Here is a 57,671-nt window from a genome sequence, read left to right as displayed (position 1 = left end):
ATAAAGCCGTTGAGCGTACGCCAATCAGCGGTGACTATCGCGGGTATCAGGTCTTCTCCATGCCGCCGCCATCCTCGGGCGGTATTCACATCGTACAGATCCTTAATATTCTTGAAAATTTCGACATGAAGAAGTACGGCTTTGGCAGCGCCGATGCCATGCAAATCATGGCGGAAGCGGAAAAATACGCCTACGCTGACCGCTCAGAGTATCTGGGCGATCCGGACTTTGTGAAAGTGCCGTGGCAGGCGCTGACCCACAAAGCCTATGCGAAAACGCTGGCCGATCAAATTGATATCAACAAGGCCAAACCTTCCAGCCAGATAAAACCGGGCAAGCTCGCCCCGTATGAAAGCAACCAGACCACCCACTTCTCGGTGGTGGATAAAGACGGCAATGCTGTGGCGGTGACCTATACCCTGAACACCACCTTCGGCACAGGAATTGTGGCGGGAAATACCGGTATTCTGCTGAATAATCAAATGGATGATTTTTCTGCTAAACCCGGTGTACCTAATGTTTATGGCCTGGTGGGCGGCGATGCTAACGCGGTCGGTCCGAAGAAGCGTCCGCTGTCGTCGATGTCGCCCACTATCGTCGTTAAAGAGGGCAAAACCTGGCTGGTGACCGGCAGCCCTGGCGGGAGTCGAATCATCACTACTGTGCTGCAAATGGTAGTGAATAGCATTGATTTTGGCATGAACGTCGCCGAAGCGACCAACGCGCCGCGTTTCCATCATCAATGGTTGCCGGACGAACTGCGGGTAGAAAAGGGCTTCAGCCCCGATACGCTAAAGTTGCTGGAACAGAAAGGGCAGAAAGTGGCGCTGAAAGAAGCGATGGGCAGCACCCAAAGTATTATGGTTGGACCGGATGGCGAACTGTATGGCGCGTCTGACCCGCGTTCCGTGGATGATTTAACGGCGGGATACTGATTTTTAATTCCAGGCCCGGTGTCAGACACCGGGCTATTTGCAGATTATGCCGTGAGTAATCGGGCTGGATTATCAATACAAAGCTTGCGCAGAGTATCGTTGTCTACTCCGCGAGCAGCCAGATAGGCGAGGAAGACATTCGGGACAAACCCCCAGCCATTTCCGCCATTTTTCGCCCACATCTGTTTGAGAAAAACATCATGGCTTAAAACGATTTGGTCGGCGTAACCCAGTGCAATCAGATTCGCTACTGCATCTGCGGTCTCCTGAACGCCCGGCGCGACACCTTCTTTTGGAAAGGTGATGTCCAGACCAATCATGTCAAATTCAAGCCATACGCCGCGGTCGAGCATTTTACGTTGATAGACGACATCTTTTCCTGAAGGGTCCGAATGCGCCAGCGAGACTTTTGCCGGAGAGACGTTCATTTCTTCCAGCACGATATCCAGCACCTCATCCCCCAGCCGCAGCCACCCTGGCATATGGATATTCATCGCCGTGTGGGGGTTGTTACATTGTGCCAGAGACGCTGCCCGCAGGCTGTTACGCTCCGCTTGGGTAAACGCGGGGGATACGCCGATTTCACCGATCATGCCAGCGCGAATATCCGTCTCGCCAATACCCTGATTCAGTTCTTTATCAATGAGTGAGGCTAACAGCTCAACAGGTTTATGGATCCGGGTGCTTTCAAATTTCTCCAGATAAGGTCCGGATGACGCAACGATATTCAAACCCGTTTTTAAGGCAACTTCTCGTAGCGCTGAGGCGTCCCGTCCAATGGATTCTGATCCGGTGGCGTCGACAATCGTCCTGCCGCCTAAAGACATAAAGTTATTGATTTCGAAGATAACATCATCAATCTCTTTGCGGTCCATGTTATCGGCGCAGCAGTATGGGTCGTGTTTCAGCCCCCACTGCAGGTCAGCACTGACTTTCTTTCCCACCAGTTGCTGTGAAAAAGCATAATGTGGCTCGTCTACGACCGAAGACAGATCGTTAAACAGATGTTCATGCGGTAGCGTCAGCCCCATATCCGTATGCGCCACCGGGCCTGTTACGGTTTGCAGGAAACCTTTCATTCTGACACCTCCATTCTTTGCGCCATTTTGGATGCTCTGTATTCAGGGATGGTGGTCACAATCGCACCGACTAACGCGAACAGCGTACCGATGATGGTGACCAGGTAGACCGTATTGCCTAATGAAGGGATCAATTCATCAATTAGCACTGAGCCAAGCAGTTGGCCTGCTGTTGACGCTACGCCCAGCATCAATAGCCCTAAGCCTCTCACCAGAATCGCCATTAGCCCGATGGACAGCAGACCCAGCGGACCACCGAGATACATCCACCATGTATCGGGTAACTGGATGGTGACATGGCCTAATGCGATACGTATCGCCAGCGCTGCGCCCAGGACACAAAAGCCGACGATGAAGTTCCATGTAATGGACACCAGCATGGAGCCCGTTGCCTCGGCGACTTTCGCATTCCCCGCAGGCTGCCAGCCAGCGAGTAACCCTGCCAAAAAGGGGAGGATAGCGAGCAGGATAAACGAGGTTGAGTGCCACTGTGGCGACACGACAAAAATGGTGGCGATAACAGCGAACAATGCGCCAGTAATGCGCCATGGCGTAAAATATTTTTTCTCCTCCACACCGACGCCAAAACGGTCGCACAGCAGGCCGGAAAGAAGCAGAGCGGAAATTAATGCCGTTTGAAAGGTGGCAACGCCCAGCGCGCTGGCGGATGCGCCTTCAGAAAATACGACCATCGCCCCGCATAATCCTGCAAACCAATTCCATAGCGGGATTTTTCTCTTTTTAATCAGAGTAGGGATTGAGGCGAATTGCTGGCGTGTTTCTTTGCGCGCAATAATAATAAAAAACATGACGACCAGACCGCTGGCAAACGAGATTACTGCGCAAGCATTACCGTCTTGTAACCAATGTCCTAACTGCCCATTAACGGCAGACTGCATCGGGGAAAGCATACCGGCTAAGATGGTGGCAAGCATCAGTAAGGGGGTTGAGTACTTATTCTTGTTCATACATCAATCCTTATATTTTATAAAAGGAGTAACTTTCGTTACTCCATTGTTTTTTATTTTCTGGCGATGAATTGAAGCGTGTTGACCCACAGGTCGGTATAAAACGGCCATGACATAAACTGCTGGGTTCCCCAGTGTGGGGAGCAGTCACTCATAAAGCAGGCGGTTTTACCCTGTTGGTATTCACCGAACACTAACAATGGGTCATTATTTATTGTTAATACGACATCGGCATCGTCTCTGGCGACGGCCTGGTTATATCCAAGAAATACCGGATAATCTGAGAACCCGTTAACAACAGGATGTTCAGGTGAGACAGCCTCAGCACAGATACCCTCGGGCTTTTCTACCCGGTCATCGCCATCAAGCATAATAACTGGCAGAACCTCAGCAAGAACGGTGTTCTTATAATTGGCTTTTGCCTCAATACCCATGAACGACAGATAGCCGCCAATCATGAGTAGTCCACCGCCATTTTTGACGTACTCTTTAATGGACTCCAGAGCGTTTGGTTTTATTTTTAGCTGATAAAATGTCTCGTTTTGCAACAGGAAGGTATTACTACCAATGTCGCTAATAACAATAACATCGTAACGGTTTAATTCGTCAATACTCTCTGGAAAGGCAATTTGTACCGTGTGGGCAGGCATGTAATCAATATCAACGCCGCCTTTCCTCAGACATTCCAGTAACCATGTAGCGCCTTCTTCATATTTACTGGAGGTGAAACTGTCATAACCTTTTGAATGAATCATATGAATATGCCAGGATTCTCCAATAAAGAGCACCTTTAGTTTTTTCTGCGTATTGTTCATAGTCTGCTCCTTGATTTAGTGAGTAGAAATAGTTTGTTTGTAATGTGAACCCTGAATACGATGAAGAACGGAGTCGTTTTCCGGCATATCAGAGGCATTAGGCGTTTCAACCGCAAGTGAGGCAAATGCGCTGGCGTAGCACAATGCGGATGCCAGTGACTTTCCTTTTGCAAGGCCAGATGCGAGGGCGCCATTGAAAGCGTCACCCGCTCCCGCAGTATTTTTTACAACTGCCGGAAATGCCGGAGAATAGATGAATTGTGTGCCATCATAAGCAAGCGAACCTTTGCTACCTAATGTAATAATGGTATTTTTGACGCCTTTCTGGTGAATAATTTTGGCCGCGCATTTGGCTGATTCGATATCATTAACCGCCATATTGGCCAGCAGGCCTGCTTCCGTTTCATTTGGCGTAATATAGTCAATGTTATCAATGATGGTGTTAACCATGTCATTGTATGGCGCTGGATTGATAATGACCGGTATGTCATTTTTTTGTGCGAGACGAATTGTTTGCTGCAGCGCTTCGTAATTCGTCTCCAGTTGGACAAGAACAATATCTGAATGAACAATGGCTTCTTTCTGAATGGTGATTTCATCAGGGGAAATTGTCATGTTGGCGCCAGGGTAGATAGCGATGACGTTATCTCCGGTATCTCCATTCACCATGATGGTTGCTGTACCTGTTTGTGTTTCTTTGGTCTGGTAGATAACACTTTTATGGATTTTTGATGAGTTTATAAAATTAATGGCGTAATCACTAAAATGATCTGAGCCGACTTTAGTAATAAAATGCACATCAGAGTCGGCATAGCTTGCTGCTAATGCCTGATTACATCCCTTACCGCCGGGTGAAAAAATAAATTTATCGGCCAGCAATGATTCTCCCGTTGAGGGTAATCTCGGTAGATAACTGATGATATCAACATTGAACGAGCCAATAACACATACATTATTTTTCATGGCAGAGAGACCTTTTTTTATTTTCTGCGCTGATTCATATTTTTCCAGCACATAAGCAATTTCATTTTTTGCGACGTTATCAAGAGAATCAAGGGTAATAAATGCACCACCATGACAGCGAGTAAGATATCCCTGTCCGGCAAGTTCATTGAGATCTGAACGAATAGTTTCCTTTGTTACCTTGAGACTTTTCGCCAGATTTGAAACTTTTACAACTCCCGAAATACTGAGTTCCTTCAATATTCTATGATGGCGTTCAAATTTCATTTTTTACCTCACCGTGGTTAAATTAGTCCCGGGAGGAGTATATTGTTGTGATTGTCACCATAAAGTGATGGCAGAAACCAAAAAAAAACAAAAATGTAATATTAATATTGCTAAAATTACGAAAAAAACGGTGATAAAGCTTAAAGCGGCAATAACCATGAAATTCAGATGGTTATTGTTTTGATATAGGGGAAGTAGGTTGCAATAACTGGAATGTTGTGAAGGTTTGTGACGTTTCGCCCCACAGGGTGGGGCGGGGAAGCGCTATTTCACGCGCGCCATAAAGTACGCATCAACGTACTCACCGTTGCGCAGGCCGTATTTCTTACCGGTGCCTTCGATTTCAAAGCCGTACTTCTTATACACCGCCACGGCGGGCTCGTTATCAACAAACACCGTTAACTCAATACGGTCAACGCGCAGCCAGTTATCGCACATGTCGATCATGGTGCGGATCAGCGCGCTGGCAATGCCACGATTGTGCCACCGGGCATCCACGCAGATACCAAAATCGGCCACGTGGCTGCGGCGAGGGCGTTGGGTGACCTGAATAGAAAGATGGCCAACGACAATATCGTCAATGCAGGCAACCAGTTGTTTAACCCCGGCTTGCTCGGTTAGCCGCGCCTGCCACATTTCGAGGGAAGGATGAGGAACCTGTAGCGTGTTGTGGTACACCTCCGGCTGGGCGTGGATCTGACGAATGGCGTCGTAATCTTTCGGTTCAGCGTGGCGTATCACTATTTCACTCATTCCTTATCTCCTGCAGGGTTAATTGTGTATTTACACTCGCTGAGAAAGAAAATTCCGTCAACCGCATTTTTTTGCAAAAAGAAGTAGACAAGTGCTAATGAGAATGATTATTATTGCCTTGCGTTCAGGGGAACCCCTACGGAGAACCTGAAAGCACGACATTGCTCACATTGCTTCCAGTATTATTTTGGCCAGCTTTTGCTGGCTTTTTTTTTGGGTTTTGTTTCAGCCTGGCTTACTTGTCATTTTGTCCCCGGGAAGTGCTCGTGCTCCTCACGTACATTTAGTACGCTCCGGGCCCTGCGCGCTTGCCGTGAATAATCTGCCTGCGCCACTTACGCCCGATCTTGAGGCATCTGCTTTTGTAGGCCCAAAAAGGCAACGCCGCATCCGGCAAAGAATCCAACATTCAGTCTCCTCACGCTTTGCGCTATGGTGTAAACAATCATCTTCAAAAGGATCGTCTCATGACCTTACACTGCGCATTTATTGGATTCGGCAAAAGCACCACCCGTTACCATCTCCCCTACGTTCTGAATCGGAAAGATACCTGGCATGTCGCGCATATTTTCCGTCGTCACGCTAAACCGGAAGAGCAGGCGCCGCACTATTCACATATTCACTTCACCAGCGATCTGGATGAGGTGTTGGGCGATCCGCAGGTAAAACTGGTGATCGTCTGTACCCATGCTGACAGCCATTTCGAATACGCTAAACGCGCGCTGGAAGCGGGTAAAAATGTGCTGGTTGAGAAACCTTTCACGCCGACGCTGGCGGAGGCAAAAGTGTTGTTCGACCTGGCGCGAAGCAAAGGACTGACCGTCACGCCGTATCAGAATCGGCGTTTTGATTCCTGTTTTCTTACTGCTAAAAAAGCGATTGAGAGCGGGAAACTGGGCAAGATTGTCGAAATTGAAAGCCATTTCGATTATTACCGCCCGGTAGCAGAAACCAAACCGGGCCTGCCGCAGGACGGCGCTTTCTACGGACTTGGCGTCCACACCATGGATCAAATTATTTCGCTATTTGGCCGCCCGGATCATGTCGCGTATGACATTCGTAGCCTGCGCAATAAAGCGAATCCGGATGACACCTTTGAAGCGCAACTGTTTTATGGCGATTTGAAGGCTATCGTTAAAACCAGCCATCTGGTGAAAATCGACTATCCGAAGTTTATTGTTCATGGCACCAAAGGTTCGTTTGTGAAATACGGTATCGATCAACAAGAAACCAGCCTGAAAGCGAACATTATGCCTGGCGAGCCGGGTTTTGCCGCTGACGAATCCGTCGGTGTGCTGGAATATGTTAACGATGACGGCGTTACGGTGAAAGAAGAGGTGAAACCGGAAACGGGTGACTATGGTCGCGTTTATGATGCGCTGTACCAGACGTTGACCGTCGGTACGCCTAATTACGTCAAGGAATCTGAAGTTCTTACCAATCTGGAAATCCTCGAACGTGCTTTCGAACAGGCAACGCCTGCGACGATAACCCTCGCTAAATAGCCCTTACAGACTCCTCTGCGCTTATTCATATTTTTTGAACAGAGGAGTCAATTTTCACCCTCTATGATCCCGGACGGAATGAGTCCACACTTATTCCATCGAAAACATCTGGGGGTGAACACAATGATCTACTTACGCAAAGCAAACGACCGCGGTCATGCGAATCATGGCTGGCTTGACTCCTGGCATACCTTTTCTTTTGCCGATTATTACGATCCGAACTTTATGGGGTTCTCGGCGCTGCGTGTGATTAACGATGACGTGATCGACGCAGGCCAGGGGTTCGGTACGCATCCGCATAAAGACATGGAAATTTTGACCTATGTACTGGAAGGCGCTGTAGAACACCAGGACAGTATGGGCAATAAAGAACAGGTTCCGGCCGGTGAATTCCAGATTATGAGCGCCGGGACCGGCGTTCGCCACTCCGAGTACAACCCGAGCAAAACGGATCGTCTGCGGCTGTACCAGATCTGGATCATTCCGCAAGAAACCGGCATCACGCCGCGCTACGAACAGCGTCGCTTCGACGCCGCGCAGGGCAAGCAACTGGTGCTTTCGCCAGATGCTCGCGATGGTTCGCTGAAGGTCCACCAGGATATGGAGCTGTACCGCTGGGCGCTGCTCAAAGATGAGCAGTCGGTGCATCAGATTGCCGCTGAGCGCCGCGTCTGGATCCAGGTGGTAAAAGGTAACGTGACCATTAACGGTACCAAAGCGACGACCAGCGACGGCCTGGCGATTTGGGATGAGCAGGCAATCTCGATTCATGCCGACAGCGACAGTGAAGTGTTGTTGTTTGACTTGCCGCCAGTCTAACGTGCTGTAACCTTTTGTAGGCCGGATAAGACGCGAAAGCGTTGCCATCCGGCTTTTCATCGTTTGTCATTAATTCCGCACGTCCGTGGTAAACTGGGCAAATCTATCCCTTTTATACCTTTCAGGACGATGAAAAAGAAAAGACCCGTACTTCAGGATGTGGCCGACCGTGTGGGCGTGACCAAAATGACGGTCAGCCGTTTTTTGCGTAATCCGGAGCAGGTCTCCGTCGCGCTGCGGGGTAAAATTGCGGCTGCGCTTGATGAGCTCGGGTACATTCCTAATCGCGCGCCTGACATTCTTTCCAACGCCACCAGTCGCGCCATTGGCGTTCTGCTGCCGTCTTTAACCAACCAGGTCTTTGCGGAAGTGTTACGCGGCATTGAGGCCGTCACCGATGCCCACGGGTATCAGACCATGCTGGCGCACTACGGCTATAAACCGGAGATGGAGCAGGAGCGCCTGGAGTCGATGCTCTCCTGGAATATCGACGGCCTGATCCTTACTGAGCGTACCCATACGCCGCGCACCTTAAAAATGATCGAAGTCGCCGGGATTCCGGTGGTGGAACTGATGGATAGCCAGTCGCCGTGTCTCGATATTGCCGTCGGTTTTGACAACTTCGAGGCCGCCCGTCAGATGACCGCCGCGATTATCGCGCGTGGTCATCGTCATATCGCCTATCTGGGGGCGCGCCTCGACGAACGTACTATCATCAAGCAGAAGGGTTATGAACAGGCGATGCGGGACGCAGGCCTGGTTCCTTACAGTGTGATGATGGAGCAATCTTCATCTTACTCTTCCGGTATCGAACTCATGCGCCAGGCGCGACGCGAATACCCACAGCTTGACGGTATTTTTTGCACCAACGATGACCTGGCGGTGGGGGCGGCCTTCGAATGCCAGCGCCTGGGGCTAAAAATCCCGGGCGACATGGCGATCGCCGGGTTCCACGGTCATGATATCGGCCAGGTGATGGAACCGCGTCTGGCAAGCGTCCTGACGCCGCGCGAGCGAATGGGCAGCATTGGCGCGGAACGTCTGTTGGCCCGCATTCGCGGCGAAACGGTCACGCCAAAAATGTTAGATTTAGGTTTCACCTTGTCACCGGGCGGATCTATTTAGTCTGACAACTTTGAAGTAGCTCACACTTATTCACTTTTGGCACGAATGGTCATTGCGTCGTGAATGGTGCGGTTGGACAATGTTACCGATAACAGTTACCCGTAACAAATTTTGCAACTTGTAGAGTGGGGGCCCGCTTTGAGCACGACTAATCATGATCACCACGTTTACGTTCTGATGGGCGTATCAGGCAGCGGTAAATCCGCTGTCGCAAGCGCCGTGGCGCATCAGCTTCATGCCGCGTTTCTGGACGGCGATTTTCTGCATCCGCGCTGCAATATTGAAAAAATGGCTTCCGGCGAGCCGTTGAATGATGATGACCGCAAACCGTGGTTACAGGCGCTGAACGACGCCGCTTTCGCGATGCAGCGTACCAATAAAATCTCGCTGATCGTCTGTTCCGCACTGAAAAAACATTATCGCGACCTGCTGCGCGAGGGAAACCCGAACCTCTCCTTTATCTATCTGAAAGGTGATTTCGACGTCATTGAAAGCCGTCTGAAAGCGCGCAAAGGTCATTTCTTCAAAACCCAGATGCTGGTGACGCAGTTTGAAACGCTGCAAGAGCCGGGTGCCGACGAACGCGATGTTCTGGTGGTGGATATCGACCAGCCGCTGGAAGGCGTCGTGGCGAGCACCATTGAGGTCATCAATAAAGGCAGTACGCTGTGAGTACATTAACACTGGTTTTAACCGCCGTCGGTTCCGTCTTACTGCTGCTGTTTCTCGTGATGAAGGCGCGTATGCACGCCTTCGTCGCGTTAATGGTCGTCTCAATGGGCGCGGGGCTTTTTTCAGGGATGCCGCTTGATAAAATCGCCGCGACCATGGAAAAAGGGATGGGCGGCACGCTGGGCTTCCTGGCGATTGTGGTCGCGCTGGGGGCGATGTTCGGCAAGATTCTGCATGAAACCGGCGCGGTCGATCAGATAGCCGTCAAGATGCTTAAATCCTTTGGTCATAACCGCGCGCACTATGCGATTGGCCTGGCCGGGCTGATTTGCGCGCTTCCGCTGTTCTTTGAAGTGGCGATTGTGCTGCTGATAAGCGTGGCGTTCTCTATGGCGCGTCATACCGGCACAAACCTGGTGAAGCTGGTCATTCCGCTGTTTGCGGGCGTGGCGGCAGCCGCGGCGTTTTTGTTGCCTGGGCCTGCGCCGATGCTGCTGGCTTCCCAGATGCATGCTGATTTCGGCTGGATGATCCTGATTGGGCTGTGCGCCGCCATTCCTGGCATGATTATCGCCGGGCCGCTGTGGGGGAATTTTATCAGCCGTTACGTTGAGCTGCGTATTCCTGACGACATTACCGAGCCGCATCTGGGTGAAGGTAAAATGCCTTCTTTCGGCTTCAGCCTGGCGCTGATCCTGCTGCCGTTGGTGCTGGTAGGACTGAAAACGATCGCCGCGCGTTTTGTGCCGGAAGGTTCCACCGCTTACGAATGGTTTGAGTTTATCGGTCACCCCTTCACTGCGATTCTGGTCGCTTGTCTGGTAGCGATTTACGGCCTGGCGATGCGCCAGGGGATGCCGAAAGACAAAGTGATGGAAATCTGCGGCCACGCGCTACAACCGGCGGGCATTATTCTGCTGGTGATTGGCGCAGGCGGGGTGTTCAAACAGGTACTGGTTGACTCCGGCGTCGGCCCGGCGCTGGGCGAAGCGTTAACCGGTATGGGACTGCCGATTGCCATTACCTGCTTTGTGCTGGCGGCGGCGGTGCGCATCATTCAGGGTTCCGCGACCGTGGCGTGTTTAACCGCGGTCGGTCTGGTGATGCCGGTCATTGAGCAACTGAATTTCTCCGGCGCGCAGATGGCGGCGCTCTCTATCTGTATCGCCGGCGGTTCAATTGTGGTTTCTCATGTTAACGACGCCGGTTTCTGGCTGTTCGGTAAATTTACCGGCGCGACCGAAGCACAGACGCTGAAGACCTGGACGATGATGGAAACTATCCTCGGCACGGTCGGCGCGATTGTCGGGATGATTGCTTTCCAACTGCTGAGCTGAGTCTTGTTGCCCGGTGGCGCTGTGCTTACCGGGCCTGGAAACGGGCACATATCGACACCGTAAGCCGGGTAAGGCGTAATCGCTACCCGGTTTTTTATTGAGGTGTGCATGGCAATCGCCCAACGACGTTTTGCCTCGCCATGTTTCAGTATGCGCATAAAAACAGGCAAATTTCTACGCTGATCCATAATTAGGATCAATAAAACAGCGACGGAAATGATTCCCTTCCTAACGCAAATTCCCTGATAATCGCCACTGGACTTTCTGCTTGCGCGGTAAGGCAGGATAAGTCGCATTACTGATGGCTTCGCTATCATTGATTAATTTCACTTGCGACTTTGGCTGCTTTTTGTATGGTGAAGGATGCGCCACAGGATACTGGCGCGCATACACAGCACATCTCTTTGCAGGAAAAAAACGCTATGAAAAATGTTGGTTTTATCGGCTGGCGCGGAATGGTCGGCTCTGTTCTCATGCAACGCATGGTAGAGGAGCGCGATTTCGACGCTATTCGCCCTGTTTTCTTTTCTACCTCCCAGTTTGGACAGGCGGCGCCCACCTTCGGCGACACCTCCACCGGTACGCTACAGGACGCTTTTGATCTGGATGCGCTAAAAGCGCTCGATATCATCGTGACCTGCCAGGGCGGCGATTATACCAACGAAATTTATCCAAAGCTGCGCGAAAGCGGATGGCAGGGGTACTGGATTGACGCGGCTTCTACGCTGCGCATGAAAGATGATGCCATTATTATTCTCGACCCGGTCAACCAGGACGTGATTACCGACGGCCTGAACAATGGCGTGAAGACCTTTGTGGGCGGTAACTGTACCGTTAGCCTGATGTTGATGTCGCTGGGCGGTCTCTTTGCCCATAATCTCGTTGACTGGGTATCCGTCGCGACCTATCAGGCCGCCTCCGGCGGCGGCGCGCGCCATATGCGCGAGCTGTTAACCCAGATGGGTCAGTTGTATGGCCATGTCGCCGATGAACTGGCGACGCCGTCTTCCGCAATTCTTGATATTGAACGCAAAGTTACGGCATTGACCCGCAGCGGCGAGCTGCCGGTTGATAACTTTGGCGTACCGCTGGCGGGAAGCCTGATCCCCTGGATCGACAAACAGCTCGATAACGGCCAGAGCCGCGAAGAGTGGAAAGGCCAGGCGGAAACCAACAAGATTCTCAATACTGCCTCTGTGATTCCGGTTGATGGTTTGTGTGTGCGCGTCGGCGCGCTGCGCTGTCACAGCCAGGCGTTCACCATCAAGCTGAAAAAAGAGGTATCCATTCCGACGGTGGAAGAACTGCTGGCGGCACATAATCCGTGGGCGAAAGTGGTGCCGAACGATCGTGATATCACTATGCGCGAATTAACCCCGGCGGCGGTGACCGGCACGTTGACTACGCCGGTTGGTCGTCTGCGTAAGCTGAACATGGGGCCAGAGTTCTTGTCGGCGTTTACCGTAGGCGACCAGTTGTTATGGGGCGCCGCCGAGCCGCTGCGTCGAATGCTGCGCCAGTTGGCGTAGTGGCTATTGCAGCGCTTATCGGGCCTGCGTGTGGTTCTGTAGGCCGGATAAGGCGCGTCAGCGCCGCCATCCGGCGGGGAAATTTGTGTTAAACCAGGGGTGCATCGTCACCCTTTTTTTTGCGTAATACAGGAGTAAACGCAGATGTTTCATTTTTATCAGGAGTTAAGCAGAGCATTGGCTATTCTTTAAGGGTAGCTTAATCCCACGGGTATTAAGCCTAACCTGAAGGTAGGACGACGCAGATAGGATGCACAGTGTGCTGCGCCGTTCAGGTCAAAGAAGTGTCACTACCTGATGTTGAATTCAGTGAGATGGAGTGACGCCACAAAACAGGATGACAAACCATGTCCAGTCGTATCGATAGAGACGTGATTAATGCGCTAATTGCAGGACATTTTGCGGACCCTTTTTCCGTACTCGGAATGCACCAGACCCAAGCCGGACTAGAAGTCCGCGCCCTATTACCTGACGCCACCGACGTATGGGTGATTGAACCCAAAACCGGACGTAAAGTCGGCAAACTGGAATGTCTCGACGCTCGCGGTTTTTTCTGCGGCGTTTTACCCCGACGTAAAAATTTCTTTCGCTATCAGCTCGCCGTGACCTGGCACGGACAGCAGAACCTCATCGACGATCCTTACCGTTTTGGTCCATTAATACAGGAAATGGATGCCTGGCTATTGTCGGAAGGCACCCACCTGCGTCCTTATGAAACGCTGGGCGCGCACGCCGATACGATGGATGGCGTCACCGGCACCCGTTTCTCCGTCTGGGCGCCTAATGCTCGTCGCGTTTCGGTTGTCGGGCAATTCAACTATTGGGATGGGCGTCGCCACCCGATGCGTCTGCGCAAAGAGAGCGGTATTTGGGAGCTGTTTATCCCCGGCGCGCATAATGGACAACTGTATAAATTCGAGCTGCTTGATGCGAACGGTAATCTGCGCATTAAAGCCGATCCCTATGCTTTTGAGGCACAGATGCGTCCGGAAACGGCGTCGATGATTTGCGGACTGCCGGAGAAAGTGACGCCAAGCGAAGAACGACAAAAAGCCAATCAGTTTGATGCGCCGATCTCGATTTATGAGGTGCATTTAGGTTCATGGCGCCGCCATACGGATAACAATTTCTGGCTGAGCTATCGTGAGCTGGCGGATCAGCTTGTGCCTTACGCCAAATGGATGGGCTTTACGCACCTTGAACTCTTGCCGGTTAACGAACATCCGTTTGACGGCAGTTGGGGCTACCAGCCGACCGGCCTCTACGCGCCGACCCGCCGCTTTGGTACGCGGGACGACTTCCGCTATTTCATCAATGCGGCCCATGCGGCGGGCCTTAACGTCATTCTCGACTGGGTGCCGGGCCATTTCCCGTCCGATGAATTTAGCCTCGCGGAGTTTGACGGCACCCACCTCTATGAGCACAGCGACCCGCGCGAGGGCTATCACCAGGACTGGAATACGCTGATCTACAACTATGGTCGTCGTGAAGTCAGTAATTATCTGGTGGGCAACGCCCTGTACTGGATGGAGCGTTTTGGGATTGATGCGCTGCGTGTCGATGCGGTGGCCTCTATGATCTACCGCGACTACAGCCGCAAAGAGGGCGAGTGGATACCGAACGAGTTCGGCGGTCGTGAAAACCTGGAAGCCATTGAGTTTCTGCGCAATACCAACCGCATTATTGGCGAGCAGGTGCCCGGCGCGGTCAGCATGGCGGAAGAGTCGACAGACTTCTCTGGCGTGACGCGTCCACCGGAAACGGGCGGCCTGGGGTTCTGGTACAAGTGGAACCTGGGCTGGATGCACGACACGCTGGACTACATGAAGCTGGACCCGGTGTACCGCCAGTATCATCACGACAAGCTGACCTTTGGTATGTTGTATAACCATACCGAAAACTTTGTTCTGCCGCTGTCGCACGATGAGGTGGTTCACGGCAAAAAATCCATTCTCGATCGTATGCCGGGCGATGCGTGGCAAAAATTTGCTAACCTGCGCGCCTATTATGGCTGGATGTGGGCCTTCCCCGGCAAGAAACTGCTGTTTATGGGGAATGAGTTTGCCCAGGGACGCGAGTGGAACCATGACGCCAGCCTCGACTGGCACCTGCTGGAGGGGGGCGATAACTGGCACCACGGGGTTCAGCGTCTGGTACGCGATCTCAACCACACCTATCGCCACCATAAAGCGTTGCATGAGCTGGATTTTGATGCTTACGGCTTTGAGTGGCTGGTGGTCGATGACAATGAACGCTCGGTACTGATTTTTGTACGCCGTGATAAAGCCGGTAACGAGATCATCGTCGCCAGCAACTTTACGCCCGTGCCTCGCCACGACTACCGCTTTGGCATCAATCAGCCGGGACGCTGGCGTGAAATTCTCAATACTGATTCGATGCATTATCACGGTAGCAACACCGGCAATGGCGGCGTGGTGCACAGCGATGAGATCGAAAGCCATGGCCGTCAGCACTCTCTTAACCTGACGTTACCGCCGTTGGCGACGATCTGGCTGATGCGGGAGGGGGAATGACGCAGCTTGCGATCGGCGAAGCAACGCCGCATGGCGCAACGTATGACGGTCATGGCGTGAATTTCACGCTCTTTTCCGCCCATGCGGAGCGCGTAGAGCTGTGCGTTTTTGATTCCCGAGGGAATGAGCGTCGCTATGACCTGCCAGGACGTCGCGGCGATGTCTGGCATGGTTATCTGGCAGGCGCCAGGCCAGGTTTGCGCTATGGCTATCGCGTACATGGCCCGTGGCAGCCAGCGCAGGGGCATCGGTTTAATCCGGCGAAGTTACTGCTTGATCCTTATGCGCGCCGGGTCGAGGGCGAACTAAAAGATCATCCGCTGTTGCACGGCGGACACGATGAACCGGACTACCGCGATAACGCGGCGGTGGCGCCGAAAAGCGTGGTAATCAGCGACCATTATGACTGGGAAGATGACGCCGCGCCGCGCACGCCGTGGGGAAAAACGGTCATCTATGAAGCGCATGTCAAAGGGCTTACCTACCTGCATCCGGAACTCCCCCAGGAGATACGCGGCACCTATAAAGCGCTCGGTCATCCGGTCATGGTGGCGTACTTCAAACAGCTTGGCATTACGGCGCTGGAACTGTTGCCGGTGGCGCAGTTTGCCAGCGAGCCGCGCCTGCAACGTATGGGACTGACCAATTATTGGGGTTACAACCCGATGGCGATGTTCGCGCTGCATCCCGCCTGGGCCAGTTCGCCCGAGACGGCGCTGGACGAGTTTCGCGATGCGGTGAAAGCGCTGCATCGCGCGGGGATTGAGGTCATTCTGGACATCGTATTAAACCATAGCGCCGAGCTGGATCTGGACGGTCCAACCTTCTCCCTGCGCGGAATTGATAACCGTAGCTATTATTGGATAAGGGACGATGGCGATTATCACAACTGGACGGGGTGCGGCAACACGATCAATTTAAGCCATCCCGGCGTGGTGGAATACGCGTGCGAGTGTTTGCGCTATTGGGTGGAAACCTGTCATGTCGATGGTTTTCGTTTTGATTTGGCGTCCGTCATGGGGCGCACGCCGACGTTTCGCCAGGATGCGCCGCTGTTCGCCGCGATTAAAGCGTGCCCTGTGTTATCAACGGTCAAGCTGATTGCTGAACCGTGGGATATTGGCGAGGGCGGCTATCAGGTCGGGAATTTTCCGCCACCGTTTGCCGAGTGGAACGATCATTTTCGCGATGCGGCCCGCCGATTCTGGTTGCCGCGTAACCTGACGACCGGGGAGTTTGCCTGTCGTTTCGCCGCTTCCAGCGATGTGTTTAAACGCAATGGCCGCGCGCCCGGCGCCTCTGTCAATCTGCTCACGGCGCATGACGGTTTTACGCTCCGGGACTGCGTCTGTTTCAATCAGAAACACAATGAGGCGAACGGTGAGGAAAATCGCGACGGCACCAACAGCAATTACAGCGACAATCATGGTAAAGAAGGATTAGGCGGTCCGCTTGATTTAATGGAGCGGCGGCGCGACAGCATTCATGCCCTGCTGGCGACGCTACTGCTCTCTCAGGGAACGCCGATGCTGCTGGCAGGCGATGAACATGGCCATAGCCAGCACGGCAACAATAACGCCTACTGTCAGGATAATGCCTTAACCTGGCTGGACTGGCAGCAGGCAAACCGTGGGTTAACCACGTTTACCGCCGCGCTGATTCGTTTGCGTCAGCAGATACCGGCTTTAACCGGCAATAGCTGGTGGGAAGAAGGCGATGGCAACGTGCGTTGGCTGAATAAAAACGCGCAACCCTTGAGTGCGGATGAGTGGCAAAACGGGCCTAAGCTGATGCAAATTCTGTTGTCGGACCGTTTTCTGATTGCGATAAATGCCACGCTTGAGGTGACAGATATAGTTTTACCCGAAGGGGAATGGCGCGCCGTTCCCCCATTCGCTGGAGAGGATAATCCGGTGATAACGGCGGTCTGGCAGGGACCTGCGCATGGACTGTGTGTGTTCCAGAGAGGATAAAAAAGGAGTTAATCATGGTGAGTTTAGAGAAGAACGATCGTGTAATGTTGGCGCGCCAGCTGCCATTGAAATCTGTTGCCCTAATCCTGGCCGGCGGCCGCGGCACGCGTCTAAAAGATTTAACGAACAAACGCGCCAAACCAGCCGTCCACTTTGGTGGGAAGTTCCGCATCATCGATTTCGCCTTATCTAATTGTCTGAACTCCGGGATTCGCCGTATCGGCGTGATCACTCAGTATCAGTCCCACACGCTGGTGCAGCACATTCAGCGCGGCTGGTCACTGTTTAGCGAAGAGATGAACGAATTTGTCGATCTGCTGCCAGCTCAACAGCGTATGAAGGGCGAAAACTGGTATCGCGGCACGGCAGACGCGGTGACCCAGAACCTGGATATTATTCGTCGCTATAAAGCGGAATATGTCGTCATCCTGGCAGGCGATCATATCTATAAGCAGGACTACTCGCGTATGTTGATCGATCACGTTGAAAAGGGCGCGCGTTGCACGGTGGCCTGTATGCCGGTGCCGATCAAAGAAGCGACGGCATTCGGCGTGATGGCGGTCGATGAAAGCGACAAGATTATTGATTTTGTCGAAAAACCGGCGAATCCCCCCGCAATGCCTGGTGACGCCAGCAAATCGCTGGCCAGTATGGGCATTTACGTTTTTGACGCCGATTACCTGTATGAATTGCTGGCGGCAGACGATAAAGATGACGCGTCCAGCCACGATTTCGGTAAAGACATTATCCCCAAAATCACCCGCGAAGGTATGGCTTACGCGCATCCTTTCCCGCTCTCCTGCGTGCAGTCCGATCCGCAAGCCGAACCGTACTGGCGCGATGTAGGTACGCTGGAAGCTTACTGGAAGGCGAACCTGGATTTAGCCTCGGTGACGCCGGAGCTGGATATGTATGACCAGAACTGGCCTATTCGTACGCATATGGAATCGCTACCGCCTGCGAAATTCGTGCAGGACCGCTCCGGTAGCCACGGTATGACGCTGAACTCGCTGGTCTCCGGCGGCTGCATTATCTCCGGTTCGGTGGTGGTGCAATCTGTGCTCTTCCCACGGGTGAGAATAAATTCTTTTTGTAATATTGATTCGGCAGTGTTGTTACCTGAGGTTTGGGTAGGACGCTCCTGCCGTTTACGTCGCTGTGTTATTGACCGTGCCTGTATTATCCCGGAAGGCATGGTGATTGGTGAAAATGCGGAAGAGGACGCTCGTCGTTTCTACCGTTCAGAAGAAGGTATTGTACTGGTCACGCGTGAAATGCTGCGCAAACTGCAGGTCAAACAGGAGCGATAATGCAGGTTTTACATGTATGTTCAGAGATGTTCCCCCTGCTGAAGACTGGGGGTCTGGCGGATGTGATAGGCGCGTTGCCTGCGGCACAAATTGCGGATGGTGTTGATGTTCGCGTTCTGCTTCCAGGGTTTCCCGATATCCGTCGGGGGATACCCGACGCGCATGTGGTGAGCCGCCGCGATACTTTCGCAGGTAAGATATCGCTGCTGTTCGGGCATTATAACGGCGTGGGCATTTATCTGATCGACGCGCCGCATCTGTACGAGCGTCCAGGCAGTCCCTATCACGATACGAATTTATATGCCTATACCGATAACGTGCTGCGCTTTGCCCTGTTAGGGTGGGTCGGCTGTGAAATGGCCTGCGGACTTGATCCATTCTGGCGCCCCGACGTGGTGCACGCCCATGACTGGCACGCCGGGCTGGCGCCCGCCTATCTGGCAGCGCGCGGGCGGCCGGCGAAATCGGTCTTTACCGTACACAACCTGGCCTATCAAGGCATGTTTTATGCAAAGCATATGGATGACATCGAACTGCCGTGGTCATTCTTTAATATGCATGGGCTGGAGTTCAACGGACAACTCTCCTTTTTGAAGGCCGGTTTGTACTATGCCGACCATATTACGGCGGTGAGCCCGACCTATGCGCGTGAAATTACCGAACCGCAGTTTGCTTATGGTATGGAAGGCCTGCTGCGTCAGCGTCATCTGGAAGGGCGCTTGTCCGGCATACTGAACGGCGTGGATGAGAAGATCTGGAACCCGGAATCCGATCTGCTGCTGGCGTCGCGCTACACGCGCGATACCCTGGAAGAGAAGGCGGAAAACAAACGTCAGCTACAAATTGCGATGGGGTTGAAGGTTAACGACAAAGTGCCGCTGTTTGCCGTGGTAAGCCGTCTGACCAACCAGAAAGGTCTGGATCTGGTGCTGGAGGCGTTACCGGGGCTGCTGGAGCAGGGCGGGCAGTTGGCGCTACTCGGCGCGGGCGATCCGGTGCTTCAGGAGGGGTTCCTCGCGGCGGCGGCGGAACACCCAGGGCAGGTTGGCGTACAGATCGGCTATCACGAAGCTTTCTCGCATCGCATTATGGGCGGCGCGGACGTTATTCTGGTGCCCAGTCGTTTCGAACCGTGCGGCTTAACGCAGTTATATGGCTTAAAGTATGGCACGCTGCCTCTGGTGCGGCGTACCGGGGGGTTGGCCGATACGGTCTCCGACAGTTCGCTGGAAAATCTGGCGGACGGTATCGCCAGCGGTTTTGTCTTCGAAGACAGTAACGCCTGGTCGTTGCTACGCGCGATTCGGCGTGCTTTTGTGTTGTGGTCACGGCCTTCGCTTTGGCGGTTTGTACAACGGCAGGCGATGGCGATGGATTTTAGCTGGCAAGTTGCCGCGAAATCATACCGCGAGCTGTACTATCGCTTGAAATAGTCATCCAGGAATCATTTATATGAATGCTCCGTTTACTTATGCATCGCCCACACTCAGCGTTGAGGCGCTTAAGCATTCTATTGCCTATAAGCTGATGTTTACGATTGGTAAAGACCCGGTCATTGCCAATAAACATGAATGGCTGAACGCCACGTTGTTCGCGGTGCGCGATCGTCTGGTGGAGCGCTGGCTGCGTTCTAATCGAGCCCAATTATCGCAGGAAACCCGGCAGGTTTATTACCTGTCGATGGAGTTTTTGATTGGTCGTACTCTCTCTAACGCGCTGCTCTCGCTGGGCATTTATGACGACGTTAAAGGCGCGCTGGAGGCCATGGGCTTAGATCTCGAAGAGCTGATCGATGAAGAGAATGACCCAGGGCTTGGCAACGGTGGCTTAGGACGGCTGGCGGCTTGCTTCCTGGACTCGCTGGCGACGCTAGGATTACCGGGTCGCGGGTATGGCATTCGCTACGATTACGGCATGTTTAAGCAGAATATTGTCGACGGGCGGCAAAAAGAATCTCCGGATTACTGGCTGGAATATGGCAACCCGTGGGAGTTCAAGCGCCACAATACGCGCTATAAGGTGCTTTTTGGCGGTCGCATTCAGCAGGAAGGTAAAAAAGCGCGCTGGATTGAGACGGAAGAGATTCTGGCCGTCGCGTATGATCAGATCATCCCCGGTTACGACACCGACGCCACTAACACACTGCGGCTGTGGAATGCGCAGGCCAGTAGTGAAATCAACCTCGGTAAATTCAACCAGGGCGACTACTTTGCGGCGGTGGAAGATAAAAACCACTCTGAGAACGTTTCACGGGTGCTCTACCCGGACGATTCCACCTATTCCGGACGCGAGCTGCGCCTGCGCCAGGAGTATTTTCTGGTCTCGGCGACGGTACAGGATATCCTGCACCGTCATTATCAACTGCATAAAACCTATGAGAATCTGGCGGATAAAATCGCCATTCACCTCAATGATACGCATCCGGTGCTGTCAATTCCGGAGCTGATGCGCCTGCTGATTGATGAACATAAATTTAGCTGGGACGACGCGTTTGAGGTGTGCTGTCAGGTCTTCTCTTATACCAACCATACGCTGATGAGCGAGGCGCTGGAGACCTGGCCTGTCGATATGCTGGGGAAAATTCTGCCCCGTCACCTGCAGATTATCTTCGAGATTAACGACTATTTCCTGAAAACGTTGCAGGAGCAATATCCCAACGATACCAGCCTGCTTGGACGCGCGTCGATTATTGATGAGTCGAACGGCCGCCGGGTACGGATGGCCTGGCTGGCGGTGGTGGTCAGCCATAAAGTCAACGGCGTTTCTGAACTCCATTCCAACCTGATGGTGCAGTCGCTGTTCGCGGATTTTGCGAAGATTTTTCCGACCCGTTTTTGTAACGTCACTAACGGCGTTACGCCGCGCCGCTGGCTGGCGCTGGCAAACCCGCCGCTTTCTGACGTGCTGGATGAGAATATTGGTCGTACCTGGCGTACCGATCTTAGTCAGCTCAGCGAGCTGAAGCAGCATTGTGATTATCCGCTGGTCAATCATGCGGTGCGTCAGGCGAAGCTGGAAAATAAAAAACGGCTGGCGGTAGTGATAGCGCAACAACTGAATGTGGTGGTGAACCCTAAAGCGTTATTTGACGTGCAGATTAAGCGTATTCACGAATACAAGCGGCAGTTGATGAACGTACTGCATGTCATTACCCGCTATAACCGCATTAAAGAAAATCCGGAGGCCGACTGGGTGCCGCGGGTGAATATTTTTGCCGGTAAGGCGGCTTCCGCCTATTACATGGCAAAACACATTATTCATCTGATCAACGACGTGGCGAAAGTGATTAACAACGATCCGCAGATTGGCGACAAGCTGAAAGTGGTGTTTATCCCGAACTACAGCGTCAGCCTGGCGCAGGTGATCATTCCCGCTGCTGACCTGTCTGAGCAGATTTCGCTGGCAGGGACAGAAGCTTCCGGCACCAGTAATATGAAATTTGCCCTGAACGGCGCGCTCACCATTGGTACGCTGGATGGCGCGAACGTAGAGATGCAGGAGCATGTCGGCGAGGAGAATATCTTTATCTTCGGTAATACTGCAGAAGAGGTGGAAGCGTTGCGCAGGCAGGGTTATAAGCCTCGCGACTATTATGAAAAAGATGAAGAGCTACATCAGGTACTGACGCAGATTGGTAGCGGCGTCTTTAATCCGGAAGAGCCAGGCCGTTACCGCGATCTGGTAGATTCGCTGATTAACTTTGGCGATCACTATCAGGTGCTGGCGGACTACCGCAGCTACGTGGACTGCCAGGATAAGGTGGATGAGTTGTATCGTCGCCCGGAAGAGTGGACGACGAAAGCGATGCTCAACATTGCCAATATGGGCTACTTCTCATCGGACAGAACCATCAAAGAGTATGCCGAAAATATCTGGCATATTGATCCGGTGCGGTTGTAGCGGTTTAACGCTTGAGAACGGGGCCAAACGGCCCCGTTTTTTATCGTGGTATATTCGGGGGGTATGCCGATATTCGTCTGCTGAATCTGTTAGCGGCACTTGGTCTCTGTCATGGAAAAAGGGTTGAGTACTGGTGTATAGTATTAGCAGAAAAATCCATAATTAATTGATAATAATATGAAAAAGATTACGACATCTATTCCGGCTCTCGATAAAATTATGCGCGTATTTGCTTACCTTCTGGAGTGCGATGGCGCAACGTTTACCCAGATCCATCAAAATTCAGGGATTGCGAAAAGCAGTACCTCATCTTTGCTCAACGGCATGGTGGAGCATGGGTTATTACGCCAGGAAAAAGACAAGTATTATCTGGGGCTACGCCTGTATGAATTAGGTAATAAAGCGGCGGAACAGTACGATATTAAAAAAATCGCGTTACCGATTCTTGAAGAGATTCGCGATAACACCGGCCTGACCTGCCATCTTGGCGTTCTGGAGGGCGATGCCCCTATTTACCTTCTGAAAGTCGAAAGCCCACAGGCTATTGTGATTCGAAGCTGGGAGGGCAAGCGCCTCTCATTACATAGCTCAGGGCTGGGAAAGGTGCTGATTGCATGGCTTAGCGGGGAAGAGCTGGAGGAGTTGCTGCCTCCAGATCAGATATTAACGCGTTTTACGGATACGACGATCACGGATGTGAATATCCTTAAGCAGGAGTTAGCAGGAATTCGCCGTCGCGGCTGGGGTTATGATAACGAAGAAGACTCCCTTGGCGTGCGCTGCATTGCGGTGCCGGTATTCAATACGCAGGGGAAAGTGATCGCCGCCCTGAGCGTGTCCGGCGTTACGTTCCAGATCCCCGATGATAAACGCGAGTCGCTTGCTACGCTGATGATGGATGCCAGCCGTAGCCTGACGCGTCTGATGTGCTGAAATAAAAAGACATAGCGGGCAAGAAGCCCGCTTTCGTCATCGCTTAAAGTCCCGCACGCTGTAAGATCTGCTTCAAATTCGAAATATGTTCTTCATTTGCCGGCAAAACGGGGGGCATTACATGAGTTGAAATATCGACTCCGCTAAGCTGAATTGCCTTTTTGATTATCCCGAAGAAAGGTGAATCCAGGCTGTAAATAGTGGAAAGCGCGGACAGCCTGCGCTGTAATCCGAACATTGTCTCATACTCTTTTTCACACCACGCGCGGTAGATCCCGCAGGTTAGCTGCGGCGCAAAGTTCGCTGTCGCTGGGATCCCGCCGTTGCCGCCTAAGATAAGCGTATCCATCATATATTCATCATAGCCGGAGAAAATAACGAAGTCCGGACGCACTGGCCTGACATTATTGATGATTTCACGAATATGGCTGATATTATCAACGGTATCCTTAATGCCGATAATATTGGGGTGATCCTGCGCCAGCCGGGTCATTAAATCAACGCTAAGGTCCTGTCCCGTCAATGCTGGAAAGTTGTAGAGAATGACCGGGCTTTTTATGTTATTAGCCACGGTTTTGAAATGATGATAAATATACTCATCGGTCAATCTGGCATAGTAGGGATTGAGTACCAGCACGGCATCGACTTCGAGTCGGTCGGCATGCTGACCATACTCAATCACTTCCTGCGTGCTGGTGCTGCTAATACCTAATAGTACTGGAATACGGCGGTTAATATGACGGACGCAAAACTCTGCGGTTTCCAGACGCAGCGCATTGGTCATATGGCAAAATTCCCCCCCGCTGCCCAGCAGTAATACGCCATTGACCTTGCTTGCAATAAGATGATCCAGCAAGGTTGCCATGCCGACTTTATCTAACTCTCCCTGCGCATTAACAATGGTCGGAACTGGCGGAAATACGCCGTGAAATTTCGTAATCTGAGTCATGTATTGATCCTTAAAACAGGCGAGCCGTAGCCCGCCAGGGATATTATTTAAGCCAGGCTCCGGCCATTAATGATGTTGCATTAGCGGTGAACTGTTTAAAGACGCCGCGACGGTTTGAATAATCAGGTTTCTTCCAGCTTGCTCGACGCTCTTCAAGACAGCGGCGTATTTCCTCTTCTGTTTTAGGCATCCCGTCGATCCCTACAATATTGAGCTTGCGGCCTTTCACATCCATTTCGATTAAATCACCATCTTCCACCAGGGCAATCGGCCCGCCATCAGCGGCTTCTGGCGAGACGTGTCCGACACATGGCCCGCTGGTCGCTCCAGAGAAACGACCGTCGGTAATCAATGCGACTTTTCCGTCGAGGCGTTTGTCATACACGATGGCATCGGTTGTCATCAGCATTTCCGGTGCGCCAGAGCCTTTTGCGCCTTCGTAGCGAATGAAAATGACGTCGCCGGGTTCGATATGGTTATGGATGATGGCCTGCTGAGCGTCTTCTTCGGAGTTAAAGACCCGAGCCGGACCGGTATGGTGGTGCATATCCGGCGCACAGGCCGCGTATTTAATGACCGCTCCTTCAGGCGCGATGTTGCCTTTCAGTACCGCAATCGACCCTTTTTTGGTGGCATTTTCTGGTTTACGGATCACCTCCTCCGGACTGACTTTGTAATTGTTGAGGTAACCGTGGTTGCGGGTAAAGAAGCCGGATTGATGGAGCATTTCCAGGTTGTCGCCGAGCGTACGGCCAGTCACGGTAAGAACATCAAGATCCAGATAATCGCGCAGATACCATTGCACCATTGGCACGCCGCCAGCGAACCACATCATTTCGGTAACGTATTCACCGCTGGGCTGAATATTGGTCAGATAAGGGATTTCGTTATTGATCCGATCAAACAGTTCGGGCTTCAGCTCCCATCCAAGTTCATGAGCGATGGCCGGAAGGTGGATCATCGCATTGGTGCTGCCACCAATAGCAGCATGGACTTTGATAGCATTTTCAAACGCCGCAGGAGTCAGGATCTTATGGGTGGTGATATTTTTCTCCGCCAGATACAGCGCCTGGTGGCCTGCAGTTCTGGCAACGCGGCGAATTTCCGCCAGGGTCGATGGCAGCAAAGCGCTGCCTGGCAGGGCCAGCCCCAAGGCCTCCGACATGCACTGCATGGTACTGGCCGTTCCCATAAACTGGCAGGCTCCGGCGGTGGGGCAACCGCATTGCTGCATGGCTTCTACTTGCTGAATGCCGATTTCGCCTTTCTTCAACTTAGCAGTGATCCCGCCGAGGTCAGAAGTACTCATATTCGGTGCCGGACGCATAGAACCGCCGGGAATATGCAGCAGCGGCAGGTTCAGGCGTGCGGCGGCAATCAGATGCGCCGGGATAGATTTATCGCAGCTTGAGATCAGAATACCGGCATCATAAGGCACCACTGAGGCATGAATTTCGACCATGTTGGCAATAGCTTCTCGAGATGCCAGGATGTAATTCATCCCATCGTGGCCCTGACCCCAGCCGTCGCAGATATCCGTTACATGGTGACGGACCGCGCGACCGCCGCTTTCATGAACACCCAGCACGGCTTCATCGCCCAGTTGGTTAAGATGGAAACTGCCCGGATGACTTTCACCATAGCAATCATCCACCAGGACCTGCAGTTTATTGACATCTTCTTTGCTGTAATTCATTCCAAGACGCAGGGCGTCGAGCTGCGACCACAGGTCGCGAGCATGTTGACATTTTTGGCTCATTTGGCGATTCCTTCCTGTTTAAGTGACGCACCCGGCGTCGAGGTGTTAGGTGTGTTGCTGCTACCTGCAGGACGAGCGGTAACAGAAGGTAAGCTGAAAAGCAGTCCAACGGCGATAAGCAGGGCAGCAACCAGTACGGTCATTCCTGCTGTTTGCGAGAACGTCACCGTTAACAGCCCGACGAGGTACGGACCGATAAAGCCGCCGATGTTGCCCAGGGCGTTGATCGTGCCGCGCACGCCGCCCAGAACGTTGGGGGCGAAGAGTAATGGCGGCAGCGTCCAGAATGGACCGGCATAGGCTTGCAGGAAGAACCCGCAAATAACCATCATGCCGTAGGCGAGCCAGACGTTATCTTTCAGTAATAAGGAGAGGGCGAGACAGGCCGCGAAACCCAGCAGAGGAATAGCCGTGTAAAGGCGGCGATTCATCGTTTTATCACACCATTTGGCGATGTAATACTGACCGATAATGCACAGAACGTAAGGTGCCGCGGTGAGTACCCCAACGATGGTCATGCCGCTGCCGGTCAGGTGTTTAATCAGATTTGGCATCCATAGCGCGAAGCCATAGAAGCCGACCTGTACGAAGAAATAGATACCGACAAGCTTCCACAGGTTGATGCTTTTTAATACGCCGCGAATGCTGCTTTGCTCTCCGCCAATACTCAACGCGCGATCGGCCAGCAATTTTTGTTCGATCCAGGCGCGCTCTTTCGGATCCAGCCACTTTGCCTGATGCGGGTGATCGGAAACCAAAGGTAGCCAGACAAAGAGCAGACCCAGAGAGAGCAAGCCTTCGATGATAAACATCTCCCGCCAGCCGTAGGTTTCAATAAGCCAGCCGGAAAGCGGCCCGGTAATAATAGAAGCGACGGCCAGGTTCATCTGGAAATAGGCGATAGCCCTGGCGCGCTCCTCATTTGGGAACCAGTGGCCAATCAGCGCCAGAATGGCGGGATACACAGCACCTTCCGCCACGCCGAGCACAAAGCGGATAATCAACAACTGCGTCGGTGTCTGAACAAAACCGGTCAGCAGGGCAAAGCCACCCCAGGCGACGATTGTCCAGGCAATTAACTTCTTGGCGCTTAGCCGCTCGGCTATCTGACCGCCGGGAATTTGCAGGAAGATATAACCAATAAAGAAGATCCCGGCGACCAGACCGGCAAAAGAAGCCGTCATGCCTAAATCTTCATCCATGCCGCCTGCGATCCCAATGGCGATATTGGTCCTGTCCATATAGGCCACGATATAAACGAGGATCGTGGCTGGAATAATATGCAGCCAGCGCCCTCGTGTGGTCGGTTTCTCTATTTCAATGCTCATCATTGCATCCCTTTAGTATCAAAAATGTGTTCTGTATATGGAACTACTGTTCTGTATATTGACACTATGCCGACGTATTCATACAGCGTCAATTCCATACTCTAAGGAAGGTTATATTTTGTGATTTGCTTCAAAAATGAACGGAGATAAGGTGAGAAAGAGCGGATAACCCACTGGAAACTGCTCATCGGTCTAATACATCGCCAAAATTGTGCGCTGCCTCACAGGATAAGATTATGCTCTCACCTGGTCATTGTGCGTTCAGAGTAAACAGCATTAAATTCTTTATGTGGAATTTGTGTTCTGTATATTGAACTTTAATACTTTTTAAGGAGAAACAATGGTTACTACCGCGATCTTTCCGTCACGATATGTTCAGGGTAAAGGAGCGTTGACAACGCATCTCCCGCAGGAATTGGCCGCACTCGGTCATAAGGCGCTGATTTTGCAGGATCCTGTTGTTCACAACACCTACCGGGATACAGTTGCAACAGCACTGCACGGGGTGATTGAATTTGATATCGAAGTGTTCAGTAGCGAGTGCAGTGATGAGGAAATTGCTCGCATCTCCGCACGCGCGCAGGAAATTGGCGCCGATGTGATTGTTGGTATGGGGGGCGGGAAAACCCTGGATACGGCAAAAGCAACCGGCGCCAGCCTGCGGCTGCCTATTGCCGTGGTTCCTACTCTGGCCTCAACGGATGCGCCGTGCAGTTCACTGGTTGTTATCTATACGCCAGAAGGGAAATTCAAACGCTACCTGATGATTCCACGTAACCCGACGCTTGTGCTGGTGGACAGCAGTATTATTGCTGCCGCGCCGGTACGCTTTTTGGTTTCCGGGATAGGCGATGCGCTGGCAACCTGGTTTGAAGCGGAAGATTGCCGCATCAAAGGGGCAGGCAATATGACCACCAGGCCAGGACCGATGACCGCATTTGAGCTGGCGCGCTTTTGCTACACTACCTTAATGCGCTATGGGCGCCTGGCGAAGCTTGCCTGTGAACAACATCAGGTTACTCCGGCGCTCGAACATGTTATCGAAGCGAATACGCTATTATCCGGGCTCGGTTTTGAAAGCGGTGGGCTGGCGGCGGCGCACGCCATTCATAACGGTCTGACGGTACTGCCCGCCACGCACAAATACTGGCATGGGGAAAAGGTTGCGTTTGGCACGCTGGCAATGCTTATGCTCACCGATAGAGCGCCTGAGCTTATCGAGGAGGTTTATCAATTTTGTGAAGATATAGGCTTGCCCACCACGCTGGCGGATATTGGTCTGGCTGGCGTTAGCGATGATGAACTGCTGGTCGTTGCCAGGGCGTCTTGTCAAACTGGGGAAACGATACACAACGAGCCGTTTACCATTACGCCGGAGGCTGTGCAGGCGGCATTGCGGGCCGCCGATGCTGTTGGGCAGGCGCGGAAAAAGATCGATCTTGCAGGTTAATGTGAGCCTGTAAATAAAAAACGGCAGCCGGAACTTTCAACTTCTGTCTGCCGCTATCGTGAATGTTTTAACGTCGCGATTTCAGAAAAATGCATGGGGGGTGCTCAGGACTACCGGGTTTATACTTCCGTTATCGCAGGGATTAGCGGATAGAAAAATGAAAAATGCTAATTGGCTTTTTTTGTCAATCATAATGGCGTTTATCGGCGTGCCGCTGCTGGTGAACATTATTACGATTATCGTGGGGGGAATGTGGGCGTACATTAGCGTTCTTGAAAATAGTATCCCCGTCGCGCGATCTATTGAGAAGGCGACCATTATCCCGGTAGCGCTTCTGGGCGCGGGGTTAATTTTTCTCTGTGGCCGAATATGGGGAAAGGGAAATGCATCAGAGGTAAATCCAGAATGGCGTGATTGCTGCCTGCTTATGCCCGCTCTGGTGGTGCTGATGGGGTGGGTCATCCTGATGTTTCTCACCGATCTTAATATTCGCGCGATAGGGCGTAAACCCATCGCCCAGGTGGTGCAAACGCTTTGGTTAGTACCCAGCGTAATATCCTTTTTCAACGGCTGGGTATGGGCAGTGTTGCTCATCCCGGTTGGCTCGCAGCTCTGTTTTGCATTAGGGTATGGCGGTGCGCGTTGGGGAGTGCTACGCGGCGGTGCGGGCTACTCTTGTCGTAATCTGCTGGTGATTTGCCTGCTGTTTTTCGGGAGCTGTGCCGTATACCAGTCACATCTTTATGCCGTGAAGTATCCCGCTCCCGAGAGCAGTGAATATCTTTATTTCCGCGATTATCAGGCGCACACATGGGGCAACAAGCTAACCGGGCTGCGCGATGAACCGACACTTCTGCTCACCCAAAATTGGCCGCGGCTCGATGGCGCAACGGCTGGCTTGCCGTTATACGCCTCGGCTTTTTATGCGCTTACGCGCTTTCCGGATGATATCTGCCCTGAAGACTACCTTGAAAACCAGGGAACCATTGAAGCCTATCAAAATATCCTTAACGGTAATGCCGATCTTATTTTTGTCGCCCAGCCTTCCACTGCTCAAAAGCAATTGGCCGAGGCCAGTGGCGTAAAACTGGTTTACACCCCCTTTGCACGTGAAGCGTTTGTGTTTATCGTCAACCAAAACAATCCCGTGTCATCGTTGAGTGATGTACAAATTCGCGGCATTTTTAGCGGAAGAATCACCCACTGGAATGAGGTGGGCGGAGAGGCAATCGACATTAAGCCCTGGCAGCGACCAGAAAACTCTGGCAGCCAAACGGCGATGCTGGCGAAGGTAATGAAAGAAACAAAGCTGATGCCAGCGCAAACAACATCAGTGGCAACCGCGATGGGGGAAATGGTGGATATCGTGGCTGAGTATCGCAATACGCACAACGCCATTGGCTATACCTTTCGTTATTACGCTACGCAGATGCACAGCAATAAAGAGATTAAATTACTGGCGATAAACGATGTTGCGCCGACGGTTGAAAATATTCGTAACGGCAGTTACCCGTACACGGTTGATGTTTATATGGTTACCCGTGAACACCCCACAGCGGAAACACAAAAGCTGGTGGACTGGTTTCTAAGCCCGCAGGGACAACAGTTGGTGCAGGATGTGGGATATGTGCCGCTGTATCCGGCCGCGAAATAAAGGGACTAAATGGAAGATGTTAAATTATATGTGGAACGGGTAGGCGTAGACCCGGCCAGCGGCGCGGATATTCGTATTGCACGGCGTGAATCCACTTCGTGGCATAAAGATATTGTTGCTGAGCTGATTAATCAGGTCCTCCGGTGTGGTGCAACATTAATCATCATCGCTGTGCTGACCGCCTGCGATGATCGCCAGGTAAGCTACTTTCCTGATTATGCCGCCATACCCGAGCAGTCCGGTATCTGGACCTGGCTGCCTGTGTTCTTTCCATCGTCCGCCAGTGAAATAGAAATGACGTTTAACCTGGACAGCAATCTTTTTTATGCTGAATTTAGCGTGGCCGACGGTGATAAACGTGCGCATTTTGAAAGCGTGCTGGGGGAGGAGAGCGTGGTTCATTATGCCAACTTTCCTCATAAAAGCTGGTGTAAAACGGGGAAAACTCTCTGGAATAGCGAAGCGCGGGCAAAACCCTTCTTTATTACCAAAATAAGTGTCGATCGCTACCGTATCACTAATCATATGCCCGGCTGTACAAAACCCGGCGAGTGAATGCGGTATGTGGCGAAAAAGGGCGGTATAAACCGCCCCGGATTTTATTACGACGCCAGTGAAAGTTGGTGTTTCTCAACATACGCCGCCAGCCACTGGGTGATGCGGGACTGCTGCTCGGCGGTCAGCCACATGCCTTCTTTGGTGCGACGCCAGATAGCGTCTTCAGTACGGCGCACCCATTCGTGATCCACCAGGTACTTGAGTTCCGCTTCGTAAAACTCATGACCGAAATCTTCGCCTAAATCAAGCAGTGACGTGGCTTCGCCGAGAATCCACTCCGTGTTGCTGCCGTAAGTGCGCGAATAGTGGCGCGCCAGCGATTCCGTCAGGAACGGATAACGACGACGCAGCTTCGCCGCGTAATCTTCGCGGCTGCCGTCGATGTCGCCGCCGGGCAGTACGCACGTTTTGGTCCATGCCGGCCCGATGCCTGGATAATAAGACGCCAGTTTTTCCATCGCATGTTCGGCCAGCTTACGGTAGGTCGTGAGCTTACCGCCAAACACGGAAAGCAGCGGCGCTTTGCCGTTTTCATCATGGATATCCAGGGTGTAATCGCGAGTGATCGCCTGCGGTGAGTCGGACTCATCATCGCACAGCGGACGGACGCCGGAGTACGTCCAGACGATGTCATCGCGCCCCAGTTGTTTCTGGAAGTGCGCGTTATAGACCTTCAACAGGTAATTAATTTCGCTCTCTTCAATTTTTACTGCTTTCGGATCGCCTTTATATTCGACATCGGTTGTGCCAATGATCGAAAACTCTTCCATCCACGGAATGACAAAGACGATACGCTTATCTTCGTTTTGCAGAATATACGCCTGCTTCTGATTATGGACGCGCGGCACGACGATATGGCTGCCTTTGATCAGGCGGATGCCATACGGCGACGGCAGATGCATCCCTTCGTCGAAGAACTGTTTGACCCACGGTCCGGTGGCGTTAACCAGTCCGCGCGCCTGCCAGACATATTTTTTACCGGTGTCGATATCTTCCGCTTCGACAATCCACAGACCATTTTCCCGACGAGCGGCGGTTGCGCGAGTACGGGTAAGGACTTCGCCGCCTTTACGCACCACCATCTGTGCGTTAGCCAGCACCAGACGCGCATCGTCTACCCAGCAGTCGGAATATTCGAATCCGCGCACGATTTCCGGTTTGAGCACCGAATCTGCGCCAAACCGCACACCGGTGGAACCGGGTAAACTGGTACGTTTGCCGAGGTGATCGTACATAAACAGACCGATACGGATCATCCAGGCCGGACGTAAATGCGGGCGGTGCGGCAGACGAAAACGCATCGGGAAGGCGATGTGCGGCGCCATTTTCAACAGCACTTCACGTTCTGCCAGCGCTTCGCTGACCAGGCGGAACTCGTAGTGTTCAAGGTAGCGTAAGCCGCCGTGGATAAGTTTCGAACTGGCGGAAGAGGTCGCGCAGGCCAAATCCTGCGCTTCCAGCATGAGTACGGACAAACCGCGTCCGGCGGCATCAGCCGCGATGCCTGCACCGTTAATGCCCCCGCCTATCACGATCAGATCTTTGGTTTCCATGCTGCCCTCTTGCACTTTCGTTAAAGTTCAAAAATGTTCGTTATCGAACATAATAGCAAAGAAACGCGCTATTGGTAACATCGAAAAAACATTTTAGAGTGATATGTATAACATTATGGCGTTAAGCTACTCCGTCAACGTACACTGGGCGATAAAATGCCTTAATTGGCTTCACCGGCAATAATGAAAGAGCGATTCATGGAACAATTTGAATGTATCACTGTAGAAGAGGCGTATCAGAAACTGCACCAGGGCGCGGCGGTGCTGGTCGATATTCGCGATCCGCAAAGTTATGCCATGGGTCATGCGCCGCAGGCGTTTCACTTGACTAACGATACGCTGGGCGCGTTTATGCGTGAGCATGGTTTCGATACCGCGGTGATGGTAATGTGCTATCACGGCAACAGTAGTAAAGGCGCCGCGCAGTATCTGCTCCAGCAAGGCTATGATGCGGTTTACAGCATTGACGGCGGGTTTGAGGCCTGGCATCGCCGTTTCCCTGCCGATGTCGCGAATGGCGCGTAATCCCATAAAGATGCAGCCTCCGACGAGAAGGGTATATATACTGTCTTCTTTTGTATGGACTAAGCGACAGCAATAATGTTGATGATTACTTCCTTTGCGAATCCTCGCGTGGCGCAGGCATTTGTTGATTACATGGCCACCCAGGGCGTCATTCTTACTATTCAGCAACATAATCAAAGCGATATCTGGCTGGCAGATGAATCGCAGGCCGAACGTGTGCGGGTCGAGCTGGCGCGGTTTATAGAAAATCCCGGCGATCCGCGTTATCTGGCGGCTAGCTGGCAGTCCGGGCAGACTAACAGCGGGCTACGCTACCGCCGTTTTCCCTTTCTCGCCACGCTGCGTGAACGAGCCGGCCCTGTTACCTGGATCGTGATGCTCGCCTGCGTGCTGGTCTATATCGCGATGAGTCTCATCGGCGATCAGACGGTGATGGTGTGGCTGGCGTGGCCGTTCGATCCGGTTTTAAAATTTGAAGTCTGGCGCTACTTCACCCATATCTTTATGCACTTCTCACTGATGCATATTCTTTTTAACCTGCTGTGGTGGTGGTATCTCGGCGGGGCGGTAGAGAAGCGCCTGGGCAGCGGTAAATTAATCGTCATTACGGTGATAAGCGCGCTGCTAAGCGGCTATGTACAGCAGAAATTTAGCGGCCCGTGGTTTGGCGGGCTGTCCGGCGTCGTCTATGCGCTGATGGGTTACGTGTGGCTGCGCGGAGAGCGCGATCCGCAAAGCGGAATTTACCTCCAGCGCGGCTTAATTATTTTTGCATTATTGTGGATAGTCGCTGGTTGGTTTGACTGGTTTGGCATGTCTATGGCGAACGGCGCGCACATCGCCGGGCTTATCGTCGGTTTAGCGATGGCCTTTGTTGATACGCTGAATGCGCGAAAACGAACGTGAGGCGTATCCGGCCTGTGGTCGAGATATTTTTCCAGGCCGGGTAGGGCGAATGCCGCTATCCGGCGCAAGGTTGGTTACTTTCAGAGATTATTCATGAAACAAACACAACGGCATGACGCGATCATTGAACTGGTGAAAAAACAGGGGTACGTCAGTACGGAAGAGCTGGTGGAGCATTTTTCTGTCAGCCCGCAAACCATTCGTCGGGATCTTAACGATCTGGCGGAACAGAATATGATTTTGCGCCACCACGGCGGCGCGGCGTTGCCATCCAGCTCGGTGAACACGCCGTGGCACGATCGTAAGGCGACGCAAACGGAAGAAAAAGAGCGCATCGCTCGCAAAGTCGCGGCCCAGATCCCCAATGGTTCAACGCTGTTTATTGATATCGGCACGACGCCGGAAGCCGTAGCGCACGCCCTGTTAGGGCACAGTAATTTGCGGATCGTGACCAACAATTTGAACGTAGCGAACACGCTAATGGCGAAAGAGGATTTTCGTATTATCCTCGCTGGCGGCGAACTCCGTAGCCGCGACGGCGGCATTATTGGCGAAGCGACGCAGGACTTTATCGCCCAGTTCCGTCTCGATTTCGGCATTCTCGGTATTAGCGGTATTGATAGCGACGGCTCGTTGCTGGAATTTGACTACCATGAGGTACGCACCAAGCGCGCGATTATCGAAAATTCGCGCCACGTGATGCTGGTGGTGGATCACTCTAAATTTGGCCGTAACGCGATGGTAAACATGGGCAGCATTAGTATGGTCGATGCGGTCTACACCGATACCCTGCCGCCGCCGGGCGTGATGCAGGTGTTGACGGAGAACCATATCCAACTGGAGCTGTGTTAAAGAGACTGTCTTATCAGGCCTACACTCTGCGCGTGATCGTAGGCCTGATAAGCTCATCAGGCATTAATTTAAACCCCGTACCCCATCATCTTCAGCAACTGCTGCGCGTGCTGTACCGCGTCCTGACGGTGCGCGACGCCGAGTTTCTGGTAGAGGTTGCGGATATGCGTCTTAATGGTGGTCGCGGCCACCGCCAGTTCGCCGGCAATCTGTTCGTTGCTGTAACCGGAATAGATAAGCCCTAACACCTGCCATTCACGCTGGGTGAGCGGGCTGGTGCGAATAAGCTCCGGGACATCCGGATGGTTAAGCAGGCGCTCGACGAAGCCTTCGTCAAAATGGGCGAATTTATGCCGGTGATGTTGGTTAATCTCTCGCAGGATGCGCTGCGCGCGATGCTGCTCCATCTCCGGCAGCGTATTGAGCTGGATAAGCTGACGCAATTGTTGCGCCATGGCTTCGCCTTCAATCACAAAATGGCTGATAAATCCGGTGCGGTTGGCAAGCTGTAAGGCATCAAGCAATACGCGCTGGGCGTCGTTTTTCCGCCCGGATTGCCAGTAAAGCTGATTGAGTAACAGCAGATTGCGGTTTAAATCGCTCATTAAGCGCAGGCTACGGGCATTCTCATTTAACTCTTCCAGCACGATTTCCGCAGGCTCGAATTCGCCCAGCAAGATCTGCGCGCGGGCGATATTCCGCCATTGCCCTTGCAGAAAATGGTTATTGGCAAACGCCGGTTTGGGCGTATGACGTAACCAGTTGGCGGCGGATTTTTTGTCGCCGGTTAACTGCCAGTAAATGACACGCACCTTATCGGCGTTAGAGATCCAGTCGCAGTGATAACGACCATTGCCTAATAAATTTTCCAGTCGGTTAAGCTGACTACGGGCATTATCCAGATCGCCGCGCGCCAGCGAGCACTGCACCAGTAACGTCAGGCACTGCAACTGTTGTTGCGGCTGGAAGGTGGACAGCACAGCGATACCGCTGCGCGCCGAGGCCTCCGCTTCGTCAAGGCGCGCCCACGCCCACAGCAATTGCGCGCGGATACGTACCAGAAACTCATGCATCGGCAGTTGTTCCAGATGTTGCTCTTTGATCAACTGGAAGGCTCTCTCCTGCGTTTCCCATGCGGCCTGCAGGAATCCCTGGGCGAACTGAATTTCGCTTTGTTGAATTAAGCTCCACAGCGCGTAATGCCAGACGTCATGATGGCGTGCCATTTGTTCGGTTTGCTGCATCAGCGATAAAGACTGGCTAAGATCGCCTTTACAGTGCAGCACTTCGCCGTGAACGGAGGTCGCGACAATGCGGCTATAAAACCAGGCGAGAGGAAGCTCATCCAGCGCCAGTTTCGCCAGCCGCTCTGCCTCTTCCGGATTGCCGTCGTTGATGGCGACCTGGGCGCGCAGCGCGTTAAATTCAGCATGTAGCGTGCCGTCCATGACCCCTTTGATCTCTTGCTCGGCGCGCGCCAGCAGCGTATTCACTTCGCTGTAGCGGTGTTGGCTTTGCATCAGCCAGGCCTGTAACAACACCAGCCGCGGATTTTCCAGCAGGCTTTCCCACGGCAGCGCTTTTAATGACTCTTCCAGCAGCGCCAGTTCACTGTGATTAAACAGCCCCCACGCATGGTTAAGCAGGATATCGCGCAGCATTTGCGCGTCACCCGCCGCCAGCGCATGATGTATAGCTTCGCTGGGAAAACCTTGTTCCATCCAGCTTTCCGCGGCCGCACGGTGGATCTCCGGCAGTTCCGCCGCCAGTTCCCACTGGCAACGCTGGCGCAGAAAGCTACCAAACAACGGGTGATAGCTGAACCATTCGCCCGTGTCGTCCATGCGTTGCAGGAATAACCCCTGGCGCTCAATCTCCTCCAGCCGCATCTGGCCGTTTTCTTCGCCGGTCACGCGCACAATCAACGCGTCATTCATTGAGCGTAAGATCGCGCTTTTAAGTAAAAAATGTCGGGTGCTGACATCCACGTTATCCAGTACTTCGTCCACCAGATAATCAGAAAGGTGGCTGGCATTAATCCCGGCAAGACGGCGGGCGGAGTGATGCGCAGAGGTATGGTTCTGGCGCGCGGAGAGGGCGATCAACTGTAGCGCAGTGGCCCAACCGGCCACATCGTCGCACATACGACTGCTCTCAGCGGCTTCAATGGGCGACGAAAGGCGACGGTCAAAAAATTGCTTTGCTTCCTGATGGTTAAAAGCTAACTGCTGGCTGCCGATTTCCAACAGCTGATCGCGCACGCGCAGATTAGCGATGCCCAGTTGCGGCAAATTACGCGATAACACCACCAGGGTGAAATTTTCCGGCTGATGCCGTAAGAAAAAGCGCATCGCGTCGTGAATCACCGGATTGGTAATCAAATGGTAGTCGTCAATCACCAGATAAAGCGGGCGATGCCACTGCGCCAGTTCAATAAAGAGCTGTGCGAAGAGAGACGTCAGGCTGGCGTACTGACGTTTTTGCGCCATCGCTTCGCTGGTAGAGCAGTGTCCGCCGGTGGCCTGTTGGATAGCGGCAATTAAGTAACTGGCGAATCGCTCTTGCTGGTTATCGCCTTCGTCGAGAGAGTACCAGCCTAATTCATTTTTGCCCGCCGCCCACTGTGAGACAAGCGTGGTTTTCCCATAGCCAGCAGGACTGGTTACCAGGGCGAGCCTGAAATTGTTCGCGCCGGAAAGTTTAGCCAACAGCCGCTCACGAACCACGGTATGGTCGAGACGAACCGGACGACTTAATTTAGACGGAATCAACATAGCAATCACTTCACTGTGGGAAATGGGGGGAACTGCGATTTTTTTTGCGCTTCGTAATTAATAGATATAAGGTCGGCCAGAAAGCATTTTAATGCAAGCTAAGCAGACTTTTTATGTGTCTGAATTTGCACTCTGTCACAATTCTAAATAACGGTATTAAAAAAGTATTCGGCGCGGTTGAAACGAGCGTCAGAGCTGGGCTGAGGTCATATTTCCGTTATTGTAAATAATGTCCTGGACAGGATGCGGATTTAACACAATGGCGATACCAGGCGTTTAATTAATTATGTTAAGTTAGTGAACCTCCCGCTGCTGAATATTTCAGGTAAGAAACTATTTCGGCGTTCATATAATCTTCGAAAATACCCCTTCGCGATTTACTGTTATTTCTGTTTATTCATTTGATTATGCGTAACACTGGGTGTCGTTGACAGGAATCGGCGCGTTTATACAGGGGTAAGTGGCGGCGATCACACTTTTATGCTCATCCCCGCTCCTCCTCCCTCCCTAATCATTGCCGGGAGGAGGAAGGTCAACATCGAGCCTGGCAAACTAGCGATAACGTTGTTTTATTACCCGAGGACGGATTTCCTATGTCACAGCCAACCTTCAATAAAGATCAATTCCAGGCCGCCCTGACGCGTCAGTGGCAGCGTTTCGGTTTACTGTCGGCGTCCGACATGACGCCTCGTCAGTGGTGGCAGGCCGTTAGCGGCGCGCTGGCGGAATTACTGAGCGCGCAACCGGTAGCGCAGCCGACGAAAGGCCAGCGTCATGTGAACTACATTTCGATGGAATTTTTGATTGGCCGCCTGACGGGAAATAACCTGTTAAATCTGGGATGGTACCAGGACGTTAGCGATGTGCTGAAAGCGCACGATATTAATCTGACCAATCTGCTGGAAGAGGAAGTCGATCCGGCGCTCGGCAACGGTGGTCTGGGACGTCTGGCCGCCTGCTTCCTCGATTCGATGGCCACCGTCGGGCAGTCCGCTACGGGCTATGGTCTGAACTACCAGTATGGGCTGTTCCGTCAGTCATTTGTTGAAGGCAAGCAGATGGAAGCGCCGGATGACTGGCATCGCGGCAGCTATCCGTGGTTCCGCCACAACGAGGCGCTGGACGTCCAGGTTGGGATCGGCGGTAAAGTCACCAAAGAAGGGCGCTGGAAGCCAGGTTTTGTGATTACAGGCCAGGCCTGGGATCTGCCGGTGTTAGGCTATCGTAACGGTGTCGCGCAACCGCTGCGTTTGTGGCAGGCGACCCACGCCCATCCGTTTGATCTGACCAAATTCAACGACGGCGCTTTCCTGCGGGCGGAACAGCAGGGTATCGATGCGGAAAAACTGACGAAGGTGCTTTATCCCAACGATAACCACACGGCGGGCAAAAAACTGCGCCTGATGCAGCAATACTTCCAGTGCGCCTGCTCGGTAGCGGATATTCTGCGTCGCCATCATCTGGCCGGACGCAAACTGCATGAGCTGGCGGATTACGAGGTCATTCAGTTGAACGATACTCACCCGACCATCGCCATTCCGGAACTGCTGCGCGTGCTGATTGACGAGCACCAGCTGAGCTGGGATGACGCCTGGGCTATCACCAGCAAAACCTTCGCCTACACCAACCACACCCTGATGCCGGAAGCGCTGGAGTGCTGGGACGAGAGGTTAATCAAAGCGCTGTTGCCGCGTCATATGCAGATTATCAAGCAGATTAACGACAGCTTTAAGACGCTGGTCGATAAGACCTGGCCTGGCGATAAGCAGGTATGGGCAAAACTGGCGGTGGTGCACGACCGTCAGGTACGCATGGCCAATATGTGCGTGGTCAGCGGCTTTGCGGTCAACGGTGTGGCGGCGCTGCACTCCGATCTGGTGGTGAAAGATCTGTTCCCGGAATATCACCAGCTTTGGCCGAACAAATTCCACAATGTCACCAACGGCATTACGCCGCGTCGCTGGATCAAACAGTGCAATCCGCAGCTTGCGGCGTTGCTGGATAAAACGCTGAAAAAAGAGTGGGCTAACGATCTCGACCAGTTGATCAACCTCGAAAAATACGCTGACGACGCCAAATTCCGTCAGCAATATCGCGACATCAAACGGGCGAACAAGGAGCGCCTGGTGAAATTTATCCAGGCCCGTACCGGGATTGAGATTTCGAGCCATGCGATTTTTGATATTCAAATCAAACGTCTGCACGAGTACAAGCGTCAGCATCTGAATCTGTTGCATATTCTGGCGCTGTACAAAGAGATCCGCGAAAACCCGCAGGCCGACCGCGTACCGCGCGTATTCCTGTTTGGCGCGAAGGCGGCGCCGGGCTATTACCTGGCGAAGAACATCATTTTTGCTATCAATAAGGTTGCGGAAGCCATTAATAACGACCCGGCGGTGGGTGATAAGCTGAAGGTGGTTTTCCTGCCGGATTACTGCGTCTCGGCGGCGGAAATGCTCATTCCTGCGGCGGATATTTCCGAGCAAATTTCTACCGCCGGGAAAGAGGCGTCCGGCACCGGCAACATGAAACTGGCGCTGAACGGGGCGTTGACTGTGGGAACGCTGGACGGCGCTAACGTTGAAATCGCTGAAAAGGTGGGTGAAGAGAATATCTTTATCTTTGGCCATACTGTGGAAGAGGTCAAGGCGCTCAAAGCCAAAGGCTACGATCCGGTGAAATGGCGTAAAAAAGACAAAGTGCTGGATGCGGTGCTAAAAGAGCTGGAAAGCGGTCAATACAGCGATGGCGATAAACATGCCTTTGACCAGATGCTGCATAGCCTCGGCAAACAGGGGGGCGATCCGTACCTGGTCATGGCGGACTTCGCCGCTTATGTCGAGGCGCAAAAGCAGGTGGATGCGCTGTATCGCGACCAGGAAGCGTGGACGCGCGCCGCGATCCTCAATACCGCGCGCTGCGGTATGTTCAGTTCCGATCGCTCTATTCGCGATTATCAGGCCCGTATCTGGCAGGCAAAACGCTAAGGGAGCGCGATGGAAAATAAACGTCTCGATAGTGCCGCGCTGGCGGCGGGGATCAGTCCCAGTTACATCAATGCTCATGGCAAACCGCAGTCTATTGGCGCTGAAACCAAGAGACGTTTGCTGGCGGCGATGCACGGCACGACAACAGGACCACAGTCGGTCGTGCCGAATGTGAAGGTTTATACCGCGGGTAAAAAAATGGCGTTGCCGGTAGAGGGGCGCGGTGAGTTTGCCTGGCTGCTGACTACGGAAGAGGGCGTGCATTACAAAGGGCGCGTGACGGGCGGTAAAAAACTTAACCTTCCGGCTACATTGCCGGAGGGCTACCACACCCTGACGTTGACTCAGGATGAACAGCGTACGCACTGCCGTATTATCGTTGCCCCGCCGCGATGCTATGAGCCGCAGGCGCTGCTGGAGGGGAAAAAACTGTGGGGGGCCTGCGTCCAGCTTTATACTCTGCGTTCAGAAAAAAACTGGGGTATTGGCGATTTCGGCGATTTGAAGTCGATGCTGGTCGACGTGGCGACACGCGGCGGCGCGTTTATCGGCCTGAACCCGATCCACGCGCTTTATCCGGCGAATCCGGAGAGCGCCAGTCCCTACAGCCCCTCGTCTCGTCGCTGGCTGAACGTGATATATATCGACGTCAACGCCGTCGAAGATTTCCGCCTGAGCGAAGAGGCGCAGGCATGGTGGCAAATGCCCGCCACACAGCAAAAGCTGCGACAGGCACGCGATGCGCAATGGGTGGATTACGCTACCGTTACCGCGCTGAAAATCACGGCGCTGCGGATGGCGTGGACGCGGTTTGCCGCTCGCGACGATGCGCAAATGGCGGAGTTTCGTCACTTTATCGCCCGCGAAGGCGAAAGCCTTTACTGGCAGGCGGCATTCGACGCGCTGCATGCGTATCAGGTAAAAGAGGATGAGCAGCGCTGGGGCTGGCCAGCCTGGCCGGAGGCGTACCAGTCGGTAGAGTCTCCCGCGGTAAAACAATTCTGTGAAGCGCACCGCGAAGAGGTGGAGTTTTACCTCTGGCTTCAGTGGCTGGCCTGGCGCCAATTCGCCGCCTGCTGGGATACCTGCCAGAGTTTTAAACTACCGATTGGTCTGTACCGCGATCTGGCGGTTGGCGTAGCGGAAGGCGGCGCGGAAACCTGGTGCGACCGGGAGCTGTACTGCCTGAAAGCATCTGTCGGCGCGCCGCCGGATATCCTCGGCCCGCTCGGTCAGAACTGGGGGCTGCCGCCGATGGACCCGCATATCATTGTCGCCCGGGCGTATGAGCCCTTTATCGACCTGCTGCGCGCCAATATGCAAAACTGCGGCGCGTTGCGCATTGACCATGTCATGTCGTTGCTGCGTCTGTGGTGGATACCGTATGGCGAAACAGCGGATCAGGGGGCTTACGTCCATTATCCGGTAGATGATTTGCTTTCTATTCTGGCGCTGGAGAGCCAACGTCACCGCTGTATGGTGATAGGCGAAGATCTGGGGACGGTGCCAGTTGAGATTGTCGGCAAGCTGCGCGATAGCGGGGTCTATTCTTATAAAGTGCTGTGGTTTGAAAATGACCTTGAGAAAAACTTCCGCGCGCCAGGCGCGTATCCGCAACAATCGATGGCTGTCGCCTCGACGCACGATCTCCCCACGCTGCGCGGCTATTGGGAATGCGGTGACCTGACGTTGGGTAAAGCTCTGGGGCTTTATCCGGATGAAGTGATTCTGCGCGGGCTGTATGAGGATCGCGAGCGGGCGAAACAGGGGCTATTGGACGCGCTGCATAAATATGGCTGTCTACCAAAACGCGCCGGGCATAAGGCATCGTTAATGTCGATGACGCCAACGCTAAATCGCGGACTTCAGCGCTATATCGCCGACAGTAACAGCGGTCTATTGGGGCTTCAGCCGGAGGACTGGCTGGATATGGCCGATCCGGTTAACGTACCGGGCACCAGCGATCAGTATAAAAACTGGCGGCGGAAGCTCACCGCCACGCTGGAGCAGATGTTTGCCGATGAGGGCGTAAACAAGCTGATTAAGGATTTGGATAAGCGCCGAAAAGCGGCCGCGAAGAAGAAGTAATAAAGCCGGGGATTTCCCCGGCTTTATTATGGTGAGAGCACGTAGGTCTGATAAGCGCAGCGCCATCAGGCAATCCTGGCGCACATTGCTGCCTTATCCGGCCTACAAGCTGTCTCGCTTAAACCACCATACCCAACAGCAGACAGCCGATCAGGCCGCAGACGGAGATGATCGTTTCCAGCATCGACCAGGATTTAATGGTCTCGCCGATAGTCAAATTGAAATACTCTTTGAACAGCCAGAAGCCTGGGTCGTTGACGTGAGAGAAAATCACGCTCCCGGAACCGACTGCGATAACCATCAGTTCAGGGCTAACGCCGGTAGTGGCGATCAGCGGCGCCGCAATGCCGCCTGCGGTAATCGCCGCGACAGTCGCAGAGCCCAGCGCGATACGCAGCACCGCCGCGATAGACCACGCCATCAACAGCGGAGAGACATTGGTTTCATGCATCATTGAAGCGATGTATTTATCCACGCCGCTATCGACCAGCACCTGCTTGAACGCGCCGCCGCCGCCGATGATCAGCAGCATCATGGCGATAATTTTGATGGAAGAGATCAGCGTATCGTTAATCTGATCCATTGAACGCCCGCGGTTCAGGCCAAAGGTGAACATCGCAATCAGTACGGCAATTAACGTAGCCATTACCGGGTCGCCCAGGAACTCGGCAACGGGCAGGAAAGCGTGGCCTTTTGGCAGAATCATCTCGGCAATCGCACGCATCGCCATCAGAATCACCGGAACCAGCGACGTCCAGACGCTGACGCCAAAGCCCGGCATCTCTTCTTCCGTAAAAGTTTTCGCGCTGTACAGGCCTTCCGGGATCGGCTTATCGATACCTTTCAGGAAACGGGCGTAAACCGGTCCGGCAAGGATCACGGTCGGGATTGCCAGAATCGTACCAAACAGCAGCGTCTTACCCATATCGGCATGGAAAATCGTGGCGATCGCGGTTGGACCCGGGTGCGGCGGCAGGAAGCCGTGTGTGACGGAGAGCGCCGCGGCCATCGGCACGCCGACGTACAGTAACGGGATATTCGCCGCTGCGGCAATGGTGAATACCAGCGGCAGCATCAGAACGAAGCCCACTTCATAGAACAGAGCGAAGCCGACGGTAAAGCCGGTTAACACGACGGCCCACTGAATATGCTTTTTACCAAATTTCGCGATCAGGGTAGTGGCGATACGTTGAGCGCCGCCGCAGTCGGCAAGCATTTTGCCCAGCATGGCGCCGAACCCCATAATCAGGGCCAGACTGCCAAGCGTACCGCCGACACCGGCTTTGATGGAGCCGATGACTTTATCCAGAGGCATTCCCTGCATCAACCCGACAGCGAGCGCTACCAGGACAAGGGCGATAAATCCGTTCATTTTGAAGCGGATCATCAGAAGAAGTAACAAGATAACACCGATAGCAACGATGACTAATGGCATGATTTACCTGGCCTTTACTTTGTTATGGGTAACGTCATTGTTTCGACGACAAATTCCTGTTGTTCCCGACGGGAACAGAGTCGCAATAGCACCAATACTGATTACCGTTGAAACGAATGAGCGTAGTCAGATGTTATATGGATGTTAGGTGCCCATAAGAATGATACGGGTAACATATGGGTGTTGAAAATGACCCTGGCAGGCAAAATTTAAATTATGAGACACAGGTCATGTTATCGGCGAAAGAAGAAGGGCCATTGTTATGAGATGTGGTTGATAGCGCCGGATGGCGGCGTAGACGCCTTATTCGGCCTACGGTGGGGCAGACAAGGCCCGACAGGCGCAAGCGCCATCGGGCATGGATGCGGGGAAAATCTTAGTAGTAGGAGTGCTCGCCGCGCTGGTGTTCGGTCAGATCGCGAACCCCTTTCAGTTCCGGGAATTCATTCAGCAACTGTTTCTCGATCCCTTCTTTCAGCGTGACGTCAACCATCGAGCAACCGTTACAACCGCCGCCAAACTGCAGAATTGCATAGCCTTCATCGGTAATTTCCATCAGCGAGACGCGACCGCCGTGGCCCGCCAACTGCGGGTTAATCTGCGATTGCAGAGCATATTCCACGCGCTCCATCAGCGGCGCGTCATCGGCCACTTTGCGCATCTTCGCGTTTGGCGCTTTCAATGTAAGTTGAGAACCTAGCTGGTCGGTCACGAAATCAATTTCCGCGTCTTCCAGATAGGGCGCGCTCAGTTCATCGACATAAGCGGTCAACAGGTCAAATTTCAGTGCAGTATCGGTGGCTTCTACGGCGTCGGGCGGACAATAAGAAACACCGCACTCTGCGTTAGGAGTGCCGGGATTAATGACAAATACGCGGATTTGCGTCCCTTCTTCCTGATTTGCCAGCAGTTTGGCAAAGTGCGCTTGTGCAGCATCGGAAATACGGATCATAGTAATGGCCTAATAGTTGACTATTTTAGTTGGTTATAATACGCCCATCATCGAGGCTCTACAAGGTTCGACACAGGCACCATACCTGGACAGTCGCTGCGCCGTTGCGCAAAAGCAGTTGCGCGATTTCCGCGACGGTACTTCCGGTAGTGACGACATCATCCACAATAACCATATGGAGACCCTGTACCGGCAATTCAAGGCGAAACGCGTTTTTCAAATTGCGCTTACGTAACCTGGCGCTGAGATGATGTTGTGTTGCGGTCGCCCGTACCCGCGTGATGGTCTGGCTGTCCCACGCGCAGCCCAGCCAGTGCGCTAACGGTTGGCATAACAGATCGCTTTGGTTAAACCCCCGCCGCCAGTGTCGGCGCGACCAGAGCGGAACGCTGACGATTCTGTCGGGAAGCTGCAAGCCAGTGCTGCGGCGCGCCATGAGGACTTCCTGCAACAGTAGACGCGCCAGAGCGGCGGCAATTTCGCTGCGGCGGGTAAATTTAAGCTGATGCACCAGTAAACTCAAGGGCGGCGTATAGTCACTGACGCTCACCAGACGCTGCCAGGGCGGAGGTTTTTGCAGGCAGCGACCGCAGGGGAGCGAAGGATGCGCGGCAGGTAATCCACATTGCGGACACAGGCTGACGCGCTGGCGGACGGCGCGCGCGCATACGGAACAAATCCCCCAGTGGCTTAACGCCAGCGGCATTCGGCATAGCCAGCATAATCCCGGTACTGTTAGCATAGGTGCATCCTTGTTAGACAAAAGAGAACAGTAACTGATGAATGACATCTGGTGGCAGACCTACGGCGAGGGAAATTGTCATCTTGTGCTGCTGCACGGATGGGGATTGAACGCGGAGGTATGGCATTGCATTCGCGAGGAACTCGGCTCGCATTTTACGCTGCATCTGGTCGACTTGCCGGGCTATGGTCGCAGCTCGGGGTTTGGCGCCATGACGCTTGAAGAGATGACGGCGCAGGTAGCGAAAAACGCGCCGGACCAGGCTATCTGGCTTGGCTGGAGCCTGGGTGGCCTGGTGGCGAGTCAGATGGCGCTCACCCACCCTGAACGCGTCCAGGCGCTGGTGACAGTCGCCTCTTCGCCATGCTTTAGCGCGCGTGAGGGGTGGCCGGGAATAAAACCAGAAATCCTCGGCGGATTCCAGCAGCAGCTTAGCGACGATTTTCAGCGCACGGTGGAGCGTTTTCTGGCGCTGCAAACGTTAGGGACGGAGACGGCGCGTCAGGATGCCCGCACCTTAAAAAGCGTGGTGCTGGCGCAGCCTATGCCGGATGTAGACGTGCTCAATGGCGGACTGGAAATCTTAAAAACGGTCGATCTACGAGAAGCGCTTAAAAATGTGAACATGCCGTTTTTGCGTTTGTATGGTTATCTGGACGGTCTGGTGCCGCGTAAAATCGCGCCTTTGCTCGATACGTTATGGCCGCACAGTACATCACAGATAATGGCGAAGGCGGCACATGCGCCGTTTATCTCGCATCCGGCGGCGTTTTGTCAGGCGCTGATGACGCTAAAATCATCGCTGTAACCAGGGCGTTGCCGGGCCCGGACCATTCTGCAAGATTAATGACTTTCAGACGCCAGATCGGCAGGCGCCAGCCCGGTAACCCTAAGCACGGTATCGCGATCGAAACCATCGTTTAGCATGGAGCGGGCAATGCGCAATGCGGCGAGCCGTTGGCCTTCCTGCTTGCCTTGCTGTAACCCGTTACGATGTCCTTCCTGACGTAATCTGTCTGCGATAGTCATGATCTTCTCCTTATGCTGTGGGATACGCATAGCCACCTGGCGGATAAACGTATTGAAGCGCGCGGCGTCGCCAGTGTGCATCATGTAATTAAACAAACTTTGAAGCTGGGTGTCATTAGCGTATCCCTTAACCAGCAGGGCGACCAGCTGTTCGACAAGCCCCATCAGATCGCGCTGGCGGATGTGTTTTTGTATGAGTTCCAGCAGCGCGACCCGTCGGTGCCGCATAATCTCGTCGTCCGGCACGACCGTAATATCGACCAGAGGAAAGGCGGTGGCGTATAGCTTACGCGCCATCACCGGGTCGGCAAATTCATCCAGCCAGCATAATGAGAACGGATACGGGCTGCGGTTTCCGTGATAAAACAGCATTGGCACCACTAACGGCAACGTCTTATGCCCGGCCTCCAGGTGCCGTTGCATTGCAGCCATTGCGTAACGCATCAGCCGAAATGCCATATGCGCGTCCGGCGTACTCTGATGTTCAATAACCACGTAAATGTAACCTTCACCTTCACTTGTTTCCAGCGACCAAAGAATATCGGAATAATGGGGGCGTAAATCCTCTTCAATAAAGCTACCGGACTCCAGCCGTAACGTATTCAGATTACAGATTTGACGTAATGTCGTCGGGAGATGAATTTCCAAAAAATCCCGTGCAGTATCGGGGTGGCATAGAAACTGTTTGAATACCGCGTCATGCGGCGTGGATGTTGTTGAGGTCGCCATATCGATCCGTCATCGGTGAAGTTCAATGGCGTGACACTACGCGCAGACCGGGCTGATTGCAGTAGAGGATTAGTGCGCTTGCGAGGTGCGTGGGGAGATAAATGCGCACGGCGGTAACGCTTTCATCTTTGTGGAAGGCATGACGCAAAATTGCCCGGCAGCGTGACGCGTACCGGGCAACATAACGCGGGATAAAGGCCGGATAAGACGCGTTACGTCGCTACCCGGCGAAGGCTAACGCAAGGCCCACCATTCGCGCAGGCAGGCTTTACCTTCCGGACAACTTTTACAGCTGCCTGAAAGGCAGCCGTCCGGTTCTTCCGGGATACGTACCGCTTTACCCATGATCTCCAGTTGATTCAGCATGGCGTCGATCATGGGCTGCGGAGCGTGCAGCGTATGGCTGATTTGCGTTGCCTCCATACGCCCCCGCAGCGCCAGTAGATCGCGAACCTGTATCAATGAAGCCATTTTTTACATCCCTTAGTGACAATTGCCCGCAGTGCCCGAACAACAGGAACTGACGTTTTTGTGGGTTGCCAGCAGTTCAATGTCTACACGGCTGCGGGCGCGGCGCAACAGGCTTAACACCACAACGTTAAAGACGATCACTGCCAGAATACAGATCAGGCTGTACGTCGGGTGTTGACTGAAGCTGGTAACCTGGTAGAACAGCGTGGCGAGCGAATAGGCGATATTCAGCCCCCACAGGATGGAGAAGCCCATCCAGCCGCGGCTGGACTCGCGGGCGATAGCGCCCATTACCGAGATACACGGTACGTAAAGCAGGACGAAAATCAGGTAACTGTACGCCGCCGCGGCGCTGCCGAATTTTTGATCCATCACGCCCATCGCGCCGGTCGCCATTTCGCCGTCGCCTTTACTCGCTTCGATCGGGTTAGCCAGTACGCTCAGGCTAAAGGTGTCTTTCAGGCTTTGCCAGGTATCGTCAACCGCGCCCAGCAGTTCATCGCCGAGGTGAAAATCGGCAGGATTAAACGCTTCGTCCTGAATATTTTCGGCGGTGTAGAGCGTGTTCAGCGTACCGACGACAACCTCTTTTGCCATGGCGCCCGTAAACAGACCCACGGTAGCTTGCCAGTTATCCTCATGGACGCCGATCGGTTTAAAGACTGGCGTGATGACGCGGCTTACGGAGGCGAGGGCGGAGTCATTAATGTTATCGACGATTTTGCCGCTCAGCGAGAAACTGTTAAACGCGCTCAGGAAAATACTCACGATGATAATGACTTTACCGGCGCGTAGTACAAAACCTTTCAGGCGTTGCCAGGTCTGGATGATCAGGCTCTTGATATGCGGGACGTGGTAAACCGGCAGCTCCATCACAAACGGAGAGGCTTCGCCGCGCATAATGGTATGCTTCAGCATCAGGCCGGTTAATACCGCCATGACAATACCCAGCACGTACAGCGAGAAGACCGCCAGCGCGCCGTTTTGCCCGAAGAAGGCGGCGGCAAAGACGGCGAAAATCGCCAGGCGCGCGCCACAGGACATAAACGGCGCCATCATGATGGTCATCAGGCGTTCGCGCGGAGCGTCAAGCGTGCGGGCGCCCATCACGGAAGGTACATTACAGCCGAAGCCGACAATCAGCGGCACGAAGGATTTACCCGGTAGTCCCAGCGCCTGCATCAGGCGATCCATGACGAAGGCCGCGCGCGCCATATAACCGGAGTCTTCAAGGAAGGAGAGGAACAGGTACATCATCCCGATTTGCGGCACCAGCGGCAGGACGGTATTGATCCCGCCGCCAAGACCTTGCGCCAGGAAGATGGTTAACCAATCCGGGAAGTGCAACGTGTAGCCAATCCATTGAATGCCATGAATAAAGATGGCGACGGAACCGGCATCAAACAGGGGTTGCAACGCGCCGCCGATGTTAATGGCGAGCAGGAACATCAGGTACATCACGAACAAAAAAATCGGTAAGCCGAGGAAGCGGTTCAGGATAATTTTATCGACCGCCCTGGTGAAGCGGCTGGGTTCGGCTGTCAGGGTATTGCTGACCACGTCGCAAATAGCGGCGATACACTGGTAACGGGCGTCGGCGATATGCAGCGCCGGGTCGTCCATTTCGTCCTTCAGACGGGCCAGGGAGGTGTCCAGGTTTTGCGCCGCCTCGCCTGCGTAAGCCCGGCTGTAGATATCGCCCTCCAGCATTTGCAGACCCAGCCAGCGGCGCTGTTGTAAAGGCATCTCCTGGGCCATCGCGTCGGCCAGGAAATCCGCTTCGCGCAGCAGCGGCTGGGCATAATGCACCAGTTCGACGTTGTCGTTAGCGTTGTGACGGTCAATGGCCAGTTTCAGCGCCTCGATACCGCGGCCGCGAGTCGATACCAGCGGTACGACAGGGCAACCCAGACGCGTGGACAGAGCGTCGACATCAATACGAACCTGCTGTTTTTCGGCGATATCCAGCATGTTGAGCGCGACAATACAGGGGATACCCAGCTCCAGCAGCTGCAGCGTCAAATAGAGGTTGCGCTCCAGATTGGAGGCGTCCACAACGTTTATCAACAGGTCGGCGTCGCCGCTCAGGATGTAGTGGCAGGCGATCTGTTCGTCGAGAGAGGTTTGTGACGAGATGGTCGTCAGAGAATAGGTGCCGGGTAAATCTACCAGCGTGACCTGGTGGTCAGTTGTCGCGAACTGGCCCTCTTTACGCTCGACGGTGACGCCCGCCCAGTTCCCCACGCGCTGACGCGCGCCGGTGAGTTGGTTAAATAAGGTGGTCTTGCCGGAATTAGGATTACCAATTAAACCAATGGTTAATTTTTTCATTTTTATAGACTCACTGTATTAACAGGAAACCGCTTCCACTTCTATTAACGCCAAATCCTTTTTACGCAAAACCAGACTCACGCGTCGTGTTTCGATATGGATCGGATCGCCTAAGGGCGCGACGCGGACGACATTAAATGAAGAGCCGGGCAACATGCCGAGCGAAAGCAGTTTTTGACGATACGCCGGGCTGATTTCACGCGCAAAGCCGGTGATTTTCCACGCAGTGTCAGGAGTGAATTGCATACGACCTACTTGTTTCTTACTAACTGGATGTATACCTCATGCGGCGCTCAGGGGGGCGGCAGGAGACCCGATGTTTAGCCAACGAAGGAAAGAGTAAATAATCAACAACACAATGATAATGAGAATGGTTTCTATCTTCAACGATTAAAATGTGACGGAATGTACAAATAAGCGATAATTTGCGCCGATGTTGATATGGCTCAACATTTATTTGTCTTTTTGCAAATACCCCTATTGTGCAAATATCCACCGTTTTTAATGTTTAATTAAGGTTTCATCTGTTAATAAAGTGATAATTAATAGTGCGGGTAGCAGAAGGAAATTAATTAACAGATTCTAATGGGTAAGATTTAATTGTTAATTAAAAAAGAAAGGGTTGGACGTATTGCAAAATCGCAGGCCGGATAAGAAGTAACCCGGCCTGCGTATTACCCGATTAGCGTTTTTTTCCCATTGCCGCTGCCAGCGCGTCCATCATGGCGCTGTTACCGGCTGGCTGGGCGTCACGACCGCGCGGTTTCGCCGCTTTTGATGCCGGGCGGTTGCCCTGAGCGCGATCGGCGCCGCCGCCGCGGCGAGCGGCGGTTTCGCCGGGCTGTTCGTCCAGACGCATCGTCAGCGCAATACGCTTACGTTGCAGATCCACTTCCAGCACTTTCACCTTCACGATGTCGCCCGCTTTCACCACGGTGTGTGGATCTTCAACGAACTTAGTCGACAGGGAAGAGATATGCACCAGGCCATCCTGATGAACGCCGATATCGACAAACGCGCCGAAGTTAGTGACGTTAGTGACCGCCCCTTCCAGAATCATCCCCGGCAGCAGGTCGTTCATGGTTTCGACGCCATCGGCGAATTGCGCGGTTTTAAATTCAGGACGCGGGTCGCGGCCCGGTTTTTCCAGCTCTTTGATGATATCGCTCACGGTCGGCACGCCGAATTTATCGTCGGTAAAATCAGCGGCCTTGAGGTGACGCAATTCGTTGCTGTTGCCCATCAGATCTTTTAGCGCTTGCTGCGTCGCCGCCAGAATGCGTTCGACAACCGGATAGGCTTCCGGGTGGACGGTGGACGCATCCAGCGGGTTATCGCCGTGGTTAATACGCAGGAAGCCCGCGCACTGCTCAAACGCTTTCGGCCCCAGACGGCTCACCTTCAACAGTTGCTGGCGGTTCTGGAACTGACCGTTCTCATCGCGCCAGGCGACGATGTTTTGCGCCATCATGCGCGTTAAGCCTGCGACGCGGGTCAGCAGCGGTACGGAGGCGGTATTCAAATCGACGCCGACGGCGTTTACGCAGTCTTCGACCACCGCATCCAGTTTACGAGCCAACTGGGTCTGGCTGACATCGTGTTGATATTGGCCGACGCCGATGGATTTCGGATCGATTTTCACCAGTTCCGCCAGCGGATCCTGTAGACGACGCGCGATAGAGACCGCGCCGCGCAGGGAGACGTCGAGATCCGGAAACTCCTGCGCCGCCAGCTCAGAAGCGGAATACACGGACGCCCCCGCTTCGCTGACGATCACTTTCTGCGCCGTCACGTTCGGGAACTGTTTCTGTACGTCGAGATAGAAGCGTTCGGTTTCACGCGAGGCCGTACCGTTGCCAATCGCGACCAGTTCGACGTGGTATTTTTCGCACAGCGCGGCGATCACGGTAGCCGCTTTGGCCGCCTGACCGGTATGCGGATAAATGGTATCCGTCGCCACCAGCTTACCGGTGCCGTCAACGACAGCGACTTTTACGCCGGTACGCAGGCCAGGATCAAGGCCCATTGTGGCACGCAGGCCTGCGGGGGCTGCCATCAGCAGGTCGTGCAGGTTACGGGCAAACACGTTAATCGCTTCGTCTTCCGCACGTTCGCGCACGGTGCCCATCAGCTCGGTTTCGAGGTGCATTAAGACTTTGATACGCCACGTCCAGCTCACTACGCCTTTGCGCCAGCTATCCGACGGGGCGTTATTCAGCCGCAGGCCGAGATGGTTCATGATGATCTGCTCGCAGTAGCTCTCTTTCGGCGGCTCATCAAACTGTGGGTCGGCATTGAGCGAAAGTTGCAGAATGCCTTCGTTACGACCACGGAACATGGCCAGCGCACGGTGAGACGGGACGTTAGCAATGGGCTCATGATGGTCGAAATAGTCGCGGAATTTTGCCCCTTCTTCCTCTTTGCCGCTCACGACTGTGGCGACCAGATGGGCGTTCTTCCACAGGTAATCACGCACTTTCGCCAGCAATGCGGCGTCTTCGGCAAAGCGCTCCATCAGAATGTAGCGTGCGCCGTCGAGCGCGGCTTTCGTGTCCGCCACGCCTTTGTCGCCATCAATGTACTTTGCCGCTTCCACGTCAGGATCGTGGGACGGCTCGTTCCAGAGCAGATCGGCCAGCGGCTCAAGGCCGGCTTCAATGGCGATTTGTCCACGGGTGCGGCGTTTAGGTTTATAGGGCAGGTAGAGGTCTTCGAGCTCGGTCTTACTTAACGTAGCGTTGATGGCGCCAGCCAGCTCATCGGTCAGTTTGCCTTGTTCGGAAATGGACTTGAGAATGGCCTGACGCCTGTCTTCCAGCTCACGCAGATAGCCCAGACGCGTTTCCAGGTTACGCAACTGCGTGTCATCCAGACCGCCGGTGATTTCTTTACGATAACGTGCGATAAACGGCACGGTGTTCCCTTCGTCAAGCAGGCGAACGGCAGCTTCAACCTGCCCGGCATTTGCCTGGATTTCACCCGCAATAATGCGGCAGAAAGAATCATTCATCATGGGTTAGCTTCGTCTTCAGGATAAAAATCAGGGGATAGTTATACGGATTGGCTGGCAAAAATGCCAGCCATCAGCAGGGGCTTAGGATTCTTCTTGTCTTATTTGACGTATTCGATCGCATTGACGTACCAGTTTGCTTCGCCGACAGGGGTGTTGACCACCGCCAGATCGCCCACTTCTTTTTTCAGTAGCGCCCGCGCCATCGGCGAGTCGATAGAGATGTAATCCTTACGTCCGAAAATTTCATCGTAGCCGACAATGCGGAACTTCAGCGTATCGCCGTCATCGTTTTCAATTTCCACCCAGGCGCCGAAGAAGACTTTGCCCTCCTGCTGCGGGGAATAATCCACGATTTTGAGATTTTCCATGCATTTGGTCAGATATCTGACGCGTCTGTCGATCTCACGCAGGCGCTTTTTATTATACTGATAGTCGGCATTCTCGCTGCGGTCGCCCAGACTCGCAGCCCAGGTCACTTTTTTGGTGACCTCCGGGCGCTCTTCACGCCAGAGATAATTGAGCTCTTGTTTGAGTGTTTCGTACCCTTCGCGGGTGATCAGGGGCGTTTTCATCTCGTTGATTTACCTTTGCTGTCGATATTGCGCACACGGGGTATAACGTGATCGTCCCGACAGAATAAATAATGGGGTTGCCGATTAATTGTATATTTAAGCTGCTGTTAAATATGCTTTGTAACAATTTAGCCTGAAATTCATACCAGAATTTGCTGGTGACTCACGTGAGCTTTTTTAAGAATACACACTTACATTTGTTGCGAACCTTTGGGAGTACAGACAATGCAAGAGAATTATAAGATTCTGGTGGTTGATGACGATATGCGTCTGCGGGCGCTACTGGAACGTTATCTGACCGAGCAGGGCTTCCAGGTTCGAAGCGTCGCTAACGCCGAGCAGATGGATCGTCTGCTGACCCGTGAATCTTTCCATCTCATGGTACTGGATTTAATGCTGCCAGGTGAAGATGGTCTGTCGATTTGTCGTCGCCTGCGTAGTCAAAGTAATCCAATGCCGATCATTATGGTCACGGCGAAGGGTGAAGAAGTTGACCGTATCGTCGGGCTGGAAATCGGCGCCGATGACTACATTCCTAAACCGTTTAACCCGCGCGAGCTGTTGGCGCGTATTCGCGCCGTGCTACGTCGTCAGGCAAACGAACTGCCCGGCGCGCCGTCGCAGGAAGAGGCCGTTATCGCGTTCGGTAAGTTTAAACTGAACCTCGGTACGCGCGAGATGTTCCGTGAAGATGAACCGATGCCGCTGACCAGCGGGGAGTTTGCGGTACTGAAAGCGTTAGTCAGCCATCCGCGCGAGCCGCTCTCTCGCGACAAGCTGATGAATCTGGCCCGTGGTCGCGAGTATTCCGCGATGGAACGCTCCATCGACGTCCAGATCTCCCGCCTGCGCCGTATGGTGGAAGAAGATCCGGCGCATCCGCGTTATATTCAGACCGTATGGGGCCTGGGCTACGTCTTCGTACCGGACGGTTCTAAAGCATGAGGCGAATGCGCTTCTCGCCGCGAAGTTCATTTGCCCGCACGCTGTTGCTCATCGTCACCTTGCTGTTCGTCAGCCTGGTGACGACCTACCTGGTGGTGCTGAACTTCGCGATTTTGCCGAGCCTCCAGCAGTTTAATAAGGTTCTGGCTTACGAAGTCCGTATGCTGATGACCGATAAGCTGCAACTGGAGGACGGCACGCAGTTAGTCGTGCCGCCTGCGTTTCGCCGGGAAATCTATCGCGAGCTGGGGATCTCTCTCTATACCAACGAAGCCGCTGAAGAGGCCGGGCTGCGTTGGGCGCAACACTACGAATTCTTAAGCCACCAGATGGCGCAGCAATTAGGCGGCCCGACGGAAGTGCGCGTTGAGGTCAACAAAAGCTCGCCCGTCGTGTGGCTCAAAACCTGGCTGTCGCCCAATATCTGGGTGCGCGTGCCGCTGACCGAGATTCATCAGGGCGATTTTTCTCCGCTTTTCCGTTACACGCTGGCGATCATGCTCCTGGCGATAGGTGGCGCGTGGCTGTTTATTCGTATACAGAATCGACCGTTAGTGGATCTTGAACATGCCGCTTTGCAGGTAGGGAAGGGAATTATTCCGCCGCCGCTGCGTGAATATGGCGCCTCTGAGGTGCGCTCTGTGACCCGGGCGTTTAACCATATGGCAGCCGGCGTGAAACAATTGGCCGATGACCGTACGCTATTGATGGCGGGCGTCAGCCACGACTTGCGCACGCCGCTGACCCGTATTCGTCTGGCGACGGAGATGATGGGCGAGGAAGACGGTTATCTCGCGGAGTCGATCAATAAAGACATCGAAGAGTGTAACGCCATTATCGAACAGTTTATTGACTATCTGCGTACCGGTCAGGAAATGCCAATGGAGATGGCGGATCTCAATTCCGTGCTGGGCGAGGTGATTGCGGCGGAAAGCGGCTATGAGCGTGAGATTAACACTGCGCTTCAGGCAGGCAGCATCCAGGTGAAAATGCACCCGCTCTCGATTAAGCGCGCGGTGGCGAATATGGTGGTCAATGCTGCCCGCTATGGCAACGGCTGGATTAAGGTCAGCAGCGGCACCGAGTCGCATCGCGCCTGGTTCCAGGTAGAAGATGACGGGCCGGGCATTAAGCCGGAGCAGCGTAAACATCTGTTCCAGCCTTTTGTGCGTGGCGACAGCGCCCGTAGCACCAGTGGCACAGGGCTGGGGCTGGCGATTGTGCAGCGCATTATTGATAACCATAACGGGATGCTGGAGATTGGCACCAGCGAGCGTGGCGGATTGTCGATTCGCGCCTGGCTACCGGTTCCTGTGGCTCGCGTCCAGGGAACGACAAAAGAGGCATAAGAAAGGGAGGTATTACCCTCCCTTTCTTCTCAACGCTGGATGACGCTGTTCAAAGCCGCCATCCGGCCTGTTCCTTACAGCTTCGGTCCGGCGCTAACCAGCGCTTCGCCTGCCGGGGTATCCGTATACTTCTCGAAGTTCTCAATGAACAGTTTCGCCAGCGCGGTGGCTTTTTCCTGCCATTGTTCCGGCGACGCGTAAGTGTTACGCGGGTCGAGAATGTGGGTATCCACGCCTGGCAGTTCAGTCGGGATCGCCAGATCGAACAGCGGCAGACGGAAGGTTTCCGCGTTATCAAGAGAACCGTTCAGAATGGCGTCGATAATCGCGCGCGTATCTTTGATGGAGATACGTTTGCCGGTGCCATTCCAGCCGGTGTTAACCAGATAAGCCTGCGCGCCCGCAGCCTGCATACGTTTCACCAGCACCTCAGCATACTGCGTCGGGTGCAGCGTCAGGAACGCGGCGCCGAAGCAGGCGGAGAAGGTGGGGGTCGGTTCGGTGACGCCGCGTTCGGTGCCGGCCAGTTTAGCGGTGAAACCCGACAGGAAGTGGTACTGCGTCTGGTTAGCGGTTAAACGGGAAACCGGCGGCAACACGCCGAAAGCATCCGCCGTCAGGAAGATAACCTTAGTGGCGTGACCTGCTTTGGATACGGGCTTAACGATGTTATCGATATGATAGATCGGGTAAGAGACGCGGGTGTTTTCGGTTTTGGAACCATCGTCGAAATCTACGGTGCCGTCTTCGCGCACGGTGACGTTTTCCAGTAGCGCATCACGGCGAATCGCATGATAAATTTCTGGCTCCGCTTCTTTCGACAGTTTGATGGTTTTGGCGTAGCAGCCGCCTTCAAAGTTGAACACGCCGTCGTCATCCCAACCGTGCTCATCATCGCCAATCAGACGACGTTTCGGGTCGGTGGACAGAGTGGTTTTTCCGGTACCGGAAAGGCCGAAGAAGACCGCGACATCGCCTTTTTCACCCACGTTGGCGGAACAGTGCATTGAGGCGATACCTTTTAGCGGCAGCAGGTAGTTCATTACCGAGAACATCCCTTTTTTCATTTCGCCGCCGTACCAGGTGCCGCCAATAAGCTGAATACGTTCAGTCAGGTTGAACGCCACAAAGTTTTCCGAGTTCAGCCCTTGCTCTTTCCACTGCGGGTTGGTGCACTTCGCGCCGTTCATGACAATAAAGTCAGGTTTGAAGCCTACCAGCTCTTCGTCCGTTGGGCGAATGAACATATTTTTAACGAAGTGGGCCTGCCAGGCGACTTCCGTAATAAAGCGCACGGAAAGAC

At 53.5% G+C, this 57,671-nt stretch carries 44 protein-coding genes and 1 pseudogene (2 of these 45 running past the window's edge); 24 read left to right on the top strand and 21 right to left on the bottom strand.

The annotated features are described in order from the left end of the window. Nucleotides 1–935 carry the 3' portion of a gamma-glutamyltransferase gene (ggt, locus tag ACH0VJ_RS12425; protein WP_000805109.1) on the top strand. 808 nt of this gene lie to the left of the window's left edge, so 935 of the gene's 1,743 nt are visible here — the last part of the coding sequence; its start codon lies beyond the left edge, outside the window; its stop codon occupies nt 933–935. Between the two features lie 44 nt (nt 936–979). On the opposite strand, the gene ACH0VJ_RS12420 is transcribed toward ggt, so the two are convergent. The 5 genes from ACH0VJ_RS12420 to yhhY all read right to left on the bottom strand — a co-directional run bounded on the left by ACH0VJ_RS12420 (nt 980) and on the right by yhhY (nt 5,780). Beyond that, complete coding sequence (locus tag ACH0VJ_RS12420; protein WP_000675710.1) at nt 980–2,014, bottom strand: phosphotriesterase; 1,035 nt, start codon at nt 2,012–2,014, stop codon at nt 980–982. Further along, nucleotides 2,011–2,982, bottom strand: a complete 972-nt coding sequence (locus ACH0VJ_RS12415; protein ID WP_001038954.1) for a DMT family transporter — start codon at nt 2,980–2,982, stop codon at nt 2,011–2,013. Before ACH0VJ_RS12415 ends, ACH0VJ_RS12420 begins: the two co-directional genes overlap by 4 nt. 53 nt (nt 2,983–3,035) lie before the next feature. Further along, on the bottom strand, nt 3,036–3,797 hold the full coding sequence (locus tag ACH0VJ_RS12410; RefSeq protein ID WP_001066509.1) for a glutamine amidotransferase: 762 nt from the start codon (nt 3,795–3,797) through the stop codon (nt 3,036–3,038). A 15-nt stretch (nt 3,798–3,812) separates the two neighbouring features. After that, nucleotides 3,813–5,027 (bottom strand): PfkB family carbohydrate kinase, encoded by a 1,215-nt coding sequence (locus ACH0VJ_RS12405; protein WP_000667440.1) that lies wholly within the window; start codon nt 5,025–5,027, stop codon nt 3,813–3,815. Nucleotides 5,028–5,291: 264 nt separating this feature from the next. After that, nucleotides 5,292–5,780 (bottom strand): N-acetyltransferase, encoded by a 489-nt coding sequence (gene yhhY, locus ACH0VJ_RS12400; RefSeq protein WP_001290278.1) that lies wholly within the window; start codon nt 5,778–5,780, stop codon nt 5,292–5,294. Nucleotides 5,781–6,247: 467 nt separating this feature from the next. On the opposite strand from yhhY, the gene ACH0VJ_RS12395 reads away from it, so the two are divergent. The 5 genes from ACH0VJ_RS12395 to gntU all read left to right on the top strand — a co-directional run bounded on the left by ACH0VJ_RS12395 (nt 6,248) and on the right by gntU (nt 11,238). Beyond that, nucleotides 6,248–7,285 (top strand): oxidoreductase, encoded by a 1,038-nt coding sequence (locus ACH0VJ_RS12395; RefSeq protein ID WP_000172384.1) that lies wholly within the window; start codon nt 6,248–6,250, stop codon nt 7,283–7,285. 123 nt (nt 7,286–7,408) lie between these two features. Continuing rightward, nucleotides 7,409–8,104 (top strand): pirin family protein, encoded by a 696-nt coding sequence (locus tag ACH0VJ_RS12390; RefSeq protein ID WP_000639789.1) that lies wholly within the window; start codon nt 7,409–7,411, stop codon nt 8,102–8,104. 129 nt (nt 8,105–8,233) lie between these two features. Next, entirely contained in the window at nt 8,234–9,229 is a 996-nt protein-coding gene (gene gntR, locus ACH0VJ_RS12385; protein ID WP_000730242.1) for a gluconate operon transcriptional repressor GntR, read from the top strand. A gap of 138 nt (nt 9,230–9,367) precedes the next feature. Further along, nucleotides 9,368–9,901: a gluconokinase gene (gntK, locus tag ACH0VJ_RS12380; RefSeq protein WP_000108342.1), complete on the top strand. Its 534-nt coding sequence runs from the start codon at nt 9,368–9,370 to the stop codon at nt 9,899–9,901. After that, nucleotides 9,898–11,238: a gluconate transporter gene (gene gntU, locus ACH0VJ_RS12375; RefSeq protein ID WP_000105946.1), complete on the top strand. Its 1,341-nt coding sequence runs from the start codon at nt 9,898–9,900 to the stop codon at nt 11,236–11,238. The genes gntK and gntU overlap by 4 nt, the downstream gene beginning before the upstream one ends. Here the strand turns inward: gntU and ACH0VJ_RS12370 are convergent. After that, nucleotides 11,161–11,534: pseudogene (locus tag ACH0VJ_RS12370) on the bottom strand (MarC family protein); the annotation flags it as partial. The gene gntU and the pseudogene ACH0VJ_RS12370 overlap by 78 nt on opposite strands. 126 nt (nt 11,535–11,660) lie before the next feature. On the opposite strand from ACH0VJ_RS12370, the gene asd reads away from it, so the two are divergent. The 7 genes from asd (at nt 11,661) to ACH0VJ_RS12335 (ending at nt 23,417) form a co-directional block, all read left to right on the top strand. Next, nucleotides 11,661–12,767: an aspartate-semialdehyde dehydrogenase gene (asd, locus tag ACH0VJ_RS12365; protein WP_000799940.1), complete on the top strand. Its 1,107-nt coding sequence runs from the start codon at nt 11,661–11,663 to the stop codon at nt 12,765–12,767. Nucleotides 12,768–13,114: 347 nt separating this feature from the next. Next, nucleotides 13,115–15,301 (top strand): 1,4-alpha-glucan branching enzyme, encoded by a 2,187-nt coding sequence (glgB, locus tag ACH0VJ_RS12360; protein WP_000098552.1) that lies wholly within the window; start codon nt 13,115–13,117, stop codon nt 15,299–15,301. Beyond that, nucleotides 15,298–17,274 carry a glycogen debranching protein GlgX gene (gene glgX / locus ACH0VJ_RS12355; protein ID WP_000192486.1) on the top strand — a complete coding sequence of 659 codons (1,977 nt, stop codon included), beginning with the start codon at nt 15,298–15,300 and terminating at the stop codon, nt 17,272–17,274. The genes glgB and glgX overlap by 4 nt, the downstream gene beginning before the upstream one ends. 14 nt (nt 17,275–17,288) lie before the next feature. Next, nucleotides 17,289–18,584: a glucose-1-phosphate adenylyltransferase gene (glgC, locus tag ACH0VJ_RS12350; RefSeq protein ID WP_000253995.1), complete on the top strand. Its 1,296-nt coding sequence runs from the start codon at nt 17,289–17,291 to the stop codon at nt 18,582–18,584. Continuing rightward, the gene (gene glgA / locus ACH0VJ_RS12345) at nt 18,584–20,017 is read left to right on the top strand and encodes a glycogen synthase GlgA (RefSeq protein WP_001197669.1); all 1,434 of its coding nucleotides are present in this window, start codon (nt 18,584–18,586) and stop codon (nt 20,015–20,017) included. Before glgC ends, glgA begins: the two co-directional genes overlap by 1 nt. A 19-nt stretch (nt 20,018–20,036) precedes the next feature. Continuing rightward, the gene (gene glgP, locus ACH0VJ_RS12340; protein ID WP_000993424.1) at nt 20,037–22,484 is read left to right on the top strand and encodes a glycogen phosphorylase; all 2,448 of its coding nucleotides are present in this window, start codon (nt 20,037–20,039) and stop codon (nt 22,482–22,484) included. 177 nt (nt 22,485–22,661) lie between these two features. Further along, entirely contained in the window at nt 22,662–23,417 is a 756-nt protein-coding gene (locus tag ACH0VJ_RS12335; RefSeq protein ID WP_000724553.1) for an IclR family transcriptional regulator, read from the top strand. Nucleotides 23,418–23,460: 43 nt separating this feature from the next. Here the strand turns inward: ACH0VJ_RS12335 and ACH0VJ_RS12330 are convergent, their stop codons facing one another. The 3 genes from ACH0VJ_RS12330 to ACH0VJ_RS12320 are packed head-to-tail and all read right to left on the bottom strand — an operon-like array spanning nt 23,461 to nt 27,456. Continuing rightward, on the bottom strand, nt 23,461–24,366 hold the full coding sequence (locus tag ACH0VJ_RS12330; RefSeq protein WP_000192196.1) for a dihydrodipicolinate synthase family protein: 906 nt from the start codon (nt 24,364–24,366) through the stop codon (nt 23,461–23,463). 43 nt (nt 24,367–24,409) lie between these two features. Next, entirely contained in the window at nt 24,410–26,125 is a 1,716-nt protein-coding gene (ilvD, locus tag ACH0VJ_RS12325; RefSeq protein WP_000078494.1) for a dihydroxy-acid dehydratase, read from the bottom strand. Then, nucleotides 26,122–27,456, bottom strand: a complete 1,335-nt coding sequence (locus ACH0VJ_RS12320) for an MFS transporter (RefSeq protein WP_001653833.1) — start codon at nt 27,454–27,456, stop codon at nt 26,122–26,124. Before ACH0VJ_RS12320 ends, ilvD begins: the two co-directional genes overlap by 4 nt. A 337-nt stretch (nt 27,457–27,793) precedes the next feature. On the opposite strand from ACH0VJ_RS12320, the gene ACH0VJ_RS12315 reads away from it, so the two are divergent. The 3 genes from ACH0VJ_RS12315 to ACH0VJ_RS12305 all read left to right on the top strand — a co-directional run bounded on the left by ACH0VJ_RS12315 (nt 27,794) and on the right by ACH0VJ_RS12305 (nt 31,112). Next, on the top strand, nt 27,794–28,903 hold the full coding sequence (locus ACH0VJ_RS12315) for a glycerol dehydrogenase (RefSeq protein ID WP_000258841.1): 1,110 nt from the start codon (nt 27,794–27,796) through the stop codon (nt 28,901–28,903). A 157-nt stretch (nt 28,904–29,060) separates the two neighbouring features. After that, nucleotides 29,061–30,557 carry a PstS family phosphate ABC transporter substrate-binding protein gene (locus tag ACH0VJ_RS12310; RefSeq protein ID WP_000786259.1) on the top strand — a complete coding sequence of 499 codons (1,497 nt, stop codon included), beginning with the start codon at nt 29,061–29,063 and terminating at the stop codon, nt 30,555–30,557. 9 nt (nt 30,558–30,566) lie between these two features. Next, the gene (locus tag ACH0VJ_RS12305) at nt 30,567–31,112 is read left to right on the top strand and encodes a hypothetical protein (RefSeq protein ID WP_000390374.1); all 546 of its coding nucleotides are present in this window, start codon (nt 30,567–30,569) and stop codon (nt 31,110–31,112) included. A 47-nt stretch (nt 31,113–31,159) separates the two neighbouring features. Here the strand turns inward: ACH0VJ_RS12305 and glpD are convergent, their stop codons facing one another. Further along, nucleotides 31,160–32,668, bottom strand: coding sequence for a glycerol-3-phosphate dehydrogenase (glpD, locus tag ACH0VJ_RS12300; protein ID WP_000448178.1), 1,509 nt, complete (start codon nt 32,666–32,668; stop codon nt 31,160–31,162). A 198-nt stretch (nt 32,669–32,866) separates the two neighbouring features. Between glpD and glpE the strand changes: the two genes are divergently transcribed. The 3 genes from glpE to ACH0VJ_RS12285 all read left to right on the top strand — a co-directional run bounded on the left by glpE (nt 32,867) and on the right by ACH0VJ_RS12285 (nt 34,951). Beyond that, nucleotides 32,867–33,193 carry a thiosulfate sulfurtransferase GlpE gene (gene glpE, locus ACH0VJ_RS12295; protein WP_000434523.1) on the top strand — a complete coding sequence of 109 codons (327 nt, stop codon included), beginning with the start codon at nt 32,867–32,869 and terminating at the stop codon, nt 33,191–33,193. A 75-nt stretch (nt 33,194–33,268) separates the two neighbouring features. After that, the gene (gene glpG / locus ACH0VJ_RS12290; protein ID WP_000928702.1) at nt 33,269–34,099 is read left to right on the top strand and encodes a rhomboid family intramembrane serine protease GlpG; all 831 of its coding nucleotides are present in this window, start codon (nt 33,269–33,271) and stop codon (nt 34,097–34,099) included. Between the two features lie 93 nt (nt 34,100–34,192). Beyond that, nucleotides 34,193–34,951, top strand: coding sequence for a DeoR/GlpR family transcriptional regulator (locus ACH0VJ_RS12285; protein ID WP_000815085.1), 759 nt, complete (start codon nt 34,193–34,195; stop codon nt 34,949–34,951). A gap of 68 nt (nt 34,952–35,019) precedes the next feature. On the opposite strand, the gene malT is transcribed toward ACH0VJ_RS12285, so the two are convergent. Next, nucleotides 35,020–37,725 carry an HTH-type transcriptional regulator MalT gene (malT, locus tag ACH0VJ_RS12280; protein WP_000907030.1) on the bottom strand — a complete coding sequence of 902 codons (2,706 nt, stop codon included), beginning with the start codon at nt 37,723–37,725 and terminating at the stop codon, nt 35,020–35,022. A gap of 593 nt (nt 37,726–38,318) precedes the next feature. Here malT and malP point away from each other — a divergent pair. Further along, on the top strand, nt 38,319–40,712 hold the full coding sequence (malP, locus tag ACH0VJ_RS12275; protein WP_000082260.1) for a maltodextrin phosphorylase: 2,394 nt from the start codon (nt 38,319–38,321) through the stop codon (nt 40,710–40,712). Nucleotides 40,713–40,721: 9 nt separating this feature from the next. Then, complete coding sequence (malQ, locus tag ACH0VJ_RS12270; protein WP_000428733.1) at nt 40,722–42,800, top strand: 4-alpha-glucanotransferase; 2,079 nt, start codon at nt 40,722–40,724, stop codon at nt 42,798–42,800. 118 nt (nt 42,801–42,918) lie between these two features. Here the strand turns inward: malQ and gntT are convergent, their stop codons facing one another. The 3 genes from gntT to gntX form a co-directional block, all read right to left on the bottom strand. Continuing rightward, on the bottom strand, nt 42,919–44,235 hold the full coding sequence (gntT, locus tag ACH0VJ_RS12265) for a gluconate transporter (protein ID WP_001131732.1): 1,317 nt from the start codon (nt 44,233–44,235) through the stop codon (nt 42,919–42,921). A gap of 376 nt (nt 44,236–44,611) precedes the next feature. Further along, entirely contained in the window at nt 44,612–45,187 is a 576-nt protein-coding gene (nfuA, locus tag ACH0VJ_RS12260; protein ID WP_000619387.1) for a Fe-S biogenesis protein NfuA, read from the bottom strand. Between the two features lie 58 nt (nt 45,188–45,245). After that, the gene (gene gntX / locus ACH0VJ_RS12255) at nt 45,246–45,929 is read right to left on the bottom strand and encodes a DNA utilization protein GntX (RefSeq protein WP_000958732.1); all 684 of its coding nucleotides are present in this window, start codon (nt 45,927–45,929) and stop codon (nt 45,246–45,248) included. Between the two features lie 37 nt (nt 45,930–45,966). Between gntX and bioH the strand changes: the two genes are divergently transcribed. Beyond that, the gene (gene bioH / locus ACH0VJ_RS12250; protein ID WP_000998143.1) at nt 45,967–46,737 is read left to right on the top strand and encodes a pimeloyl-ACP methyl ester esterase BioH; all 771 of its coding nucleotides are present in this window, start codon (nt 45,967–45,969) and stop codon (nt 46,735–46,737) included. A gap of 35 nt (nt 46,738–46,772) precedes the next feature. On the opposite strand, the gene ACH0VJ_RS12245 is transcribed toward bioH, so the two are convergent. From ACH0VJ_RS12245 to greB, 6 genes are all read right to left on the bottom strand, one after another. Beyond that, nucleotides 46,773–47,687, bottom strand: coding sequence for an Rpn family recombination-promoting nuclease/putative transposase (locus ACH0VJ_RS12245; RefSeq protein ID WP_000235955.1), 915 nt, complete (start codon nt 47,685–47,687; stop codon nt 46,773–46,775). A 234-nt stretch (nt 47,688–47,921) separates the two neighbouring features. Next, entirely contained in the window at nt 47,922–48,158 is a 237-nt protein-coding gene (gene feoC / locus ACH0VJ_RS12240; RefSeq protein ID WP_000157589.1) for a [Fe-S]-dependent transcriptional repressor FeoC, read from the bottom strand. A gap of 12 nt (nt 48,159–48,170) precedes the next feature. Further along, on the bottom strand, nt 48,171–50,489 hold the full coding sequence (gene feoB / locus ACH0VJ_RS12235; protein ID WP_000736972.1) for a Fe(2+) transporter permease subunit FeoB: 2,319 nt from the start codon (nt 50,487–50,489) through the stop codon (nt 48,171–48,173). Nucleotides 50,490–50,507: 18 nt separating this feature from the next. Next, on the bottom strand, nt 50,508–50,735 hold the full coding sequence (gene feoA / locus ACH0VJ_RS12230) for a ferrous iron transporter A (RefSeq protein ID WP_001160955.1): 228 nt from the start codon (nt 50,733–50,735) through the stop codon (nt 50,508–50,510). A gap of 436 nt (nt 50,736–51,171) precedes the next feature. Continuing rightward, nucleotides 51,172–53,502 (bottom strand): Tex family protein, encoded by a 2,331-nt coding sequence (locus tag ACH0VJ_RS12225; protein ID WP_000980665.1) that lies wholly within the window; start codon nt 53,500–53,502, stop codon nt 51,172–51,174. A gap of 98 nt (nt 53,503–53,600) precedes the next feature. Beyond that, on the bottom strand, nt 53,601–54,074 hold the full coding sequence (gene greB, locus ACH0VJ_RS12220) for a transcription elongation factor GreB (protein WP_000856695.1): 474 nt from the start codon (nt 54,072–54,074) through the stop codon (nt 53,601–53,603). Between the two features lie 225 nt (nt 54,075–54,299). On the opposite strand from greB, the gene ompR reads away from it, so the two are divergent. Together ompR and envZ are read left to right on the top strand one after the other, a co-directional pair. Continuing rightward, nucleotides 54,300–55,019 carry a two-component system response regulator OmpR gene (ompR, locus tag ACH0VJ_RS12215; protein ID WP_001157751.1) on the top strand — a complete coding sequence of 240 codons (720 nt, stop codon included), beginning with the start codon at nt 54,300–54,302 and terminating at the stop codon, nt 55,017–55,019. Further along, nucleotides 55,016–56,368, top strand: coding sequence for a two-component system sensor histidine kinase EnvZ (gene envZ, locus ACH0VJ_RS12210; RefSeq protein WP_001253818.1), 1,353 nt, complete (start codon nt 55,016–55,018; stop codon nt 56,366–56,368). The genes ompR and envZ overlap by 4 nt, the downstream gene beginning before the upstream one ends. 74 nt (nt 56,369–56,442) lie before the next feature. Here envZ and pckA read toward each other — a convergent pair whose 3' ends face one another. After that, a protein-coding gene (gene pckA / locus ACH0VJ_RS12205) for a phosphoenolpyruvate carboxykinase (ATP) (protein ID WP_001265685.1) crosses the window boundary here: on the bottom strand, nt 56,443–57,671 show its 3' portion. 391 nt of this gene lie beyond the right edge of the window; the window shows 1,229 of its 1,620 coding nt (coding positions 392–1,620); the start codon falls outside the window, past its right edge — the gene reads right to left on this strand; the stop codon is at nt 56,443–56,445.

The organism is Salmonella sp. 2020_1459, assembly GCF_043847915.1.
Lineage (GTDB): Bacteria > Pseudomonadota > Gammaproteobacteria > Enterobacterales > Enterobacteriaceae > Salmonella > Salmonella enterica.
This window is presented reverse-complemented; position numbering and strand designations above follow the sequence as displayed.

Coding starts and splice junctions, on each gene's coding strand:
- ACH0VJ_RS12405 (WP_000667440.1), bottom strand. CDS start 5,027: ATGAAATTTGAACGCCATCATAGAATATTGAAGGAACTCAGTATTTCG.
- ACH0VJ_RS12310 (WP_000786259.1), top strand. CDS start 29,061: ATGAAAAATGCTAATTGGCTTTTTTTGTCAATCATAATGGCGTTTATC.
- feoA (WP_001160955.1), bottom strand. CDS start 50,735: ATGCAATTCACTCCTGACACTGCGTGGAAAATCACCGGCTTTGCGCGT.
- feoC (WP_000157589.1), bottom strand. CDS start 48,158: ATGGCTTCATTGATACAGGTTCGCGATCTACTGGCGCTGCGGGGGCGT.
- ACH0VJ_RS12420 (WP_000675710.1), bottom strand. CDS start 2,014: ATGAAAGGTTTCCTGCAAACCGTAACAGGCCCGGTGGCGCATACGGAT.
- ACH0VJ_RS12225 (WP_000980665.1), bottom strand. CDS start 53,502: ATGATGAATGATTCTTTCTGCCGCATTATTGCGGGTGAAATCCAGGCA.
- ACH0VJ_RS12320 (WP_001653833.1), bottom strand. CDS start 27,456: ATGATGAGCATTGAAATAGAGAAACCGACCACACGAGGGCGCTGGCTG.
- ilvD (WP_000078494.1), bottom strand. CDS start 26,125: ATGAGCCAAAAATGTCAACATGCTCGCGACCTGTGGTCGCAGCTCGAC.
- glgP (WP_000993424.1), top strand. CDS start 20,037: ATGAATGCTCCGTTTACTTATGCATCGCCCACACTCAGCGTTGAGGCG.
- glgC (WP_000253995.1), top strand. CDS start 17,289: ATGGTGAGTTTAGAGAAGAACGATCGTGTAATGTTGGCGCGCCAGCTG.
- ACH0VJ_RS12395 (WP_000172384.1), top strand. CDS start 6,248: ATGACCTTACACTGCGCATTTATTGGATTCGGCAAAAGCACCACCCGT.
- greB (WP_000856695.1), bottom strand. CDS start 54,074: ATGAAAACGCCCCTGATCACCCGCGAAGGGTACGAAACACTCAAACAA.
- malP (WP_000082260.1), top strand. CDS start 38,319: ATGTCACAGCCAACCTTCAATAAAGATCAATTCCAGGCCGCCCTGACG.
- gntX (WP_000958732.1), bottom strand. CDS start 45,929: ATGCTAACAGTACCGGGATTATGCTGGCTATGCCGAATGCCGCTGGCG.
- ACH0VJ_RS12305 (WP_000390374.1), top strand. CDS start 30,567: ATGGAAGATGTTAAATTATATGTGGAACGGGTAGGCGTAGACCCGGCC.
- gntR (WP_000730242.1), top strand. CDS start 8,234: ATGAAAAAGAAAAGACCCGTACTTCAGGATGTGGCCGACCGTGTGGGC.
- ACH0VJ_RS12245 (WP_000235955.1), bottom strand. CDS start 47,687: ATGGCGACCTCAACAACATCCACGCCGCATGACGCGGTATTCAAACAG.
- ACH0VJ_RS12410 (WP_001066509.1), bottom strand. CDS start 3,797: ATGAACAATACGCAGAAAAAACTAAAGGTGCTCTTTATTGGAGAATCC.
- malT (WP_000907030.1), bottom strand. CDS start 37,725: ATGTTGATTCCGTCTAAATTAAGTCGTCCGGTTCGTCTCGACCATACC.
- envZ (WP_001253818.1), top strand. CDS start 55,016: ATGAGGCGAATGCGCTTCTCGCCGCGAAGTTCATTTGCCCGCACGCTG.
- ACH0VJ_RS12390 (WP_000639789.1), top strand. CDS start 7,409: ATGATCTACTTACGCAAAGCAAACGACCGCGGTCATGCGAATCATGGC.
- feoB (WP_000736972.1), bottom strand. CDS start 50,489: ATGAAAAAATTAACCATTGGTTTAATTGGTAATCCTAATTCCGGCAAG.
- ompR (WP_001157751.1), top strand. CDS start 54,300: ATGCAAGAGAATTATAAGATTCTGGTGGTTGATGACGATATGCGTCTG.
- ACH0VJ_RS12415 (WP_001038954.1), bottom strand. CDS start 2,982: ATGAACAAGAATAAGTACTCAACCCCCTTACTGATGCTTGCCACCATC.
- glgX (WP_000192486.1), top strand. CDS start 15,298: ATGACGCAGCTTGCGATCGGCGAAGCAACGCCGCATGGCGCAACGTAT.
- yhhY (WP_001290278.1), bottom strand. CDS start 5,780: ATGAGTGAAATAGTGATACGCCACGCTGAACCGAAAGATTACGACGCC.
- glgB (WP_000098552.1), top strand. CDS start 13,115: ATGTCCAGTCGTATCGATAGAGACGTGATTAATGCGCTAATTGCAGGA.
- glpG (WP_000928702.1), top strand. CDS start 33,269: ATGTTGATGATTACTTCCTTTGCGAATCCTCGCGTGGCGCAGGCATTT.
- ACH0VJ_RS12315 (WP_000258841.1), top strand. CDS start 27,794: ATGGTTACTACCGCGATCTTTCCGTCACGATATGTTCAGGGTAAAGGA.
- glpD (WP_000448178.1), bottom strand. CDS start 32,668: ATGGAAACCAAAGATCTGATCGTGATAGGCGGGGGCATTAACGGTGCA.
- ACH0VJ_RS12330 (WP_000192196.1), bottom strand. CDS start 24,366: ATGACTCAGATTACGAAATTTCACGGCGTATTTCCGCCAGTTCCGACC.
- asd (WP_000799940.1), top strand. CDS start 11,661: ATGAAAAATGTTGGTTTTATCGGCTGGCGCGGAATGGTCGGCTCTGTT.
- malQ (WP_000428733.1), top strand. CDS start 40,722: ATGGAAAATAAACGTCTCGATAGTGCCGCGCTGGCGGCGGGGATCAGT.
- ACH0VJ_RS12285 (WP_000815085.1), top strand. CDS start 34,193: ATGAAACAAACACAACGGCATGACGCGATCATTGAACTGGTGAAAAAA.
- glgA (WP_001197669.1), top strand. CDS start 18,584: ATGCAGGTTTTACATGTATGTTCAGAGATGTTCCCCCTGCTGAAGACT.
- ACH0VJ_RS12335 (WP_000724553.1), top strand. CDS start 22,662: ATGAAAAAGATTACGACATCTATTCCGGCTCTCGATAAAATTATGCGC.
- gntT (WP_001131732.1), bottom strand. CDS start 44,235: ATGCCATTAGTCATCGTTGCTATCGGTGTTATCTTGTTACTTCTTCTG.
- glpE (WP_000434523.1), top strand. CDS start 32,867: ATGGAACAATTTGAATGTATCACTGTAGAAGAGGCGTATCAGAAACTG.
- nfuA (WP_000619387.1), bottom strand. CDS start 45,187: ATGATCCGTATTTCCGATGCTGCACAAGCGCACTTTGCCAAACTGCTG.
- bioH (WP_000998143.1), top strand. CDS start 45,967: ATGAATGACATCTGGTGGCAGACCTACGGCGAGGGAAATTGTCATCTT.